This is a genomic window from Streptomyces sp. NPDC102514 (assembly GCF_055584525.1).
Map to the genome: position 1 here is coordinate 29,843 of NZ_JBVJLW010000007.1, position 57,671 is coordinate 87,513.

At 71.2% G+C, this 57,671-nt stretch carries 49 protein-coding genes and 1 riboswitch (1 of these 50 cut by a window edge); of the genes, 11 read left to right on the top strand and 38 right to left on the bottom strand.

Going from position 1 to position 57,671, the window contains the following annotated elements:
• Positions 1-130 precede the first annotated feature (130 nt).
• The 3 genes from ACZ60E_RS19050 to ACZ60E_RS19060 form a co-directional block, all read right to left on the bottom strand.
• The gene (locus tag ACZ60E_RS19050; RefSeq protein WP_384810068.1) at positions 131-790 is read right to left on the bottom strand and encodes a TetR/AcrR family transcriptional regulator; all 660 of its coding nucleotides are present in this window, start codon (positions 788-790) and stop codon (positions 131-133) included.
• Positions 791-903: 113 nt separating this feature from the next.
• Complete coding sequence (locus tag ACZ60E_RS19055) at positions 904-1,050, bottom strand: SCO1431 family membrane protein (protein ID WP_453794862.1); 147 nt, start codon at positions 1,048-1,050, stop codon at positions 904-906.
• Between the two features lie 214 nt (positions 1,051-1,264).
• Positions 1,265-2,644, bottom strand: coding sequence for a peptidase C39 family protein (locus ACZ60E_RS19060; RefSeq protein WP_469441852.1), 1,380 nt, complete (start codon positions 2,642-2,644; stop codon positions 1,265-1,267).
• Positions 2,645-2,922: 278 nt separating this feature from the next.
• Here ACZ60E_RS19060 and ACZ60E_RS19065 point away from each other — a divergent pair, with 278 nt between their 5' ends.
• Both ACZ60E_RS19065 and ACZ60E_RS19070 read left to right on the top strand, forming a co-directional pair.
• Positions 2,923-3,549, top strand: coding sequence for a uridine kinase family protein (locus ACZ60E_RS19065; RefSeq protein ID WP_469442264.1), 627 nt, complete (start codon positions 2,923-2,925; stop codon positions 3,547-3,549).
• Positions 3,550-3,982: 433 nt separating this feature from the next.
• Entirely contained in the window at positions 3,983-5,842 is a 1,860-nt protein-coding gene (locus ACZ60E_RS19070; protein ID WP_384810074.1) for an AAA family ATPase, read from the top strand.
• Positions 5,843-6,018: 176 nt separating this feature from the next.
• Here ACZ60E_RS19070 and ACZ60E_RS19075 read toward each other — a convergent pair whose 3' ends face one another.
• From ACZ60E_RS19075 to ACZ60E_RS19120, 10 genes are all read right to left on the bottom strand, one after another.
• A complete protein-coding gene (locus ACZ60E_RS19075) occupies positions 6,019-7,119 on the bottom strand; it encodes a hemolysin family protein (protein ID WP_384810076.1) in 1,101 nt (366 codons plus the stop codon).
• Positions 7,116-8,492, bottom strand: coding sequence for a hemolysin family protein (locus ACZ60E_RS19080; protein ID WP_453794865.1), 1,377 nt, complete (start codon positions 8,490-8,492; stop codon positions 7,116-7,118). The genes ACZ60E_RS19075 and ACZ60E_RS19080 overlap by 4 nt, the downstream gene beginning before the upstream one ends.
• 198 nt (positions 8,493-8,690) lie before the next feature.
• Positions 8,691-9,179, bottom strand: a complete 489-nt coding sequence (locus ACZ60E_RS19085; protein ID WP_384810079.1) for a PH domain-containing protein — start codon at positions 9,177-9,179, stop codon at positions 8,691-8,693.
• A 20-nt stretch (positions 9,180-9,199) separates the two neighbouring features.
• Positions 9,200-10,066 carry an ATP phosphoribosyltransferase gene (hisG, locus tag ACZ60E_RS19090; protein ID WP_384810081.1) on the bottom strand — a complete coding sequence of 289 codons (867 nt, stop codon included), beginning with the start codon at positions 10,064-10,066 and terminating at the stop codon, positions 9,200-9,202.
• 77 nt (positions 10,067-10,143) lie between these two features.
• On the bottom strand, positions 10,144-10,416 hold the full coding sequence (locus ACZ60E_RS19095) for a phosphoribosyl-ATP diphosphatase (RefSeq protein WP_107019637.1): 273 nt from the start codon (positions 10,414-10,416) through the stop codon (positions 10,144-10,146).
• 34 nt (positions 10,417-10,450) lie between these two features.
• Positions 10,451-10,936, bottom strand: coding sequence for a 6,7-dimethyl-8-ribityllumazine synthase (gene ribH / locus ACZ60E_RS19100; RefSeq protein ID WP_189772856.1), 486 nt, complete (start codon positions 10,934-10,936; stop codon positions 10,451-10,453).
• A gap of 89 nt (positions 10,937-11,025) precedes the next feature.
• Positions 11,026-12,324 (bottom strand): bifunctional 3,4-dihydroxy-2-butanone-4-phosphate synthase/GTP cyclohydrolase II, encoded by a 1,299-nt coding sequence (locus ACZ60E_RS19105; RefSeq protein WP_469441859.1) that lies wholly within the window; start codon positions 12,322-12,324, stop codon positions 11,026-11,028.
• The gene (locus ACZ60E_RS19110) at positions 12,321-12,965 is read right to left on the bottom strand and encodes a nicotinamide mononucleotide transporter family protein (protein WP_107019640.1); all 645 of its coding nucleotides are present in this window, start codon (positions 12,963-12,965) and stop codon (positions 12,321-12,323) included. The genes ACZ60E_RS19105 and ACZ60E_RS19110 overlap by 4 nt, the downstream gene beginning before the upstream one ends.
• Positions 12,962-13,570: a riboflavin synthase gene (locus ACZ60E_RS19115; RefSeq protein WP_387333493.1), complete on the bottom strand. Its 609-nt coding sequence runs from the start codon at positions 13,568-13,570 to the stop codon at positions 12,962-12,964. The genes ACZ60E_RS19110 and ACZ60E_RS19115 overlap by 4 nt, the downstream gene beginning before the upstream one ends.
• Positions 13,571-13,725: 155 nt before the next feature.
• Positions 13,726-13,856, bottom strand: a riboswitch (FMN riboswitch).
• Between the two features lie 313 nt (positions 13,857-14,169).
• Complete coding sequence (locus tag ACZ60E_RS19120; RefSeq protein WP_469441861.1) at positions 14,170-15,483, bottom strand: ROK family transcriptional regulator; 1,314 nt, start codon at positions 15,481-15,483, stop codon at positions 14,170-14,172.
• Between the two features lie 143 nt (positions 15,484-15,626).
• Here ACZ60E_RS19120 and ACZ60E_RS19125 point away from each other — a divergent pair, with 143 nt between their 5' ends.
• Positions 15,627-16,856, top strand: a complete 1,230-nt coding sequence (locus ACZ60E_RS19125; protein ID WP_469441863.1) for an MFS transporter — start codon at positions 15,627-15,629, stop codon at positions 16,854-16,856.
• A 97-nt stretch (positions 16,857-16,953) separates the two neighbouring features.
• A complete protein-coding gene (locus tag ACZ60E_RS19130) occupies positions 16,954-18,378 on the top strand; it encodes a uracil-xanthine permease family protein (protein WP_469441866.1) in 1,425 nt (474 codons plus the stop codon).
• On the opposite strand, the gene ACZ60E_RS19135 is transcribed toward ACZ60E_RS19130, so the two are convergent.
• Complete coding sequence (locus tag ACZ60E_RS19135) at positions 18,360-19,487, bottom strand: glycoside hydrolase family 6 protein (RefSeq protein ID WP_453794890.1); 1,128 nt, start codon at positions 19,485-19,487, stop codon at positions 18,360-18,362. The genes ACZ60E_RS19130 and ACZ60E_RS19135 overlap by 19 nt on opposite strands.
• 172 nt (positions 19,488-19,659) lie before the next feature.
• Here ACZ60E_RS19135 and ACZ60E_RS19140 point away from each other — a divergent pair, with 172 nt between their 5' ends.
• Complete coding sequence (locus ACZ60E_RS19140; RefSeq protein WP_453794870.1) at positions 19,660-20,391, top strand: DUF5995 family protein; 732 nt, start codon at positions 19,660-19,662, stop codon at positions 20,389-20,391.
• A 368-nt stretch (positions 20,392-20,759) separates the two neighbouring features.
• Here ACZ60E_RS19140 and ACZ60E_RS19145 read toward each other — a convergent pair whose 3' ends face one another.
• The 10 genes from ACZ60E_RS19145 to rpe all read right to left on the bottom strand — a co-directional run bounded on the left by ACZ60E_RS19145 (position 20,760) and on the right by rpe (position 31,548).
• Positions 20,760-22,451 (bottom strand): flavin monoamine oxidase family protein, encoded by a 1,692-nt coding sequence (locus ACZ60E_RS19145; protein WP_453794871.1) that lies wholly within the window; start codon positions 22,449-22,451, stop codon positions 20,760-20,762.
• A 65-nt stretch (positions 22,452-22,516) separates the two neighbouring features.
• Entirely contained in the window at positions 22,517-23,305 is a 789-nt protein-coding gene (locus ACZ60E_RS19150; RefSeq protein ID WP_469441868.1) for a carbon-nitrogen hydrolase family protein, read from the bottom strand.
• Positions 23,306-23,548: 243 nt separating this feature from the next.
• Positions 23,549-24,748, bottom strand: coding sequence for an MFS transporter (locus ACZ60E_RS19155; protein ID WP_469441871.1), 1,200 nt, complete (start codon positions 24,746-24,748; stop codon positions 23,549-23,551).
• A 232-nt stretch (positions 24,749-24,980) separates the two neighbouring features.
• On the bottom strand, positions 24,981-25,433 hold the full coding sequence (locus tag ACZ60E_RS19160) for an Lrp/AsnC family transcriptional regulator (RefSeq protein ID WP_384810101.1): 453 nt from the start codon (positions 25,431-25,433) through the stop codon (positions 24,981-24,983).
• A 10-nt stretch (positions 25,434-25,443) separates the two neighbouring features.
• Positions 25,444-26,907 (bottom strand): amino acid permease, encoded by a 1,464-nt coding sequence (locus ACZ60E_RS19165; RefSeq protein ID WP_453794874.1) that lies wholly within the window; start codon positions 26,905-26,907, stop codon positions 25,444-25,446.
• Positions 26,908-27,299: 392 nt separating this feature from the next.
• Positions 27,300-28,742, bottom strand: coding sequence for a GuaB1 family IMP dehydrogenase-related protein (locus ACZ60E_RS19170; RefSeq protein WP_469442266.1), 1,443 nt, complete (start codon positions 28,740-28,742; stop codon positions 27,300-27,302).
• 144 nt (positions 28,743-28,886) lie between these two features.
• Positions 28,887-29,225, bottom strand: a complete 339-nt coding sequence (locus tag ACZ60E_RS19175) for a barstar family protein (protein ID WP_469441874.1) — start codon at positions 29,223-29,225, stop codon at positions 28,887-28,889.
• Positions 29,222-29,662, bottom strand: a complete 441-nt coding sequence (locus ACZ60E_RS19180; RefSeq protein ID WP_469441876.1) for a guanyl-specific ribonuclease — start codon at positions 29,660-29,662, stop codon at positions 29,222-29,224. Before ACZ60E_RS19180 ends, ACZ60E_RS19175 begins: the two co-directional genes overlap by 4 nt.
• A gap of 77 nt (positions 29,663-29,739) precedes the next feature.
• On the bottom strand, positions 29,740-30,783 hold the full coding sequence (locus ACZ60E_RS19185) for a sugar-binding transcriptional regulator (RefSeq protein WP_469441878.1): 1,044 nt from the start codon (positions 30,781-30,783) through the stop codon (positions 29,740-29,742).
• A gap of 78 nt (positions 30,784-30,861) precedes the next feature.
• The gene (rpe, locus tag ACZ60E_RS19190; RefSeq protein WP_055618141.1) at positions 30,862-31,548 is read right to left on the bottom strand and encodes a ribulose-phosphate 3-epimerase; all 687 of its coding nucleotides are present in this window, start codon (positions 31,546-31,548) and stop codon (positions 30,862-30,864) included.
• A gap of 344 nt (positions 31,549-31,892) precedes the next feature.
• On the opposite strand from rpe, the gene ACZ60E_RS19195 reads away from it, so the two are divergent.
• On the top strand, positions 31,893-33,989 hold the full coding sequence (locus tag ACZ60E_RS19195) for an MMPL family transporter (RefSeq protein ID WP_469442268.1): 2,097 nt from the start codon (positions 31,893-31,895) through the stop codon (positions 33,987-33,989).
• Between the two features lie 42 nt (positions 33,990-34,031).
• Here the strand turns inward: ACZ60E_RS19195 and ACZ60E_RS19200 are convergent, their stop codons facing one another.
• Together ACZ60E_RS19200 and fmt are read right to left on the bottom strand one after the other, a co-directional pair.
• The gene (locus tag ACZ60E_RS19200) at positions 34,032-35,456 is read right to left on the bottom strand and encodes an RsmB/NOP family class I SAM-dependent RNA methyltransferase (protein ID WP_384810111.1); all 1,425 of its coding nucleotides are present in this window, start codon (positions 35,454-35,456) and stop codon (positions 34,032-34,034) included.
• Positions 35,457-35,805: 349 nt separating this feature from the next.
• Entirely contained in the window at positions 35,806-36,738 is a 933-nt protein-coding gene (gene fmt / locus ACZ60E_RS19205) for a methionyl-tRNA formyltransferase (RefSeq protein ID WP_469441881.1), read from the bottom strand.
• A gap of 290 nt (positions 36,739-37,028) precedes the next feature.
• On the opposite strand from fmt, the gene ACZ60E_RS19210 reads away from it, so the two are divergent.
• A complete protein-coding gene (locus tag ACZ60E_RS19210) occupies positions 37,029-37,586 on the top strand; it encodes a hypothetical protein (protein WP_385832679.1) in 558 nt (185 codons plus the stop codon).
• A gap of 123 nt (positions 37,587-37,709) precedes the next feature.
• On the opposite strand, the gene ACZ60E_RS19215 is transcribed toward ACZ60E_RS19210, so the two are convergent.
• Entirely contained in the window at positions 37,710-39,920 is a 2,211-nt protein-coding gene (locus ACZ60E_RS19215; RefSeq protein WP_469441883.1) for a primosomal protein N', read from the bottom strand.
• 239 nt (positions 39,921-40,159) lie between these two features.
• Between ACZ60E_RS19215 and ACZ60E_RS19220 the strand changes: the two genes are divergently transcribed.
• From ACZ60E_RS19220 to ACZ60E_RS19235, 4 genes are read left to right on the top strand one after another with little or no spacing between them, the layout of a single operon-like run.
• Positions 40,160-41,455 carry a helix-turn-helix domain-containing protein gene (locus ACZ60E_RS19220; protein WP_384810118.1) on the top strand — a complete coding sequence of 432 codons (1,296 nt, stop codon included), beginning with the start codon at positions 40,160-40,162 and terminating at the stop codon, positions 41,453-41,455.
• A gap of 8 nt (positions 41,456-41,463) precedes the next feature.
• The gene (locus tag ACZ60E_RS19225; protein WP_469441885.1) at positions 41,464-42,228 is read left to right on the top strand and encodes a toll/interleukin-1 receptor domain-containing protein; all 765 of its coding nucleotides are present in this window, start codon (positions 41,464-41,466) and stop codon (positions 42,226-42,228) included.
• Positions 42,225-44,216 (top strand): ABC transporter substrate-binding protein, encoded by a 1,992-nt coding sequence (locus ACZ60E_RS19230; protein ID WP_469441888.1) that lies wholly within the window; start codon positions 42,225-42,227, stop codon positions 44,214-44,216. Before ACZ60E_RS19225 ends, ACZ60E_RS19230 begins: the two co-directional genes overlap by 4 nt.
• Before the next feature lie 36 nt (positions 44,217-44,252).
• Positions 44,253-45,395, top strand: coding sequence for a hypothetical protein (locus tag ACZ60E_RS19235; RefSeq protein WP_469441890.1), 1,143 nt, complete (start codon positions 44,253-44,255; stop codon positions 45,393-45,395).
• Positions 45,396-45,503: 108 nt separating this feature from the next.
• Here ACZ60E_RS19235 and metK read toward each other — a convergent pair whose 3' ends face one another.
• The 11 genes from metK to ACZ60E_RS19290 all read right to left on the bottom strand — a co-directional run.
• A complete protein-coding gene (metK, locus tag ACZ60E_RS19240) occupies positions 45,504-46,712 on the bottom strand; it encodes a methionine adenosyltransferase (protein ID WP_107019661.1) in 1,209 nt (402 codons plus the stop codon).
• A 259-nt stretch (positions 46,713-46,971) separates the two neighbouring features.
• A complete protein-coding gene (coaBC, locus tag ACZ60E_RS19245; protein ID WP_469441892.1) occupies positions 46,972-48,174 on the bottom strand; it encodes a bifunctional phosphopantothenoylcysteine decarboxylase/phosphopantothenate--cysteine ligase CoaBC in 1,203 nt (400 codons plus the stop codon).
• 106 nt (positions 48,175-48,280) lie between these two features.
• Complete coding sequence (gene rpoZ / locus ACZ60E_RS19250; protein ID WP_005319902.1) at positions 48,281-48,553, bottom strand: DNA-directed RNA polymerase subunit omega; 273 nt, start codon at positions 48,551-48,553, stop codon at positions 48,281-48,283.
• Positions 48,554-48,603: 50 nt separating this feature from the next.
• Complete coding sequence (gmk, locus tag ACZ60E_RS19255) at positions 48,604-49,197, bottom strand: guanylate kinase (protein ID WP_384810129.1); 594 nt, start codon at positions 49,195-49,197, stop codon at positions 48,604-48,606.
• A 38-nt stretch (positions 49,198-49,235) separates the two neighbouring features.
• A complete protein-coding gene (locus tag ACZ60E_RS19260; protein WP_005319887.1) occupies positions 49,236-49,559 on the bottom strand; it encodes an integration host factor in 324 nt (107 codons plus the stop codon).
• A gap of 255 nt (positions 49,560-49,814) precedes the next feature.
• The gene (pyrF, locus tag ACZ60E_RS19265) at positions 49,815-50,684 is read right to left on the bottom strand and encodes an orotidine-5'-phosphate decarboxylase (protein WP_384810132.1); all 870 of its coding nucleotides are present in this window, start codon (positions 50,682-50,684) and stop codon (positions 49,815-49,817) included.
• Positions 50,681-51,796, bottom strand: a complete 1,116-nt coding sequence (locus ACZ60E_RS19270; protein ID WP_469441896.1) for a quinone-dependent dihydroorotate dehydrogenase — start codon at positions 51,794-51,796, stop codon at positions 50,681-50,683. Before ACZ60E_RS19270 ends, pyrF begins: the two co-directional genes overlap by 4 nt.
• 152 nt (positions 51,797-51,948) lie before the next feature.
• Positions 51,949-55,257 (bottom strand): carbamoyl-phosphate synthase large subunit, encoded by a 3,309-nt coding sequence (gene carB, locus ACZ60E_RS19275; RefSeq protein WP_469441898.1) that lies wholly within the window; start codon positions 55,255-55,257, stop codon positions 51,949-51,951.
• Positions 55,250-56,422: a glutamine-hydrolyzing carbamoyl-phosphate synthase small subunit gene (carA, locus tag ACZ60E_RS19280; protein ID WP_453794887.1), complete on the bottom strand. Its 1,173-nt coding sequence runs from the start codon at positions 56,420-56,422 to the stop codon at positions 55,250-55,252. Before carA ends, carB begins: the two co-directional genes overlap by 8 nt.
• Complete coding sequence (locus ACZ60E_RS19285; protein WP_469442270.1) at positions 56,419-57,024, bottom strand: PH-like domain-containing protein; 606 nt, start codon at positions 57,022-57,024, stop codon at positions 56,419-56,421. The genes carA and ACZ60E_RS19285 overlap by 4 nt, the downstream gene beginning before the upstream one ends.
• Before the next feature lie 26 nt (positions 57,025-57,050).
• Positions 57,051-57,671: the final stretch of a dihydroorotase gene (locus ACZ60E_RS19290; protein WP_469441901.1), read on the bottom strand. Its footprint extends 666 nt past the window's final position; the window shows 621 of its 1,287 coding nt (coding positions 667-1,287); its start codon lies off the right edge, out of view — the gene reads right to left on this strand; it ends in the stop codon at positions 57,051-57,053.

Here is a 57,671-nt window from a genome sequence, read left to right on the forward strand (position 1 = left end):
CACCCCTCGGGCCTTATTTATACGGGATAAAATCTCCCCCCCCGGGCGGGGGGGGGGGGGGGGGCCCCCCCCCCGCCCCCCCCCCCGACCGCCGTACCGGCCGTGTCGCCCCAGCCGGTGTCCTGCCGTCTCAGGTGGTACGGCGCGCGGCCTGCGGGGCCGGGTAGGAGACGTCCAGTTCCTCGATGGCCCGCATCGTGCCGCCGAGCATCTTCACCAGCAGCTCGCGCATCAGGTCGCGCGGCAGACCGCGGTGGTCGATCCAGTCGAGGGTGGCCCCCTCCACACTGCACAGCCAGCCCAGCAGCGCGGTGCGCGGGAGCGGGCCGACATCGCGTCGCCCGTACGCCCCTTCGGCGATGGTCTCGACGATGGCTTCCCGCACACCGTCGCGGATGGCGAGCACCTCGGCGTCGAAGCCGACACCGCCACTGATGATGGTCCGGTACGCGGCCTGATGGTGCTCGGCGTAGCGGAGATAGCCGTCGATGGTGCGGTGCACCCGTTCTTCCGGGGGCAGTTCGAGGCCACTGGCCGCCCGGGAGATCAGCTCGGCCACCGAGTCCTCGACGATCGCCAGGTAGTAGCCGCGCTTGGAGCGGAAGTAGTAGTAGATCAGTCCCTTGGCGACATGCGCCTGCTTGGCGATGTCGTCCATCGACAGGGCGTCGTAGGACGTGTCGGCGAACAACTTCCGCCCGATGACGATGAGTTCGGCACGGCGCGCCAGGGAACGGTCGGTGCCGCGCGCTCCGGGGCGGTCGACACCGCGCTGTGGACTGTTAGTCAATTGCGGACCTGGTCTCCAACCGCGAGCGGGACTTCCGCAGTATGGCAGAGCCGTACGAGCAGCCTGTTCGAGTCGCTTCGACTCTCCGCGACCGGCCGGTCGTGGTCCTGGCGTCAGACCAGGCCGAGCTGCGTCACGAACATCGCGAGCACCAGCACGAAGGTCCAGCCCATGACGTGCTCAAGGATCTTCGGGCCGTCGTCCTTGGGACCGCCCGTCCGGGCGCGGACCTGTCCGGCGGTGGCAGAGGTCGTGGTCATGGCGGCTCGCTCACGGTCGGTTTGCGATGGACTCCCCCGCCGGTTCGGACGGACTCGTCCCACCGGTTCGTCCACCTTGCCATCGGATCGGGCTTTTGCGGGGGAGAGCTTGGTCACCCGCGACCGCCCGGTGTGGCCCACGCCACAGGGGCGGCTCCGCCGTGCGGAGCCACCCCTGCGACGTACAGACGTGCGGGCGTGCGGGCGTGCGGGCTCAGCGCACGCCCACCGCCGCCAGGGCCTTGCGCTGGGCGTCCGTGGGATGGGCCGGGAAGTAGAGGTAGCAGACCCCGCCGGTGCCGGAGACGACGTTCCCGGCGGCGTTGTACCTCTTCGTCCTGAGCCAGACATTTTCCCACTCGCGCCGCTTGTAGACGCGCCGCACGGCGTCGTTGTCCGGCGAGTTCGGGTCGTTGGCGATCACGTCGCCGTCGGCGGTGAAGCCGATGACCGTCATCAGATGCCCCGCCGTGCCGTACCCCGCGCCGGTCAGTTCGGACGCGAGGAACGACTGGGACGTGATGGCCGGCACACCGGCGGCGATCAGCGTCTCCAGATCGGTGAGCGACCGGAGCCGGGTCACCACGCCCTGCAGATCCTTGTACGTGGCGGCGTACGCGGCGTTGAAGGGCCAGTTGCCGCAGCCGTCGTACTGGTAGTCGAAGGTGAACCGGGCCGCGTGGCACACCTGCGGGTCCGCGTACTCGGGCTTGACCCAGGCCAGGTCCGCGGCCGTGGGCTTCCGCCCCCAGTACTCGATGATCATCTGGGAGGAGGTGGGGCTGCACCAGGCCTCGCCGCCGTTGTCGTACTCGGGGTACTGGCCGACGTGGATCTCCTGCGAGTAGCGCGGCACCTTCAGTTCCCGTGCGAGACCGGGCGCCGACGCCGGGACCGTGAAGCGGTCGGGGATGTCGGAGCCCATCGCGCCGAGCCGCCACACGGTCGGCGTGGCCTTGGTCCCGGGCTTGCGGTAAAGGGTCAGCCGCAGCCGGTACGCCACCAGACGCAGCCCGGAGGCCGCGTCGTCGATGGCGAAGGTGTCCGTCCAGACCGTGCTCCTCCCGTCGCTCTGGTCGTCGACCGAGGTCCGCCGGATGTCCTGGTCACCGGCCGCCCAGCGGCCCATCACGTACCAGGGGGTGTCCGTGCCGTCGGAGTACGTGCCCGTCAGCTCGATCTGCAGCCAGGTGCCCGCCGGGGTCCGCGCGTTCCAGGAGGCGATGACCTCGGTGGAGGGGACGGCGAGACGGTGGACCGGCGAGGTCCAGCGGGCGTACTCCCAGGTGGCGGTCGTGCCCGTGTGCGGGTCCGGGTAGTCGACGCGCCCCTCCGGGGTCCGGATCTCCAGCCCCGGGCGGGCCCCCTGCACGGCACGGGTCCCTGCCGCCGTGCCGTCACGCCAGTCGGCGTACGAGGTCCAGGCATGGTTGTCCACGAGGCCGGAGGGTGCTTTCGACGAAGGGGCGGCCGGGGTTCTCGCGGGGCGGGCCGACGGGCTCGCGGCGGCGGCCGGGCTCGCCGCTCCGGCGGTGGCGGCTGCCACCGCCGCGGCCAGGACGGTTCTGCGGGACGGCTGTTCGGCTCTGGTCATGGACGGAAGACCCCCAGGTGTCCGGAACGGGCTGGTCCAGTGCGCGGGAGACGCGCGGGTACGAATGCACGGGTGTGGGCCAACTATGGAACGCGATCACGGCTTCTGCCAGCACTTCGGGCGTCGCGGCGCCGACCAATATTGGTCGAGACCACTGATGAGGCGGGAGACCCGATTCATCCCATATCGGTCTCGGTAGAGTGTTCCTCCGTAATGCGTATGCCCCCGTCCGCGGCCCTCCTCAGCCCTCCGTCCGTACTCCTCCCCCGGGAAGCCCCATCCACCTCCACGCCCTCGCCGACCGGCTGCGCCGGCTGCCGCCGTCCTGCGGTCCCGTCCGGCTCGTCGGCGTCGACGGGCACGCGGGCTCCGGCAAGACCACCTTCGCGGAGCGCCTGGCCGGGGCGCTGGGCGGCGCTCCCGTGCTGCACCTGGACGACATCGCCACCCACGAGGAGCTCTTCGCATGGACCGGGCGGCTGCTCCGGGAGGTCGTCGAACCGCTGGGCCGCGGCGAGAGCGCGCACTACCGCCCCTACGACTGGCGGCTGCGCGACTTCGGGCCGGCCCGCGCCCTGCCGCCCGCGCCCGTGATCCTCGTCGAGGGGGTCGGCGCCGGCCGCCGGACGTTGCGGCCGCAACTGGCGGGACTGCTGTGGATGGAGATGCCGGACGAGGACGCCTGGGCCCGCGGGCGCCTGCGGGACGGTTCGGCGCAGAGCGATTTCTGGGCAGGGTGGGTCCCCGCGGAGCGCCGGCACTTCGCCGAGGACCCTTCGGAGCCGTTCGCCGACCTTCTGGTACGACAGTGTTCAGACGGATATGAGGTACTGCCAGGACCTGCCGAGACGCCACTGAGAACGCTCTCGGTCACGGACCGTGACGGGCCTGCTTCTGTGTGCTGAACTCGTGAAGACCGCTGTCCGAGAAGTTGCCTGAGTGCCCCAACTCGGCTTGACCGAGGGGCCGTACAGGTCTTACGTTCTCAAGGAGCGGCCTTCGGGGCCGCCTCACAGACGCGAAGCCCCCGGTTGTTCCCCCGTGATCGGGGGCTTCGTTCTGTCCTCAGGCGTTTTGCGGACGCCACGACGCGCAATTCACTCACTCTGCGTGACCGTCCTGAGTGCGTCCCGTACGCTCCCACCTCGAAGAACCCGTCGTGCGGCAGCCTACGGTCCGGCGCTCCCCCGCAGGTACGATGCCTCTTGGTGCGACCTTCGGACGGCTGCTCTCCGCACCGCACGCAACTCCCGTCCGCGGCACAGCGGTTCGACGAAGACTGCCGACGGGCACCGGCCCGCCCGGTGATCAACGGGGGCACGGTATGTGGGGGACGTGATGGACTTCGGCACGCAGGGCCCCGAGGCCCCGGCCGACCTCGCCTGGCTGCGAGGTGTGGATGCCTACACCATGGGGGCCTATCCGCAGGCGGAGGAGGAGTTCCGCGCCGCGGTCCGGATGGATCCGGGGATGGCCGACGGCTGGCTGGGACTGCACGCGCTGCGCATCGACACGACGACCGCACTGCTCCGGATGTTCCGGCACCGCGACCGCTTCGGCGAGCAGCGCACCCGGCACCGGCGCACGCTCAACTCCTGGTACTGGCTGGGCTGGTGGGTGCAGCCGGTCCTGGAGTCGCCGCGCGATCTGCTGCTCGCGCACTCCTCGCACTGGCTCGACGGACGCCATGTCCCCGAGCTGGACCGGGCGTTGGCGGGCCTGCCCCCGGTCGACGCGGATCCGCAGGTCCGGTTCCTGCACGCCTGCCGGGCCTATCTCGTCAAGGACTGGGAGCAGTTGGTCCGCCACACGGACCCGCTGATCGACGATCCGATGCTGGGCATCGAGGCGGGCCTGTTCGGCGGGATGGCGCGCGTACGGCTGGAGATGTACGGGCAGGCCGAGCCGCTGCTGTCGTCCGCGCTGATGCGCTGCCGCAGCGAGCAGCCGCAGCGCAAGGAGCTGCGGTACTGGCTGGCGCGGGCGCACGAGGGCACGGGCCGCTCGGCGGCGGCCCTCCCCCTGTACCGGGCCGTGCACCGGGTGGATCCGGCCTTCATGGACACCTCGGCCCGGCTCGCCGCGATCTCCGAGGGCGACGGGTACGACGAGACGGCCGACCTCGCGGCGATCACGCTGACGGGGGTCGGGCAGGACATCCTGGACGGGCCCGACGGCGTCGACCCGCTGTTCGGCGGCGAGGGCCGCGACCTGAAGCTCTCCGAGCCCGAGCTGCCGCCGCCCGGCACGCTGCCGTCCGAGTCGGACCGGGTCCGCGAGAAGGCCATCGTGCCGGTGCTGCCACCGCATCTGCCGACCGGGCCCACCGACCCCGCGCTCCTCGAAGAGGCGCTGGCCGAGCTGGAGGGCATGGTCGGCCTCGAACCGGTGAAACGCCAGGTGAAGGCGCTCTCGGCGCAGCTGAACATGGCCCGGCTGCGGGCCGGGCAGGGGCTGCCGGTCCAGCCGCCGAAACGGCACTTCGTCTTCTCCGGTCCCTCCGGCACCGGCAAGACGACGGTGGCGCGCATTCTCGGCCGGGTCTTCTACGCGCTCGGGCTGCTCGGCGGCGACCATCTCGTCGAGGCGCAGCGGGCCGATCTGGTGGGCGAGTATCTCGGCCAGACCGCGGTGAAGGCCAACGAGCTGATCGACTCCGCGATCGGTGGGGTGCTCTTCGTCGACGAGGCCTACTCGCTGTCCAACTCCGGGTACGGCAAGGGGGACGCGTACGGGGATGAGGCGCTGCAGGTGCTGCTGAAGCGGGCCGAGGACAACCGGGATCATCTGGTGGTGATCCTCGCGGGCTATCCGGAGGGCATGGACCGGCTGCTCGCCGCCAATCCCGGGCTGTCGTCCCGGTTCACGACCCGGGTCGACTTCCCCTCGTACCGGCCGCTTGAGCTCACCTCGATCGGTGAGGTGCTGGCGGGGGAGAACGGGGACGTGTGGGACGAGGAGGCGCTCGACGAGCTGCGCTCCATCAGCGGGCATGTCGTCGATCAGGGGTGGATCGACGAGCTGGGGAACGGGCGGTTCCTGCGTACGTTGTACGAGAAGAGCTGCGCCTATCGGGATCTGCGGCTCTCCGGGTATCCGGGGCATCTGACGCGGGACGATCTGGCGACGCTTCGGCTGGCCGATCTGATGCAGGCGTACGGGGAGGTTCTCTCGGGGCGCGGTCCCTCGGGGGTGTAGCCCCCGTCGGGTCCGCGCCCCGAGAGCCCTCCGGGTCGGGGTGCGCCCACCGGGGTGGTGGGGTGCTGTGCGGCTCGCGGGTGCGGCGCCGTCGTGGCTTGTCGCGCCGTTCCTCGCGCCCCTGAAGCGAAACAGCCGACCCGCGCCCCGAGCAGTGGGGGCGCGGGTCGGCTGTGTCAGCTGGCCAGGGCCTGTTGTGGGGGTTCCGCGGGTTCCGTGTGGCCCGAGCGGGGCTCGGCCACGCGTGCCGCCGGGCGGTCCCGGTGTGCCGGGTCGCGGACCTCGCCGACCAGGAGTTCCAGGACGTCCTCCAGGGCGACCAGGCCCAGGACCCGGCCCGACGGGTCGGCGACCTGGGCCAGGTGCGTCGCGGCGCGGCGCATCACGGTCAGGGCGTCGTCGAGCGGGAGTTCGGCGCTGAGCGTGGTCATGGGCCGCCAGACCTGCTGCGGCACCGCCCGCTCGGACTCCTCCAGGTCGAGTACGTCCTTCACGTGCAGGTAGCCCATGAAGGCGCCGTTCTCCGCGACCACCGGGAACCGTGAGAACCCGGTGCGGGCGGTGAGGGCGACGACCTGGCCCGGTGTGACCGAGGGGCCCACGCTGATCAGCGACTCGCGGTCCAGGAGGACGTCCGTGACCGGGCGCGAGCCCAGTTCCAGCGCGTCCTCCAGCCGCTCCTGCTCCCCGGGGTCGAGCAGACCGGCCTGTCCTGCGTCCTCGACGAGCCGGTTGAGCTGCTCGCTGGTGAAGACCGCCTCGACCTCGTCCCTGGGCTCGACACCGAAGAGCTTCAGGATGACGCGGGCGCAGGCACCGAGGGCCACGGTGACCGGCTTGCACAGCCGGGCGAAGGCGACCAGGCCGGGGCTGAGCCACAGCGCGGTCTTCTCGGGGGCGGCCATCGCCAGGTTCTTCGGCAGCATCTCGCCGACCACCAGGTGGAGGAAGACGACCGCGGCGAGCGCTATGACGTACCCGAGCGGGTGGATCATGCCCTCGGGCAGGTGCACGGCGTGGAAGACCGGCTCCAGGAGGTGCGCCACGGTGGGTTCGGCGACCGCGCCCAGGGTCAGTGAGCACATGGTGATGCCGAACTGCGCGGCGGCCATCATGTGCGGCAGGTTCTCCAGGCCGTACATGACCTGCCGGGCCCGTGCCGTGCCGAGCGGTTCGATCTGGCTGCGCCGTACGGAGACCAGGGCGAACTCGGCACCGACGAAGAAGCCGTTGGCGAGCACGAGCAGGCCGGCGAAGAAGAGTTGGAGCACGCTCATCGGACGGCCTCCGCCGCGGAGACGGAAACGGGGGCGGACGCGGGAGGGGAGACGGGCGTGGTCCCGGCGTCGGCCGTTCTGACCAGCCTGACCCGCTCCGCGCGGTAGTGGCCGACCTGGCGCACCGAGAGGCGCCAGCCGGGCAGCTCGGCACGGTCGCCGGGGGCCGGGATGCGTCCGAGCAGGTCGGCGACGAGGCCGGCGACCGTCTCGTACGGGCCCTCGGGGGCTTCCAGGCCGATGCGCCGGAGGATGTCGACGCGGCAGCTGCCGTCGGCGTCCCAGGCGGGCCGGCCGTCCTCGGGCGGGGCGACGGCGAGTTCCGGCACGTCCTGCCCGTCGTGCTCGTCGCGGACCTCGCCGACGAGCTCCTCGACGATGTCCTCCAGGGTGACGACCCCGGCCGTGCCGCCGTACTCGTCGACGACGACGGCGATGGGCTGCTCGTTGCGCAGCCGCTCCAGGAGGGGCTGCACGGGCAGTGTCTCCGGGACGAGCAGCGGGGCCTGGGCGATCCGGGTGACCGGCATCCGCAGCCGGTCGTGCGAGGGCACCGCGAGGGCGTCCTTGAGGTGCACCATGCCGACGATCTCGTCGATCCGCTCCCGGTAGACGGGGAAACGGGAGAGGCCGGTGGCGCGGGTGAGGTTGACGACGTCCTCGGCGGTCGCGGAGGACTGGAGGGCGCTGACCTTCACCCGCGGGGTCATGACGTGCTGCGCGGTGAGGTCGGCCAGCGACAGGGTGCGTACGAACAGGTCCGCGGTGTCCTGCTCCAGCGCGCCGGCCTGCGCCGAGTGCCGGGCCAGGGAGACCAGCTCGCCGGGTGTGCGCGCGGAGGCCAGCTCCGCCGTGGGCTCGACGCCCAGAGCACGTACGAGCCGGTTGGCCACGGAGTTCAGGGCGGCGATCACCGGCCGGAACAGGGTCGAGAAGACGTGCTGCGGGCCCGCGACGAACCGCGCGACCTGCAGGGGCCTGGACACCGCCCAGTTCTTGGGCACGAGTTCGCCGATCACCATCTGCACGGCCGAGGCCAGCAGCATGCCGACGACCACGGCGACACCGGACACGGCGCCCTCGGGGATGCCGACGGCGGTGAAGGGCCCGTTCAGCAGCTCGGCGAGCGCCGGTTCGGCGAGCATGCCGACGACCAGCGAGGTGATGGTGATGCCGAGCTGGGTGCCGGAGAGCTGGAAGGAGAGTTCCTTGAGGGAGCTGACGACGGTGCCGGCCCGCCGGTCTCCTTCGGCCGCCGCCTTCTCGGCGTCGGCGCGCTCCACCGTGACGAGGCCGAACTCGGCCGCCACGAAGAAGCCATTGGCGAGGATCAAAAGGAACGCCGCCCCGAGGAGCAGCAGGGGGATGGTCATGCCGCCGCCTCGATGGGTCGGGAGGGGGCGGCGCAGGTACTACAGGACGATCCGTCCATCGCTGGAGGGAGTCACTCCTCGAATAGCAGGGGGCCTCTGAGTTCCGGGGGGAAGTCAGCGGCGGAGGCGCAACGAAAACGCCTCCGCCAACAGATTAATCAAGACATGGGCCCGTACGGCAGGGTGGAAGGCCGAGAGTCAGCCGTGATGTTCGTCGTGCTGTCCGTCGGACGGCCCGTCCGGCTCGCCGAGGGAGCGGGCCTCGGCGAGGGCGCGCAGTGCGCGGGCGTCGCTGATGGCGTGCTGTTTGGCGATGCCCGGCTGGATGCCGAGCACGGGCAGGCTGGTGCCGTCGCTGAGGTTCAGAAAGACCCAGGGGTCTCCTGGACGGAGGTTGACCTGCAGGATCTCCGCCCAGGCCAGCCGTCGCCTGCTGGCGATGTTGACGACGGTGACCCCGGACTCGTCCGCGACGACCTTCGGGCGGGCGAGCAGCACGAGTACGCCGAAGAGCAGCGCCGCGGTGAAGACGAAGCTGAGCCGCTCCCCCGGTCCGAGCTTTTCGAGCAGCAGCGCGACCGTGGTGATGACCACAAAGATCGTGGCACCGGCGGTCAGCAGTACGGCCCGGGTGCGCCCGGGTCTGAAGGTCACGGGGAGGGCGGGCGGCTCGGTGGTGTCCGGCATGGTGAAGCTGATCCTCGGAGTCAGAGGCGGCAGGCGTGGATGGCCGTGGTCAGGATGGCCCGCGCGCCGATCTCGTACAGGTCGTCCATGATCCGCTGGGCCTCCTTGGACGGGACCATGGCCCGTACGGCGACCCAGCCCTCGTTGTGGAGCGGCGAGACGGTCGGCGACTCCAGGCCCGGGGTGAGCGCGACGGCCTTCTCCAGCTGCTCGACACGGCAGTCGTAGTCCATCATCACGTAGGTCCGCGCGACGAGGACGCCCTGGAGGCGGCGCAGGAACTGCTGGACCTTGGGTTCTGTTTCTCCATTGGACCCGGTGGTCTCCGCGCCGGTGCGGCGGATGACGACCGCCTCGGACTTCATGATCGGGTCGCCGAAGACCTCGAGGCCCGCGTTGCGCAGCGAGGTGCCGGTCTCGACGACGTCCGCGATGACCTCGGCGACGCCGAGTTCGATGGCCGTCTCGACGGCGCCGTCGAGGTGCACGACGGACGCGTCGACGCCCTGGTCGGCGAGGTACTTCGCGACGATGCCCTCGTACGAGGTGGCGACGGTCTTGCCCGCGAGGTCGTCGAGGGCCTCGGCCGTGCCGGGCTTGGTGGCGAAGCGGAAGGTGGAGCGGGCGAAGCCGAGGGGCAGGATCTCCTCCGCGTCGGCCGCGGAGTCGATCAGCAGGTCGCGGCCGGTGATGCCGATGTCGAGGCGGCCGGAGGAGACGTAGATCGCGATGTCGCGGGGGCGGAGGTAGAAGAACTCGACCTCGTTCTCCGGGTCGACGATCCGCAGCTCCTTGGCCTCCCGGCGCTGCTGGTAGCCGGCCTCATGCAGCATCTCCCCCGCGGGGCCTGACAGGGAACCCTTGTTGGGGACGGCGATGCGCAGCATGAGGTCGGCTTCCTTTGTTCGTGCGGGTGCGGGTGCGGTTGCGGATACGGGTGTCGGCGCGAGGGCGCGGAGGCGGCTCAGAGGTGGGCGTACACGTCGTCCAGGCTGATGCCGCGGGCGACCATCATCACCTGGACGTGGTAGAGCAGCTGCGAGATCTCCTCGGCGGCTGCTTCCTTGCCCTCGTGCTCCGCGGCCATCCAGACCTCGGCGGCCTCTTCGACGACCTTCTTGCCGATGGCATGGACCCCCTTGCCGACCAGTTCCGCGGTGCGGGAGGTGGCGGGGTCGCCGGTGGCTGCCTTGTGCTGGAGCTCGGTGAAGAGCTCCTCGAAAGTCTTCTTGGACATGGTGGTCCTCACCCTACGCGGTCGCGGGCCTACGTCAGCGCCAGGGTTCGGATACCGAGCGCAGGGTGGCCGCGGTCGCCACGGCCGCGGTCACCGCCTCGTGCCCCTTGTCCTCGTTCGAGCCCTCGATGCCCGCGCGGTCCAGGGCCTGCTCCTCGGTGTCGACGGTCAGCACGCCGAAGCCGATGGGGACCCCGGTCTCGACGGAGACCTGGGTGAGCCCCTGGGTGACGCCCTGGCACACGTACTCGAAGTGCGGGGTGCCGCCGCGGATGACGACGCCGAGCGCGACGATCGCGTCGTAGCCGCGGCCCGCGAGGACCTTCGCGACGACCGGCAGCTCGAAGCTGCCGGGGACGCGCAGCAGGGTCGGCTCGTCGATGCCCAGCTCGTGCAGGGCGCGCAGCGCGCCGTCGACGAGTCCGTCCATGACCTTCTCGTGCCACTGTGCCGCGATGACGGCGACCCGCAGGTCACCGCAGTTGCGTACGGACAGTTCGGGTGCGCCCTTGCCGCTCACGTCTGTGTCTCCTCGTGCAGTGCAGTGCGTGCAGTGCTGTTGCTTGCTGCTGGTTACTGGTCTACGGGTTACGGATTACCGGACACGGGTCACTGATTGCCGCAGGCGGACACGGTGGTCGTGTCCAGCCAGGGCAGGTCGTGCCCCATCCGGTCCCGCTTGGTGCGCAGGTACCGGAGGTTGTGCTCGCCCGCCGTCACGGGCATCGGCTCGCGCTCGGTGACCTGGAGGCCGTGCCGGACGAGCGCGGCGGTCTTGTCGGGGTTGTTGGTCATCAGCCGCAGGCTGCGCACCCCGAGGTCCTCAAGGATCTGGGCCCCGGCCGCGTAGTCGCGGGCGTCGGCGGGCAGGCCGAGTTCGAGGTTGGCGTCCAGGGTGTCCCGGCCGCGCTCCTGGAGTTCGTACGCGCGCAGCTTGGACAGCAGCCCGATGCCGCGCCCCTCGTGGCCGCGGAGGTAGACGACGACTCCGCGGCCCTCGGCCTGGATGCGCTGCAGGGAGGCTTCGAGCTGGGGGCCGCAGTCGCAGCGCAGGGAGTGGAAGACGTCCCCGGTGAGGCATTCGGAGTGGATGCGCACGACGACGTCCTCGCCGTCGCCGATCTCGCCGTGGACCAGCGCCACGTGCTCGACGCCGTCGACGGTGGAGCGGTAGCCGTACGCCGTGAACTCGCCGAAAGCGGTGGGCAGTTGCGTCTTGGCCTCGCGGCGGACCGTGGGCTCGGCGGTGCGGCGGTAGGCGATCAGGTCCTCGATGGAGATGATCGTCAGGCCGTGCTTGCGGGCGAACGGGATCAGCTCGGGCAGGCGCAGCATCCGCCCGTCCTCGCCGGCGATCTCGACGATGGCGCCGGCCGGCCGCAGGCCCGCGAGCCGCGCGAGGTCGACGGCGGCCTCGGTGTGGCCGTTGCGGACGAGCACACCGCCGGGCTTGGCGCGCAACGGGAAGATGTGGCCGGGGCGTACGAAGTCGGCCGCCCCCGCCTGCCCTCCCGCGAGCAGCCGCAGGGTGGTGGCGCGGTCGGTGGCGGAGATGCCGGTGGTCACGCCGGAGGCGGGGCCCGCGTCCACGGAGACCGTGAAGGCGGTACGCATCGACTCGGTGTTGTTCTCGACCATCTGCGGGAGCTGGAGGCGGTCGAGTTCGTCGCCCTCCATGGGCGCGCAGATCAGACCGCGGCACTCGCTCATCATGAAGGCGATGATCTCGGGGGTCGCCTTCTCGGCTGCGATGACGAGGTCGCCCTCGTTCTCGCGGTCCTCGTCGTCGACGACCACGACCGGGCGGCCCGCGGCGATGTCCGCGACGGCCTTCTCGACCGGGTCGAGGGAGAAGTCCGAGGCGTCCTCGTCATGACCCGTGCTGTACCAAACCGGCGTTGTCGTCATGCCGGGGCTCCTTCCAGGACGGGCTGCCCGGCCTTGCGGGAGCGCAGCCACCAGTCGCGCATGCCCCACAGGACGAGCGCGCCGTAGATGATGTAGACGAATCCGGAGAACGCGAAGCCGTTGGCGAAGTTGAGCGGCACGCCCACCAGGTCGACGAGCAGCCAGGCGAACCAGAACTCGACCATGCCGCGCGCCTGGGCGTACATCGCGACGACCGTGCCGACGAATATGTAGGCGTCGGGCCAGGGGTCCCAGGACAGCGACGGGTACGCGGTGAACAGGCTCGCGACGGCGACGGTGCCGACGGCCGCGGCGCCGAGCAGGTACGCCCGTTCGCGCCAGGTGGCGAACCGGACGGCGATGGAGCCGTCCTGCGCGCCGCCCCTGCCGCGGTTCCACTGCCAGTAGCCCCAGACCGCGACGGCCATGACCACCAGCTGCTTGCCCGCGCTGCCCGAGAGATGGGCGGTGGCGAAGGCGACGAGAAGGATCGCGCCGGACAGGAACTGGACGGGCCAGGTCCAGATGGAGCGGCGCCAGCCGAGGGCGAGGCCGATCAGACCGATCACGTTGCCGATCATGTCGGCCCACTTGATGTGCTGGCCGAAGAGCGTGAACGCCTCGGAGTTGAGCCAGTTCACCGTGTCGCCCCCTGTCCCTGCGGGCCGAGCAGCCGCTCGACGTACTTGGCGATCACATCGACCTCGAGGTTGACCGGGTCGCCGGGCTGCTTGCGGCCCAGCGTGGTCAGGTCGAGGGTGGTCGGGATGAGGCTGACGGTGAAGAAGTCGGGTCCGGCGTCCACGACGGTCAGGCTGATGCCGTCGACGGTGATGGAGCCCTTCTCCACGACGTAGCGCGAGAGGTCCGCGGGCAGCGAGATCTTCACGATCTCCCAGTTCTCGGACGGCTTGCGCTCGATGACCTCGCCCGTGCCGTCCACATGGCCCTGCACGATGTGCCCGCCGAGCCGCTCGCCCACGGCCATGGGCCGTTCGAGGTTGACGCGGGAGCCGACGGTGAGGGCGCCGAGGCTGGAACGGTCCAGGGTCTCCGCCATGACGTCGGCGGTGAACTCGCCGTCCTCGTGGTCGACGACCGTCAGACAGACGCCGTTGACGGCGATGGAGTCCCCGTGACGTGCACCTTCGGTGACCACAGGGCCACGCAGTCGGAAACGTGAGGCATCGCCGAGATTCTCGACGGCGGTGACTTCACCCAGCTCTTCGACGATTCCGGTGAACACTTCCCGGGTCCTCCTGCCTCATAGGGCACGGACTCCGGGGCCTGTCGATGACGACAGATGTGAAACGAGCGGGAACACCGGGGGCGACGCCGCATAGGACGACGTGCCCGTGGGACACGTCGAAACAGACGGCGGCGCGCACGAATGCCCGCCCGCCGCGCACTGCCTCCCATCCGGACTTTAACCGTCGGTCCAGGAATTTCACCTGGTCAACCGGCCGCTGGAAGCGACCGGGTCGCGGACTGTAACCGCCGGTTCGGACTTTCACCGACCCCGGAGTGCGCTGCTTCTGGTACAGACTCAGTGTGCCACGCCTGATCGACGCCCAAGCGGGTGAATTCTGTGGGGTGGCTCACAAGGTGTACCGATGGACTTCACGGGACACCCGTGAGGCGCCAGGCTCTGATCAACTTCTCCGTGATCAGGGCGTCTCCCTGGTGGTCCATACCTATTGACGCTTTGGTCTAGTCCTCTCTAGGGTCAGCGTGCACCGGCGCCTCTCCGGGTCGCGTACGCCGACCCGCCCCAGATCGACCCGGCGGCGGTGACGGAGGCCCTTGCCCCGCCGCCGGGTCTCCGTTCCCGTCACGGGCCCGGGTTCAGCGCTCCGGAGGCGCGAACAGCTCGTCCTGGGCGCCGTCCCGGGCCACCAGCAGGGCACCGCGCAGCACGGCCCCGCCGCCCAGGGCCCCGGCCCGCACCTCGGTGGGCAGCGGAGTCATCCGCGCGAGCCGCTCCCGCACCCGCGCCGCGAGCACCTCCCCACCGGCCCGCCCGATCTCCCCGGACAGAACGACACACCCCGGATCGAGCACGGCGATGACGGAAGCGGCCCCCAGAGCAACACGATCGGCCAGCTCATCAAGAAACCCCGAGGCGCCACCCTCCAGGGGCCGCGGGGAACTGCGCGGGTCGGCGCCCCCGAAAGGGCGCGGGGAACTGCGCGGGCCACCCCCACTCCCCGCAGACGAATCCACTACCCCTCCGGCTTCCGGGACCGGCGCGGAGCCGGAGTTCACCCGAGACACCGCCTCCCGCACCAATGCCGCCGCATCCGGCTCATGCTCCACGGCGGAGGCCACCACCGCGTACCCACGCGCCAGTTCGGCGATGGCCGCCGCCCCCACGAGCGAGTGGAACCCGCCCTCGCACCCCGTGGCGGACGGCATCCCGCCCGTACCCGGCACCGGCAGGAAGCCGATCTCCCCCGTCCCCCCGGACGCGCCTCGCCGCAGCACCCCGTCCAGGACCACCGCGGCCCCGATCCCGTGCCCGAGCCAGAGCAGCACGAAGGTGTCGCGGTCCCGCGCGGCCCCGTCACGCTGCTCGGCCAGCGCCGCGAGGTTCGTCTCGTTCTCGACGACGACCCGGGCCTGGAACCGCTCCTGAAGCGCCGCGGCAAGGCGCCGGTGCCATTCGGGCAGCCCCGTGGAGTCGCGCAGCTCACCGGTCGCGGGGTCGATCAGCCCGGGAGCCCCCACCCCGACGGTGTGCAATCGCTCGACGCCCGCCTCCTTCGCCGTGCGCTCGACCAGCGCGACCGCCTGCTCGACCGCGGGCCCGGTGTCCGTCTCGTCCGCGATCGGCACCGACGCCTCGGCCAGTACCGAGCCCAGCAGGTCCGCGACGACCACGGCCACGCCCTCGGTGCGCACATCGAGGGCCGCGAGATGCGCCCGGTCGGCGACGATCCCGTACAGCCGGGCGTTCGGGCCGCGCCGCTGTTCGCCGGACTCCCCGACCACGCCGATCAGCCCGGCCTCCGCGAGGCGTTCCACCAGGTCGGCGACCGAGGGCCGGGACAGTCCGGTGAGTTTCTTCAACTGCCCTGCCGTCAGAGGACCTTCCTGCTGCAGCAGCCGCAGGGCGAGCCGGTCGTTGATGGCCCGGGCGGTACTCGGTGATGCGGGCATGCCGGGATCCTTCCAGATCGATACGGACGTCTGCGGCGGGCGCAAAAACAATCTATCTATCAGGCAAGGTTCCTGATAGTTTACGGCCGCAGAGTGGAGAGACCACGGACGACTGCTGGGGTCGACAGACAGGGGCCGGGAGAATGAGCGAAGTGGTCTACGACCGGCGCGAGGTGAAGCGCTCCCGGTACGCCGTGGCGGCGGTGTTCGCCGTGCACGGCGCCGTCACCGGCTCGTTCGCGACCCGCGTCCCGTGGATCCAGGACCACGCCTCGGTGAGCGCGGGCCAGCTCGGCCTGGCCCTCGCCTTCCCCGCCATCGGCGCCTCCCTGGCGATGCCGCTCGCGGGCAGTGTCAGCCACCGCTTCGGCGCCCGCACCGCCCTGCGCGGGCTCATGGCGCTGTGGACGCTCGCCCTCGCCCTCCCCGCACTCGCCCCGAACCTGCTCACCCTGTGCCTGGCCCTCTTCGTGTACGGCGCGACGGCCGGTATGGCCGACGTGGCGATGAACGCCCTGGGCGTCGAGGTCGAGAACCGGCTGGACAAGTCGATCATGTCCGGCCTGCACGGCATGTGGAGCGCGGGCGCCCTGATCGGCTCGGCCGGCGGAACGCTCGCCGCGCACCTGGGCACGGACGCCCGGCTGCACCACGCGCTCGCGGCGGTGGTCCTCACCGTTCTCGGCACGGTCGCCTGCCAGGGCGTACTGGACCTGCGCGCCACCGAGGACGAGGAGGCGCCCCCGCGTTTCGCGCTGCCGCCCAGGTCGGCGCTGCTCATCGGCGCGATCGGGTTCTGCGCGGTGTTCGCGGAGGGGGCGAGCCTGGACTGGTCGGCGGTCTACCTGCGGGACGTCATCGGCACCTCGGCGGGACTCGCCGCCGCGTGCACGACCGCCTTCACCCTCACCATGGCGGTCGCGCGGCTCGCCGGGGACGCGGTGGTGGACCGGTTCGGCCCGGTGCGCACCGTACGGGTCAGCGGGCTCCTCGCCACCGCCGGCGCCCTGCTCGTCGTACTGGCGCAGAACGCGGTCCTGGCCATGACCGGCTTCGCGCTGCTGGGCCTCGGCATAGCCGTGGTCGTACCGCTCTGCTTCGCCGCGGCGGGCCGCAGCGGCCCCAACCCGTCCCAGGCCATCGCGGGCGTCGCCACCATCACGTACACCTCGGGGCTGATCGCGCCGTCCGCCATCGGAACCGTTGCGGACGCGACGAGCCTGGTGACGTCCTTCGTGCTGGTGACCGTACTGGCCTTCGGGCTCGCCGCGTTCGCCGGTGTCCTGCGGACCAGCGGCCGTACGTCGAGTGCCCAGGTCCCGGGCGCGCGCGGCGAGGTGGCGGACGCGAAGGTTCCGGATTCGCGGCCCTGAACCGGCCACTCCCCCGGCTCACCCCTACCATGGCGCTGATCTTCACGTAAGGAATCCCGGACAGGCGTCCGGGGTGCAGAGAAAGCGGATACCCACCATGGACCTCGGCGTGCGCTGGAAACTGCACGGTGACGGGCGCACGCCCGCACCCGGAGCGGTCGTCCGCCCCGACGAACGGCTCTCGTGGCCACGGACGGCAGGCCTCGGCGCCCAGCACGTGGTGGCGATGTTCGGGGCGTCCTTCGTCGCGCCGGTCCTCATGGGCCTGGACCCGAACCTCGCGATCATGATGTCGGGCGTCTCGACGGTGATCTTCCTGCTCGCGACCCGCGGCCGGGTGCCCAGCTACCTGGGCTGCTCGCTCTCCTTCGTGGGCGTCGCCGCGGTGATCCGCGCGCAGGGCGGCTCCAGCGCGACCGTGACCGGTGCCGTGTTCGTCGTGGGCGTCGCGCTGTTCCTGGTCGGACTCGCGGTGCGGCGGTTCGGGGCGCGGATCATCCATGCCGCGATGCCGCCCATCGTGACGGGCGCGGTCGTCATGCTGATCGGCTTCAACCTGGCCCCGGTCACCGCCGCCACGTACTGGCCGCAGGACCAGTGGACGGCGCTGCTCGTGATGCTGTTCACCGGTCTGGCGGTGGTGTGCCTGCGCGGTTTCTGGTCGCGGATCGCGATCTTCCTCGGCCTGGTCTTCGGGTACGGGATCTCGTGGCTCTTCGACCTCGCCTTCGGCCGGATCCACTCGGCCGACGCGAGCGGCAAGGTCACCGACCACTGGCGGCTCGACCTTTCGGGCGTCGGCTCGGCGGACTGGATCGGGCTGCCGGCGTTCCACGGTCCGTCCTTCGAGTGGTCGGCGATCCTGGTGGCCCTGCCCGTCGTGATCGCGCTCGTCGCGGAGAACGCGGGCCATGTGAAGGCCGTCGGCGAGATGACCGGCGACTCGCTGGACGACAAGCTGGGCACCGCGATCTCCGCGGACGGGGTCGGCTCGATGCTCTCCACCGCCGTGGGCGGGCCGCCCAACACCACGTACTCCGAGAACATCGGTGTCATGGCCGCGACCCGGGTCTACTCCACGGCCGCCTACTGGGCCGCCGCCGGCTTCGCGCTCCTCTTCGGCCTCTGCCCCAAGTTCGGCGCGGTCGTGGCCGCCATCCCCGGCGGGGTGCTCGGCGGGATCACCGTCATCCTGTACGGCATGATCGGCCTGCTCGGCGCGCAGATCTGGCTCAACGCCGGGGTGGACCTGCGCAATCCGCTGAACCTGGTGCCGGCCGCGGCGGGCATCATCATCGGCGTCGGCGACGTCACGATGAAGTTCACCGACACCTTCTCGCTGAGCGGTATCGCGCTCGGCACGCTCGTCGTCATCACCGGCTACCACGCGCTGCGCGCGCTGGCCCCCGCGCACCTCAAGTCGCAGGAACCGCTGCTGGACGAGGGCACGTCCTCCTACAGCTCCGGAGGCGGCCCCGAGGCCGGCTCCGGCCCGGTGGACGGTCAGCGCGCCAAGTCGTAGGCGTAGTCCGGTGTGAACGTCCCCGGCGTACCCCGGCAGCCGTCGGACTCGCCCGGCAGCTTCACCCACAGATAGGCGTCGATCCTGGCCTCCCCGGTGCTCAGGGTGGGCGCCTGTCCCAGTGCGCGGCCCGCGGGATCGCACCACTCGCCGTCGGCCGGTGCGCCGTTGCCGTTGCGGCTGGTGTCGATGACGGCGCCCAGACTCGCGGGGCCGCCGAGCGCGTCGAGGGTACGGCGGACGTACGCGACCTCGTCGCCCGTGCGGTTGAAGTTGGAGACGTTGCTGAAGATCCCGTCCGAGGAGGCGGCGGACGCGGCACCGGCCCGGCGCAGCAGCCCGGCCTGCTTCTGCGGCGAGTTCCAGTCCGAGTGACCCGCGTCGAAGTAGACCCGCGCGTTCGGATTCGCGGCCTTCAGAACCCGGCCGGCGCGGGCCAACGCGTCGAAACGGGCCGTCCGTTGCCCCTCGGAGAGACAGTCCGACTGGGCGATCGCGTCCGGCTCCAGAATCACCACGACCTCACGGCTGCCGAGGCCCGCCGCGAACTTCTCGATCCACCCGTCGTACGCGCCGAGGTCGGGCGCGCCGCCCTGCGAGGCCCCGCCGCAGTCGCGGTCCGGTATCGCGTACGGGACGACGACGGGCACGCCGCCCTTCGCGGCCCCGGCCGAAGTGACCGCCCTGACGCGGGCGGTGATGTTCGACGGCGTGTAGTCCGCGAACCAGACCGCGGCGGGGCGGTCGGCTATCCGGGACTCGATGACCGGGCGGCGCGGGTCGTCGGGGTTGGCCCGGACCCAGTCCAGTACCTGCGAGTCGCCGTGGCGGTACAGGCGCACGGACGCGGGCTCGGTCCTCGGCTTCGTCGCCGCGGACTTCGACGGCTTCGGGCTCGGCCTCGCCTTCGAAGCGGACGCGGACGCCGAGGGCGACGGGGAGCCGGAGGCCGCCGAGGACGAAGGGGTGGGCCTGTAGGGCAGGGGCTGCAGGAACGGTGTGCCGGACACGTCGGGCCGTGCCTCGTCGCCGCCCCGGCCGTCGTCCAGCGCGGACATCACCCCCGTCACGGTGCCGGCCGCGACGACGGCGGTGGCCAGCGCCACCATGGCACCGCGCCGGGCGGCGCGTCGGCGCTCCGCCCGGCGGGCGGCCAGACGCTCGGCACGTCGGACTGACACGTGGTGCTCCCCCTCCTCCGGGCCCCGCGTAATCCCCCGTTCTGGGGAAGCGACCGGCCCGGCGGCCCTCGGCACAGCCTAGGCCTGGGACCCTGCCCCCATGGTGCGGTTGGAGCGCTTCGCGCAAGACACGGTCCTCGTCCACGGCCTCGACGCGGTGGTACGCCGTATGCGTGCGCTCGACGCGCTCTGGCCCGAGCGGGACGGCGTCGCGGTCTTCAACCGGGTGTACCTCGCCGTCACCGAGGAGGTCTCCAGACGGGTGGACGCGGGGCACTTCCGCGACGTACGGGCCGCGGTCACGCTGGATGTGCGGTTCGCGGAGCGGTACCTCGGGGCGGTCGAGGCGGTCGCCCGGGACCGCCGGCCGCCCGCGTGCTGGCGGCCGCTGTTCCAGTTGCGGGGGCATCCGGGGGTACGTCCGCTGCAGTTCGCCCTCGCCGGTATCAATGCGCACATCGGGCACGATCTTGCGCTCGCGGTGGTGGACGCGTGTCGTACGCTCGGCTGCGAACCGGGTGAACTGGAGGACGAGTTCGACCGGGTCGGCGATGTCCTCGTCACGCTGGAGGAGCGGATCCGCGAGGACCTGATGCCGGGGCCCGACCTCCTCCAGATCGCCGATCCGCTGACCCACCTGCTGGGGGCGTGGAGCCTCGACCGGGCCCGGGACGCGGCGTGGTCCGCTGCGCGGGCCGTCTGGGCCTTACGTGAACTCCCCGACATGGCGGAGGAGTTCACGGACCGCCTGGACGCGGGGGTGGGCCTGGTCGGCCGCTGCCTCCTCACTCCGCTCACAGCCCCGCCGTACGCACCGCTGCCCACCCGATGACCACCTGCGGCCCCGGTGGGGGTTTGTCGCGCAGTTCCCCGCGCCCCTGAAGGGGCACACCCCGGGGGTAGCAATCCGTCTGCGGGCCCGGTGGGGGCGGGCCGCGCAGTTCCCCGCGCCCCTTTGGGGCGCCTCCATTCGGGCGGAGCGGCGCGCTGTCTGCGGGGCCCTGACGAGGTGCCTCCGCGCACGCGCCCTGCAGGGGCGCGGGGAACTGCGCGCTCAGCCCCCACCGGGCCGCAGACAGGTCGCTACCCGGGGCCGGGGCCCCAAAGGGGCGCGGGGAACTGCGCGACAAGCCCCCACCGGGCCCGCAGCCGATACCGCACCGCACCGCGCAGCGCCCCGCACCCCCGGAGGGGGATCCCTCAGTCCTCCGGGAGTTCCAGCGGAGCGATCTCGTCGAAGACGTCACCAGGACCGGGGTTCACAGGATCCGTCCCACCGCCGAAGTGCCGCATAACCCCCCACACCGCATTGAGCGCCGTCTGCACAGCCCCCTCCGCCCACCCCGCAGTCCACGAGATGTCGTCTCCCGCGAGGAAGATCCCCCGCTTGTCCTCGGGCAGCCGATCCTGCATGAAATGCGTGAACAGGCGCCGCTGATAGCGGTAGTGACCGGGCAGGTTGGCCTTGAACGCCCCCATGAAGTACGGCTCGTTCTCCCAGGACACGGTCACCGGATTGCCGATGACGTGCTTCCTGATGTCGACCTTCGGGTAGATCTCGCCGAGCGACTTCAGCATCACCTCCATCCGCTCACCCGCGGACAGCGGCAACCACTTCAGACTGTCGTCGCACCAGGTGTAGGAGAGGCAGATGACGGCGGGCCGGTCCGGGCCGTTGTCGAGGAGGTAAGTTCCCCGTGTCATACGGTCGGTGAGCGTCATCGACATGACGTCCCGCCCCGTCTCCTCGTCCTTGTCGAGCCAGAACGGCCGGTCCACCGGCACGAACAGCTTCGAGCTCTCCATGTAGTGCGTGCGCTCGATCGCCGTCCAGTGGTCGATCGGGAACAGCGCGTCGTCACAGGCGACCTTGGACAGCAGCATCCAGGACTGCGCGGTGAAGATCGCCGCCCGGTACGTACGGATGTCCCCGGAGGCGTCGGTCACGGTGATCCGGTTTCCCGCGGTGCGGTTCAGCCGGGTCACGGCCGGCCGCGGCTCCCCGCCGTGCAGCGAGGCCAGCGAGGTCCCGTACGCCCAGTGCACGATCTTCTCGGGCTCGCGTTCCCACAGGCGCAGCGGCAACTGCTGGCTGCCGCCGACGATCCCGCGGTGGTGGTCGTCGGCCTCGGTGTAGACGACGCGCAGGATCTCCAGGATGGAGTTGGGGAAGTCGGTGTCCCAGCCGCCGGTGCCGAAGCCGACCTGCCCGAAGATCTCGCGGTGCCGGAAGGACTTGAACGCCGTGGAGTCGCAGAGGAATCCGTAGAAGGTCTGGTTGTCGAGCTTCTCGACGAGCTTCGCCCAGATCTCCCGGATGCGGGGGACGTCCCGCTCGCGCATGGCCTGGTTCATGTCGGAGAAGTCGGCGCCCTCCTCCAGGCAGGCGTTCCAGGCGGTCGCCACGTCCCGGTAGACCTGCGGCAGGTCGGCGAGCGTCCGGGCGTAGTGCGACTCGCCCTTGAGGTCGACGACGGTCGAGGGCGTGGTCTCGGAGAGCGGGTTGGGGAACGGCTCGGTCCGCAGCCCCACGAGGTCGATGTAGTGCTGGAGCGCCGTGGAGGACGGCGGGAAGCGCATCGCGCCCATCTCGGCGGTCAGGGAGGGGTCGCAGCCCTCGAACCCGACCGTCCGCAGCCGCCCGCCGATCTTGTCGGCCTCGTACACGACGGGCTTGAGGCCCATCTTCATCAGCTCGTACGCCGCCACGATGCCGGAGAGGCCGCCGCCGATGACCGCCACCTCGGTGCCCAGTTCGGTCGCGGGTATCTGGCCGAGTCCCGCGGGGTGCGCGAGGAAGTCGTCGTACGCGTACGGGAAGTCCGGACCGAACATGGTGATCGGCGGCTGCGCGTCGGTGTGCGGGACGGCGGGGGGCACCGTGGACGTCATGGGGTACGGACTCCTTGCGCGAAAGCTCGGGGTGGGGCTGATGGTGATCGTGCGAGCCGTGGTGTTCAGGCCAGGGACCCGTAGAGACCGGGGCGGCGGTCCTTCAGGTACGGGTTGGCCTCGCGTGAGGTGGCGAGGAACACCGGGTCCACGTCACCGAGGACGAGTTCCTCGGTGCGGCCCGCTCGGGCCCGGGCGCCGCCGTCGGGTCCGGCCAGGGTGGAGAGCCCGACGAACTCGAACTCCCCTTCCGTGCCCGCCCGGTTGACGTACGCGACGTACAGCTGGTTCTCGAAGGCCCGCACGGGTACGACGGACTCGGCGACGAACTGGAACGGATGCATCTGGGCCGTGGGCACCACGAGCAGATCGGTGCCGGCGAGGGCGTGCGCGCGGACGTTCTCCGGGAATTCCACGTCGTAGCAGATCATGAGCCCGACACGGAGACCGTTCAGCTCGGCCTGCACGACCGGCTCGTCGCCCGGGGTGAACCACTCCTGCTCGAAGCAGCCGAAGAGATGGGTCTTGCGGTAGTTCGCGAGGCGTGTGCCGTCGGCGGAGATGAGCTGCGCGGAGTTGAAGACCAGGTCCGAGGCGCGTTCCGGGTAGCCGTAGACGACGGCGAGGCCGTGCCGGCCGGCGATCTCGGCGATCTCGTCCGCGGAGTCCCCGTCGGCGGGCTCGGCGAGCCGGTGCACGTCGGCGCCGATCGCGTAGCCGGTGAGGAACAGCTCCGGGGCGATCAGCAGCCCGGCGCCCGCGGCGGCGGCACGGCCCGCGGCCTCGTCGAGGACCTTGAGGTTCCCGACGACGGATCCGGGGCGGCCGGAGCTCTGGAGCAGGGCGGTGCGCATGCGTGTTCCTCACCGGACGGAAGGGGGGTGTTGGGGGGCCGCGACGGCAGCCAGATAGACGGTACGGGCGGGGGGTTCGGGCGGACAAGGAGCAGCCGTTGCGCGTCGGCGCACGAATCGTTGCGTCCACCGGCACTCACGCGACGATTCGTTGCGCGCGCCGGGCCCGAAAGCTGTCATCGGACGTTTCCGGCGTCATCACCGCCTCCGACCTGCCGGGTGCGAGGGGCGGACGGGCCGGCGTCACGGTCGTGCCGCGGCTTCCGGCGTTCTGGCCGCGCGCCTCCCGGCGGCGACGATCAGCGCCGTGAGGAGGTAGGGCACCGCGGCCAGTGCGAAGGCGGTGGCGTGCGAGGCCGCCGACCCGACCACCGCGTAGGCGCCGAACACGGCGACGGTGGCCAGGTCGGTGCCGACCCCGGCGACGGAGGTCAGAGTGGCCCGGCCGGTTCCCTCGATGCTGTCCTGGAGTCGGACGTCGGCCATGACGCTCGCCAGCTGGAACCCGCAGAACGCGAGCGCGACCAGGCCGATCCCGGCCGGCGTCCGCGCTCCCGCACCCATGGCGAGCGCCAGCGCGGAGCCCGCCAGGATCCCGGCGAACCCGCCCCTGCCCAGCCGCTGTGCCGGTCCGGCCAGCAGCCCGCCGACGGTCGCTCCCGCCCAGATCAGCATCAGCCAGTGCGACACGTCGTTCTCGGCGACCCCCGTGTCCTGGACGAGCAGGGGCGTGTACTCGTCGAGCGCGCCCCACACCGCCGTGACGGCAGGTACGAGCAGGAGGGCGGCGCTTACGGACCGGTCCCCGCGGGCCTCGGCGAACCCGGCCCGCAGCGGCCCGACCCGTCCCTCGCCGGACGTGACCCCGGGGCCCACCGCCCGGTGCTCGGGGAACCGTGTCGCGGCGGCGGCCGTCAGCAGACAGGCCAGCACACTGGCGGCCCCGACCAGCGGATAGCCGCCGTACGCGAAGACCGGTCCGGCCAGGCCCATCGCCGCCATCACACCCACGAGCCCCGCCGCACGGGCCCGGCCCATCACCCGTCCGTAACCGTGGGCGGCACCGAGCCGGTCGAGTTCCTCGTACACCAGCGCCTCCAGCGCGCCGGAGCCGAGCGCCCCCTTGATACCCCAGAGCACGAACCCGAGGGCGAACGCCCAGTACGAGGGCACGAGCACCCAGAGCGTGAATCCGGCGGCGGTGAGCAGCGGCCCGACCCACAGGAGCAGCCGCCGTGAGACGGCGTCGGCCCAGGCGCCGGACGGTATCTCCAGCACGACTCCGGTGACGGACCAGAGGGCGAAGAGCGAGGAGATCTGCCACACGGTGAGCCCGCTGTCGGCGAACAGCAGCGCGTACACCGGATAGAGCAGCACGAAGTCGTCGAGAAACGCGTAGCCGTACAGCACGACGGCCAGCCGCCGCGCGGAGGAGAGTGTCATGGGGCCTTCCCGAAAGAACCACGAAGAGTCCGGACGCCGAAACACGGCATCCGAGGCGGCCCTCGGGAGGCACAACGTCTAACTCAATGTCGCCAGATCACACACAAATGCTAGCCCGCCCGTTCCAAGGGGCGCGGGGAACGGCGCAATCTTTTGCCTTCAAGGGGCGCGGGGAACGGCGCGACCAGCCCCCACCGGACCCCCAGCCGAACAACGCCCCCCAGTGGAAACGTCACGTCGGAGCCCCGGAAGAAAACCTCCGCAACAACGGCGAAAGCACCAGCACGGACTTCGTCCGCTCAACGAATGCCTCCCCCGCGATCCGCTCAAGCACCCGCTCGAAGTGCCGCATGTCGGAGGCGAACACCTGCACCACCGCATCCGCCTCCCCCGTCACGGTGGAAGCGGCCACCACTTCCTGATACCGCTCCAGCCCCCGCTGGATCGTCTCCGGCGAAGTGTTCCGGCGGCAGTAGATCTCGACGAACCCCTCGGTCTCCCACCCGAGCGCCGCCGGGTCGACCCGCACGGTGAACCCGGTGATCGCCCCGGTGGCCCGCAACCGGTCCACCCGCCGCTTCACGGCGGGCGCGGACAGTCCGATCTCCTGCCCGATGTCGGCGTAGGAGCGCCGGGCGTCCTCGGCAAGGGCGTGCACGATACGTTCGTCGAGATCGTTCAGCACTGCGGGTGGATCACTTCTCTGGAGTGGCGAGACGGGAGCGGCGATAGCCGTAACTGAAGTAGAACACGAGCCCGACAGCCATCCAGACCCCGAAGACCACCCAGGTCACGGTGTCGAGGCTGCCCATCATCCACACGCAGAAGCCGAAGCCCAGCGCGGGCATGAACGGCGACAGCGGCACCCGGAACGTGCGGGGCATCCCGGGCTGCGTACGCCGCAGGACCACGACGGCCACGTTCACCAGCGCGAAGGCGAAGAGCGTGCCGATGCTGGTCGCGTCGGCGAGCTGTCCGAGCGGGATCGCGGCGGCGAGGACACCGCAGAACGAGGACACGATGACGGTGTTGACGCGCGGGGTCCCGCTCTTCGCGTGGACGCGGGAGAAGACCTTGGGCACGAGTCCGTCGCGGGACATGGCGAAGAGGATGCGGGTCTGCCCGTAGAGCACGGTCAGGACGACACTCGCGATGGCGATGACCGCGCCGGCCGCGAGCAGCGTGCCCCAGACGGCGTCGCCGGTGACGTCCTTCATGATCCCGGCGAGCGCGGCCTCCGAGTCGGTGAACTCCCGCCAGGGCATGGCACCGACGGCGACGGCCGCGACGAGCACGTACAGGGCGGTCACGATGATCAGGGAGAGCATGATCGCGCGCGGCAGGTCGCGCTGGGCGTTCCTGGCCTCCTCACCCGCGGTGGAGGCGGCGTCGAAGCCGATGTAGGAGAAGAAGAGGGTCGCTCCGGCGGCGCTGACGCCGGCCATGCCGAGCGGCATGAAGTTCTCGTAGTTGCCGGAGCGGAAGCCCTGCACCCCGATGACGCAGAACAGCAGCAGCGCGGCGATCTTCACGACGACCATGACGGTGTTGGCGCGCGCGGACTCGCGGGCACCGCCCAGCAGGAACGCCATGGCGAGCAGCACGACGATCAGCGCGGGCAGGTTGAAGATCCCGCCGTCGCCGGGCGGCGCGGAGAGCGCGTCCGGGATGGTGACGCCGATCGTGCCGTCGAGCAGCTCGTTCAGGTACTCGCCCCAGCCGACGGCCACGGCCGCGACGGAGACGCCGTACTCCAGGACGAGACACCAGCCGCAGATCCAGGCGATCAGCTCGCCCATGGTGGCGTACGTGTACGAGTACGAGGATCCGGCGACCGGGATGGTGCCCGCGAGTTCGGCGTACGAGAGGGCGGAGAAGAGCGCGGTGAGTCCGGCGATCACGAAGGAGACGGTGACGGCCGGGCCCGCCTTCGGAACGGCCTCGCCGAGCACCACGAAGATGCCGGTGCCGAGTGTGGCGCCGATGCTGATCATCGTCAGCTGCCACAGTCCGAGGGAGCGCCGCAGGCTGCCGCCCTCGCCCTGGCCGCCCTCGGCGACCAGGGTCTCCACGGGCTTGCGGCGCATCAGGCCTCGTCCGCCGGGCTCGGCGGACGGGGGACGACTGCGGGACTGCGGTGGTGCGCCGTGGTCGTGCACGCGGGTGGCTCCTTCATCGCTGCCGGTCGAGGCGGCGAGACCCCACGACAGCCCCGCGGAGGGGACCACCGTGCACGGGGTCCCCGCCACACTTCGCTCAGCGCACGACTCTATGAGCCCGGGCTTCCCACCCGTAATGCAGCAACCATGCGCGTGTCCGCAAGATCGTTGCGCACTTCCCCACGAGACGACCATTCATTGCGCACCGCCCAGAACCACCCACCAGGGGCGCAGGCAACGACGCAACCCGTCGCTCCTGGGGGCGCGGGGAACGGCGCAATCTTTTGCCTTCAGGCGCGCGGGCAACGGCGCAATCTTTTAGGGGCGCGGGGAACTGCGCGACCAGCCACGGTCAACCCGCACGCACCCACCCACCCCCACCGCCGGAGCCGTCAGCTCCAACTGGCATGCAACGGCTGCCCCTCCGCATACCCCGCAGCACTCTGCACGCCCACAACCGCCCGCTCCGCGAACTCCGCAAGAGAGTTCGCACCGGCATACGTACATGAAGACCGCACACCCGCGATGATCGAGTCGACCAGGTCCTCGACCCCCGGCCGGGACGGGTCGAGGAACATCCGCGACGTCGAGATGCCCTCCTCGAACAGCGCCTTGCGCGCCCGGTCGTACGCCGACTCCTCCGACGTACGGTTGCGCACCGCACGCGCGGACGCCATGCCGAACGACTCCTTGTACAGCCGCCCGTTCGCGTCCTGCTGGAGGTCGCCCGGCGACTCGTACGTACCGGCGAACCACGAGCCGACCATCACGTTCGACGCGCCCGCGGCCAGGGCCATGGCGACATCGCGCGGGTGCCGCACTCCGCCGTCGGCCCACACGTGCTTGCCGTGCTTCTTCGCCTCGGCCGCGCACTCCAGGACGGCCGAGAACTGCGGGCGGCCCACGCCGGTCATCATGCGCGTGGTGCACATGGCGCCCGGTCCGACACCGACCTTGATGATGTCCGCGCCGGCCTCGATCAGATCGCGTACGCCCTCGGCGGCGACGATGTTGCCCGCGACGATCGGCACCTGGGGGTCGAGTCCGCGGACGGCCCGCACCGCGGAGAGCATCGACTCCTGGTGGCCGTGCGCGGTGTCCACGACGAGCGTGTCGACGCCTGCGGCGAGCAGCTGCTTGGCCTTGCCCGCGACATCGCCGTTGATGCCGACGGCGGCGGCGATGCGCAGCTTGCCGTTCGCGTCGGTGGCGGGCGTGTAGAGCGTGGCGCGCAGGGCGCCCTTGCGGGTGAGGATGCCGGCGAGGCGGCCGTCCTTGTCCACGGCGGGGGCGTACCGGCGGTTGGCGTGGTCGAGCCTGTCGAACGCCTCGCCCGGCTCGATGTCCGCGTCGAGCAGCAGCAGGTCGCGTGACATGACCTCGGACAGCTGGGTGAAGCGGTCGACGCCGTTCAGGTCGGCGTCGGTGACCACACCGACGGGCCGGCCCTCGCCGTCGACCACGACACCGGCGTTGTGCGCGCGCTTGGGCAGCAGGGACAGCGCGTCGGCGACGGTCTGGTGCGGGGCGAGGATGATCGGGGTGTCCAGCACGAGGTGCCGGCTCTTGACCCAGGAGACGACCTCGGTGACGACCTCGATCGGGATGTCCTGCGGGATGACGACGAGGCCGCCGCGGCGGGCCATGGTCTCGGCCATCCGGCGGCCCGCGATCGCGGTCATGTTGGCGACCACCAGGGGAATGGTGGTGCCGGTGCCGTCCGGCGAAGCCAGGTCGACGCCCTGCCGCGAGCCGACCGCGGAACGGCTCGGCACCATGAAGACGTCGTCGTACGTCAGGTCGTACGCGGGCTGGATGTCGTTGAGGAAACGCACGTGCTGCACATCCCAGTCGATCAGAGGCGGCCCCCGGACAGGACAGCCCGAGGGAGAGCACGTACTTCATTGTCCCATGCGGGGCCGCGTACACGCCCTGGGTCGATCGTCCGAGCTGGTCAGGGGGCTGTTTGTGGGATCGTCCTAGGCGCCGAGGGCCAGCGCGACGGTGAGTGCCGGGGTGCGGTCGGCGGCCTGGGCGAAGACGTCCTCGGCGATCGTCCACTCGTCGGGCCGGGTGCGCGCGTACGTCCGCCAGCCGGTGACGAGGACCAGCAGTCCCCGTTCGCCGACGGCCGCGGGCCACACGGACGGGTCGGCGAGGCTGTCGGCGAGCGCGTCCCAGTTCCGGCCGAACCACTCGGGCAGCTCCAGGGCGCGTACGCAGCGCTCCATGAGGTCCGCCTTGTCCGCGACCCCGTCGAGGTCCAGGGTGACCACGTGGCGGCCCGGCAGGTCGCGTCCCGGCTCGTCGTGCGTCATCTCAGCACCGCCCTGAACGAGTTGTAGTGATCATCGGTGTAGTAGACCTCGCCGTCCCGCCCGGTGACAATGCGCCGGGCCCCGCGATCCCGCTCGCCCGGCGTCCGTACCGTGAACTCGTGGTAGTGGCCGCGCTCGTGGCGCGGCAGCTCACGCTCGAAGTTCCCGAAGACGGAGCCGTCCTTGGCGTACGGGTAGGGGCCGCCCGCGTCGATGAGGGCGAGCGTGCGGCGGGCCTCGGCGGGCAGCTCGGCCTCCCGGACCGTGTCCATGCCGTCGGCCCACGCGGGGGCCGAGGCCGTCGCGGTGTCCGTCCCCCCGGCCGTCCTGCCGGCCGCGTTCCCGGCCGGGTCCGTGGACGAGCAGCCGACGAGCAGCAGGGCCATCAGGCACACCAGGAGCCCGGAGAACAGGCGGGGGACGGACCGGAGCAGCATGTCGTCGATGCTGCCACGGCCGTCCCCTCACGGCGCGCTGTCGAACGGCCGGCGGATCACACCGGGGGACTGGTGGCTCAGAGCCCGTCGGGGTCCGCCCGGTCCAGGGCCGGACGCGGTGTCGGACCCGTCGTCATCAGCGCGTCCGCGGCTGCCGTGTCCGTCACCAGGCTGGTGACGAGCCCGGACCGCAGTACCGCGTCGATGGCGCCCGACTTGCACTGTCCCCCGGCGATCGCGACGACCTCGGGGATCCGCCGCAGCCGGTCGGCCTCGACGGTGATGCACCGCTCCCCCAGGTCGCGCCCGACCCGGCGGCCCTCGACGTCGAAGAGGTGCGCGGACATCTCGGCCTCGACCCCGAGGGACGCGTAGTGCGCGCGCTCCTCCTCGGTGAGCATGTCGTGCACCGTCGAGATCCCGGCCTCCCAGGATCCGATGGACACACAGGCCACGGTGACCTTGTCGAAGTACTCGAAGGCCCGGGCGATCCCCGTCTGGCTGCGGAGCGCGGCCGCGGTGGCCACGTCCGGCAGGAGCATCGGCGCGTAGATGGGGTGGGCGTCGCCGCCGGAGACCTGGGCGGCCCGGCGGACGGCCTCGACCGAGCCGCGCTCGGCCGTCCCGGCGTCGTAGACACCCGTCAGCTGCACCACCGTGCACGGCGGCAGCCGGTCGAGCGCCGCGGCCATGTGGATGGTGGAACGGCCCCAGGCGAGACCGAGCACATCGCCCTCGGCGACCAGCTCACCGAGCAGGTCGGCGGCCACCTCGCCGAGGTTCTCCGGGTCGGGCGACTCCTCGGCCTCGGCCGGGGACTCCACGACCACGGCATGCCGCAGGCCGTAACGGGCGCGCAGCGCATCGGAGCGCTCCGCGTCCAGCTCCGCGGGGACACGGATCTCGATCCTCACGAGATCCCGTTCGAGGGCGGTCTCCAGGACCCGGGCCACCTTGAAGCGGCTGACGCCGAACTCCTCGGCGATCTGGATCTTGGACTTGCCCTCTAGGTAGAAGCGGCGGGCCATGGCCGCCGCCTGCACCAGCTCAGCGGGTCCCATCCGCATGGCTGACCGGCCCGCCGACATACCCGACACGGCGATCTCCTCACTGCTGTTCACACTCTGGATTCGCCGTTCATCCTTGCAGATCCGGCGTACTTGATCAGCCCTGAGGGGCGGCGTTCACGTTCCCTTGGCTCAGTGGCCGCATGCCCATGCTGCCTGGGCCGTCGCCTCCTCGGCCTGCGTGCGCAATGCACGTACCGCCTGGGCGGGGTCGGCGGCGCCGTAGACGGCCGAGCCGGCCACGAAGACGTCGGCTCCCGCCTCGGCGCAGCGCTCGATGGTGGAGGCGGAGACCCCGCCGTCGACCTGGAGCCACAGTTCGAGACCGTGCTTGTTGATCAACTCGCGGGTACGGCGGATCTTCGGAAGCATGATGTCGAGAAACGCCTGGCCGCCGAAGCCCGGCTCGACGGTCATGATCAGCAGCATGTCCAGCTCGGGCAGCAGATCCTCGTACGGCTCGATGGGCGTCGCGGGCCTCAGCGCCATGGAGGCGCGGGCGCCCTTGGCGCGGATCTCGCGGGCCAGCCGCACGGGTGCGGCGGCGGCCTCGACGTGGAAGGTGACGGAGCCGGCACCCGCTTCTACGTACTGGGGCGCCCACCGATCGGCGTCCTCGATCATCAGATGGCAGTCCAGCGGGGTGTCCGTCGCACGTGCCAGGGACTCTACGACCGGCACGCCGAGCGTGAGGTTGGGGACGAAATGGTTGTCCATCACGTCGACATGCAGCCAGTCGGCCCCTTCCACCGCCTTTGCCTCCTCGGCAAGGCGGGCGAAGTCGGCGGAGAGGATGCTGGGGTTGATCTGCGCGGCCATGCCACAAGCCTGCCATGCCCGGAGCAGGTTGCCTCCCCGGTCCCGGCCCGGACCGGTCGGTATGTACCGACTCGTTCGGTCCGGGGGGCTGCACCGGCCGGACGGCCCATGCCATCCTTGTCGGCCCACCGGCTCCATGAGCGGCTACGGGGATGGCCATGACGGACGCGCAGGGAACGCGGGAACCTCAGGGATCTCGGAGCTCACAGGACTCACAGGTCTCACGGGACTCGCAGAACTCTCAGGGATCTCGGGGAAAGCAGCGGCGGGGTGTCGGCAGGCTGGTGTGCGGCCGGCGGTCCAAGTGGCTCGTGGTGGGACTGTGGCTGGTGCTGCTCGTGGTCATGGCACCCTTCGCGCAGAAGCTCACCGACGCCCAGGACAACGACGCGGCCTCCTGGCTGCCCGGTTCCGCCGAGTCCACCCAAGTCCTGCAGACCTCCGAGGGCTTCAGGCCGGAACAGCTCCCCGCGATCGTCGTGTACGCCCGCGCCGACGGCCTCACCGCACAGGACCGGGTACGGATCGCCCGGGACGTACGGGAGCTGAAGGAACTGCGCGCGCACGGCATCCGCGGCGCGGAGACCCGTGGCCCCGTGTTCGACCGGAGGCCGGCCCCGCGGGCGGCCCAGGTCTCCGTGCCGATCACGATGGACGAGAAGGGCTGGGAGCGCATCGCGCCCGCGGTCGACGCCATCCGGGCGGACGTCGGCGAGAGCGGGGACGGCCTCGCCGTGCACATCACGGGCCCGGGCGGCACGTCCGCCGACTTCTCCGAGGCCTTCGAGGGCATCGACTCCACCCTGCTGTTCTCGGCGATGACCGTCGTCATCGTGATGCTGCTGCTGACCTACCGCAGCCCGACCCTGCTGATCGTGCCGCTGATCGGTGTGGTCGCCGCGCTGTTCACCGCGCAGGCGCTGGTCTACCTGCTCGCGGAACACGCGGGGCTGACCGTCAACGGGCAGAGCGCGGGCATCCTCACGGTGCTCGTCTTCGGCGCGGGGACGGACTACGCCCTGCTCCTGGTGGCCCGTTACCGGGAGGAGCTGCGCCGCCACGAGGACCGCCACGAGGCCATGGCGCTGGCCCTGCACCGGGCGGGCCCGGCCGTCGTCGCGTCCGGCGCCACCGTCGTCCTGAGCATGCTGGTGCTGCTCGCCGCCGAGATGAACTCGACGCGCGGCCTCGGCCCGGTCGCCGCCATCGGCGTCGCCGTGGCACTGTTCGCGATGCTGACGCTCTTCCCGGCCCTGCTGGTCATCTGCGGCCGCTGGATCTTCTGGCCGGTGGTCCCGCACTTCGGCTCCGAGGACCCGACCGAGCGCGGTGTCTGGGCGCGGATGGGAAACCGCTTCTCGCACCGCCCGCGGCTCGTCTGGGCCGTCACGGCGGCCACGCTCGCGCTGCTGTCGCTGGGCCTGATCCAGTTGCGCGCGGAGGGCATCAGCAACGCCGACGCCTTCACCGACAAACCCGACTCGATCGTCGGCCAGGAGGTGTCCGCGCGGTACTTCCCGGCGGGCAGCGGCGATCCGCTCGTCGTCATCAGCGACCGCGAACAGGCCGAGGAGGTCGGGCGGGCGGTCGCGGACACCCGCGGGATCGTACCGGACTCCCTGGGCCTGCCGCCCGGCACGAAACCGGAGTTCGAGGGCAGGGTCCTCTTCGAGGCGACCATGACCGCCCCGGCGGACAGCGAGGCCGCGAAACGGACGGTGGAGCGGGTACGGGACGCCGTGCACGCGGTCCCGGACGCGAACGCCCGGGTGGGCGGCGGTACGGCGGCTCTGCTGGACATGGACAGGGCGACGACCCACGACAACATCCTGATCATCCCGCTGGTGCTGCTCGTGGTGCTGCTGATCCTGTGCGCCCTGCTCCGCGCCCTGATCGCCCCGCTGCTCCTGATCGGCACGGTGGTGCTGTCCTTCGCCGCCGCGCTGGGGATCAGCGCGCTCGCGTTCCGGCACGTCTTCGACTACGCGGGCGAGACGACGGACTTCCCGCTGTTCGTCTTCGTCTTCCTGGTGGCGCTGGGCATCGACTACAACATCTTCCTGACCACCCGCATCCGTGAGGAGGCGGCCCGCCAGGGCACGCGTCCTGGCGTGGTCACGGGCCTCGCCGCGACCGGCGCGGTCATCACGTCGGCGGGACTGGTCCTGGCGGGCACGTTCGCGGCCCTGGGGACGCTGCCGATGGTCGCCTTCGCCGAGATCGGGTTCACGGTCGCCCTCGGCGTCCTGCTCGACACGTTCATCGTGCGCTCGGTCCTGGTGACGTCCCTGTTCCTGGACGTGGGGCCGAAGATCTGGTGGCCGAACCGACTGGCCCACGAGACCGGAGGCGCTCCCGTGGCCGCCCCGCCGACGCCTCCCGCGCCCGCCGCGGAATCCCCGGCCGAACCGGCTTCACGACCGGGCGGCCCGCCGGAGTAGCCCGGACCGGCCCACAGCGGGTGCGGAAGGGATACGGGCAGGTCAGCCGGTCCGCCGGATCAGGGCCAGATACATGGCGTCCGTCCCGTGCACATGCGGCCACAGCTGGACGTCCGGGCCCTCGCCCAGGGCCGGGACGTCCACGAAGAGCGGGCGGGCGTCGATCAGCTCGGCGTCCTTCTCCTTGAGTACGTCGTTGACCACGGCCCGGGTCTCGGCGAGGTGCGGCGAGCAGGTGGCGTACCCGACGACCCCGCCGATCCGCACCGAGTCGAGCGCGGTGCGCAGCAGTCCGCGCTGCAACGGCGCGAACCCGTCCAGGTCGGTGGGCCGCCGCCGCCAGCGCGCCTCGGGCCGCCGCCGCAGGGCGCCGAGCCCGGTGCAGGGCACGTCCATCAGTACGCGGTCGAAGGTCCCCGAGCGCCACGGCGGCCGGGTCCCGTCGGCGGCGATGACCTGGTACGGGCCGGGGTTCCCGGCGAGTGCCTTCGCGACCAGTTTGGCGCGGTGCGGCTGCTTCTCGGAGGCGAGCAGTACGGCCCCGCGCTCGGCGGCGAGCCCGGCGAGCATGGCCGCCTTGCCGCCCGGTCCCGCGCAGCCGTCGAGCCATGCCTTGTCGGGGCCGTCGAGGGGCGCGTTCGCGAGAGCGATCGCCACGAGCTGGCTGCCCTCGTCCTGGACGCCGGCCCGTCCTTCGCGTACGGCGTCGATGGCGCCCGGCTCCCCGCCCTCGGACAGCCGCACCGCGTACGGCGACCAGCGGCCCGGCAGCGCGGTCTCCTCACCGACCTCACCGAGGATCTCCGCGGCGGTGGAACGGCCCGGCCTGGCGACGAGGGTCACCTCGGGCCGTTCGTTGTCGGCCTCCAGCAGGTCCTCGATGCCGGCGCGTCCGCCGCCCAGCGAGTCCCACAGCGCCGAGACGATCCACCGGGGGTGCGAGTGCACGACGGCGAGATGGTCCTCGGCGTCCTCGTCGTAGGGCGGCGCGACCTGCTCGATCCAGGCGTCCAGCTCCTGCCGGGAGATCTTGCGGAGCACGGCGTTGACGAACTTCGCCCGCCCGTCGCCGAGCACGATCCGCGCGAGGTCGACGGTCGCGGACACGGCGGCGTGCGTCGGGATCCGCGTCCCGAGCAATTGATGCGCACCCAGGCTCAGCACGTCCAGGACCGGCGGGTCGACCTCGCGCAGCGGCCGGTCGACGCATGCGGCGATGACGGCGTCGTACGTACCCTGCCTGCGCAGTGTCCCGTACACCAGCTCCGTCGCCAGTGCCGCGTCGCGCCCGTCGAAGTCGCCCTCTTCCCGCGCCTTCCGCAGGAGGGGCGGCAGCACGAGATTCGCATACGCGTCCCTCTCGTCCACCGCCCGCAAAGCATCGAAGGCAAGCATCCGGACCGGGTCCTTCTTGGGACGACGGTAGGGCTTGCCCTGCTGACGGGGCCGACGAGTCTGCTCACTCACGAAAAAGGTGCTCCGGCTCAAGGGAAGAGATACATCCCCAGGTTACGCGCCCCGAAAGGGACGCGGGGAACTGCGCACGCCCCCCTCAGGCGCACGGGGAACCGCACACCTCCACCCCCCCAGGGGCGCGGGGAACTGCGCAACCCCCACCACAGCAGACCCACACACCTCCAGGCCCGGCTCCCCTCCACCCACCCCAGGGGCGCGGGGAACTGCGCGACTCCCACAGCAGCAGACCTGCACACCTCAAGGCCCCGGCCCCCACCCACCCCCAAGGGGCGCGGGGAACTGCGCAACCGCCCCCACCGGACCCGCAGCCGAAAACAGTCCCACCCGCGGAACGGCAGACTCAGCCCCCCACCACCTCGCCGGAGGCGATCCGAACCCCCCGGGCCCAGTCAGCCGCCCGCATCGGCTTCTTCCCCTGCGCCTGCACCCACAACAACTCGACCGCGTACGACCCGGTACCGACGTACACATTGTTCTTCCCGACCACCAACGCCCCCGGCGCAAGATCCGTCCGCTCGGGAACCGGCACGACCTGGATCAGCTTCAACCGCTCCCCGCGGAACACGGTCCACGACCCGGGCGACGGCGTGCACCCCCGTACGACCCGGTCGACCCGGAGCGCCGGCGCGGCCCAGTCGACATGCGCGTCCTCGACGCTGATCTTCGGAGCCAGGGTGATCCCGTCGGCCGGCTGCGGCACGGCCTTGAGCGTGCCGTCCTCGATCCCGTCCATCGTCGCCGCGAGCAGCCCGGACCCGGCGAAGGCGAGCCGCGTCAGCAGATCCCCGCTGGTGTCGGTGGCCCGCACCTCCTCGGTGACGGTCCCGTACACCGGCCCGGAGTCGAGCCCCTCCTCGATGAGGAAGGTGGACGCCCCGGTGATCTCGTCGCCGGCCATGACGGCGTGTTGCACGGGCGCCGCCCCGCGCCAGGCGGGCAGCAGCGAGAAGTGCAGGTTGACCCACCCGTGGGCGGGGATGTCGAGCGCAACCCGCGGCAGCAGCGCGCCGTACGCCACGACGGGGCAGCAGTCCGGGGCGATCTCCCTCAGCCGCGCGAGGAAGTCCTCGTCCCGCGGCCGGACGGGCTTGAGCACCTCGATCCCGGCCTCCTCGGCGCGCTGGGCGACGGGGCTCGCGACGAGCCTGCGCCCCCGTCCGGCGGGCGCGTCGGGCCGCGTGACGACGGCGGCCACCTCGTGCCGCCCGGAGGCGATCAGGGCGTCCAGAGCGGGAACGGCGACCTCGGGGGTACCGGCGAAGACGAGCTTCATGGGTGGCAGTCGGCCTCTCGGTCGAATTCACAACGGGCAGCGCACCAGTCTATGGGGCGCGGCCCGGCTCCCAGGGGCGCGGGGAACTGCGCGACCGGCTCCCACCGGACCCGCAGCCGGAACTCTCACCCGAAGTACCCCCGAACCGACCGCCGGGGGCGTACGCATATGCCTCCACGCCCCTGGTGCGTGACCACTCACCCCGAAACGCGTTGGTCAAGAAAGAGTTGACCAAAACGGGCCGCACTCGCGGCCCGGTCCTTTTCAACGCCGGTTCGAGAGGCTTGTTCATGGCCGACCACGCAACCCACGACGCCCAGGCTCGGGCCAGCCTGCACTTGCTGGTGCGGGACATCGAGCGGGTCCGCCGGCAGGTGGACGCACTGCGCACGCTGACAGCCCAGCTGGGCAACGTCTACCGCCCGCGCCGCTCCGGCCCCTCCACGGGCTTCGTCGTCTACGGACGCGCTCCCGCTCCGACCGTCCGCCTCGCCCAGGAGCTGCGGGACAGCGTCGAGACCCTGGTCACGGCCGCCGTGGACTTCGACCGCTCACTGGGTTTCTCGTGGGACGCGGTGGGCTCGGCTCTCGGCGTCACCAAACAGGCGGTGCACCGCCGTTACGGCGCCCGCCGGGCGACCGCCCAGGCCGCCGCGGAGGCCGAGCGCGCGACCGAGCCGTCGGGAACCCGCGCGGTCGGCGTCAACACCGGCATCCCCACGGTCCCGGCCGCCCGTTCCATGCCGATGCCGATGCCCATGCCGCTGCCGACCCAGCCGACGGCGGGCAGCCCCACCCTCCGCGAGGAGGCCAGGCCGAACGCGTTCCCCGGCCCGCGCAACGGCTGACGCCCTCACCGGACCGCCCTCGAAGCGGTCCCCTGTCTGCCCCCGAGAACTTCGGGGGCAGACGCGTATCTCCCCCGTCTCCCCCTCTCCGCCATCTCCCCCGTCTCCCCTGGTCCGCGCAGGTCACCCGATGTCGGGCGGATCGATCCGGATCCGCACCGCTTCGCTCCCGCCGCCACCCCGGCCACCCCCACTGCCTCCGTTCCCACCGCTCCCACCGCTCCCTCCACGGGCGCTCCCCCCGCGAGCCATCCGCGCGGCCTGCGCATGCTTCAGCGCGGACGCCAGCGCCGCCCCCTTCCCCGGCGGCACCCGGATCAGCGCCCGCTCCCACAGCTCGCCGGGCGGCGGCGCCCCCGCCCGCCTCGGCCGCCCCGGGTCCGCCGGAGCCACCGGCACGGGTCCCAGCAGTTCGGCCTCGCCGGGCAGTTCGACCGTGGCGAGGAATCCGGCGAGCGCCTCCGCGGTCCCGGACACGGACGCCATCCGCGACACCGGCGGGAACCCCAGCTCGGCCCGCTCGGCCAGTTCACGCACGGCGTGCCCGACCGGGTCCCAGCGCACCAGCGCCTGCACGGGCCGCAGCGTCGGCTCGGCCACGACCACCACGGTCCCGCCGTCCGGCTGCCCCCGTACCAGCGCCGCCGCGTCGATCCACCGCCGCAGCGCCTCCTCGCCGGCCCGCAGGTCAGGGCGTCCGAGCATCGCCCAGCCGTCGAGCAGCAGCGCCGCCGCGTAGCCGCCCTCGGCCACGGGCTCCGCGCCCGGCGTGCTGACGACGAGCGCGGGCGTCCCCGGCACGGTGTCCAGCACCTGTTCGCGTCCGGAGGTCCGCACGGGGACGGCCGGGAACGCGCGCCCCAGTTCCTCGGCGGTCCGCCGCGCCCCCACGACCTGCGCCCGCAGCCGGAACCCCCCGCACTCGGGGCAGTGCCAACTGTTCTCCTCCCGGCCGCACCACCCGCACTGCAGCCCCCCGGCGTCCTGCCCCTCCAGCGGCCCGGCACAGTGCCGGCACCGTGCAGGCGCCCTGCACTGCGCACAGGCCATGCGGGGTACGTAGCCCCGGCGCGGAACCTGTACCAGTACGGGCCCCGTCTTCAGCCCTTCCCGCACGGCCTGCCAGGCGAGGGTGGGCAGCCGCGCGGCCCGCGCCGCCTCGTCGCGCGCGAGGTCCTGGTCGCCGACGGTCCGTACGAGCGGAGCCGCCGCGCGCACCTGCTCCCGCTCGGCGACGAGCGGAGCCGCCCAGCCGCTCTCGACGAGCTGCGCGGCCTCGACGGTGCAGCTCCAACTCCCCAGCAGAAAGGCGCACTTGTCATGGGCGGCCCGCAGCAGCAGGACCTCGCGGGCATGCGGCTGCGGGGCGTGCGGTTCGCTGTGGCTGCCGTCCCCGTCGTCCCAGACGACCACGAGCCCCAGATCACGCACGGGCGCGAACATCGCGGCCCTGGTCCCCACCACGGCCCGTACGGACCCACGCCGCACGGCCAGCCACTGCCGGTACCGCTTCTCGGGGCCGGCCTCGGCGGTCAGCACGGCGTGCCGCCCCTCCCCCAGCACCGAGGTGAGGGCCGCGTCCACCCGGCTGACGGCCCGCCCGTCGGGCACGACGACGAGTGCGCCGCGCCCGGAGGCGAGCGTCGCCGCGACGGCCCGCGCCAGCTCCTCGGCCCAGCCGGGCCCCGGCAGCGCGTTCCACACGGCCCGGGGTGCCCCCCCGCCCGCGAGCGACTCGATGAAGGCGGGCCCGCGCGGATACCTGGCCCAGGACCCCACCGCAGGCGCCTCGGGCACGGGCAGCGGCTCGGGGGACGGCTTCCCCTCGGCGCGGGCGTTGCGCGGCGGGACGGCCAGTTGCAGTACGTCGGCCAGGCTTCCCGCGTACCGGTCGGCGACGGCGCGCGCGAGGCCGAGCAACTCCTCGCTCAACACGATCTCCGGCGACACCACTTGGGCGAGGGCCGCCAGGGGCCCCGAGTAGTCGGACTCGGCCAGCCGCTCGACGAGGAACCCGTCGATCAGCCCGCCGCCCTCGCGCCGCCCCTCCCGCACCCGGTGCCGCCCGGCCCCGAACCGCACCCGCACCCGCACCCCGGGCTGGGCGTCGGCGTCCAGCTCCTCGGGCACGGCGTAGTCGAAGTACCGGTCGAGATGCAGCACGCCCTTGTCGACGAGCACCCGCGCGACGGGCAGCTGCCCGGCGACCGCGGCCCCGCGCCAGGTCCGCGGCTTGGCCCGCGGCGCCTTGCGCACGGCATCCCGGATCAACGCAAGCTGCTCGGGCGGCGCCCCGTCGGCCCCGCCACCCGTCTGCCCGTCGTCGCTGCTCACAGCAGCATTCCTACCAGACCGCACTGACACCCCCACCCGCCCGCCACCACCCCACCCACACACCACGAACACCCCGAAGCACTGCCCGACACGCCTCCCTCGACACACCACCCGAGATCGGCTTCCCTCCGGAGGAGGAAACGGGAAACCCCCTATTCGCCTTGTTCGGCCCAGCCGTCCGGTCGCACGCTGATGCGCGGCACTCAACGGCTGTCGGCCGGTGAGTGACGGAGGTCGAAGTGTCGGAGCAGTCGCACGACTTCGGGCAGGAACTCCGCAGGCGGCGCATGGCCGCCCGGTGGTCACTGGAACAGCTCGGACAACGCGTGCACTACAGCAAGAGCCAGCTCAGCAAGGTGGAACGAGGGCTCAAGCGCCCGACACCGGAGCTGGCGCGACTGTGCGACACCCACCTCAGGGCCGACGGCGCGCTGGCGGAGCTCGTCCCCGTCGTGCGCTCTCGGCCGCCACTGATCCGTCCCGATCACGACGATGAGGTGTGGTTGATGCAACTGGGCAAGGACGGTTCGAGCTCGTTCCGGCCGGTGACCCGGCGCGGTGTCATGGTCGCCGGAGCCGCGTCCGTACTCACCATGGGAGCGGGTGATCCACTGTCGCAGCCCTCGGTCGAGGAGGGGGCCGAGACGGTCGTGGACGCCTCCCGCCTGATGTTCGACCAGTTCCGGCGCCTCGGCCAGGCCTCGGGACCGGCCGGCGTGCTGCCACCGCTCATCGCGCAGACCCACAGCCTGGAGCAGCTGGCGCTGCGCTCCGGCCCCCGTACACGACGGTCCCTCCTGGTCCTCGCCTCGCGGTACGCCGAGTACGCGGGGTGGATGGCGCAGGAGGGCGGCGACGACGCGGCGGCGCTGTGGTGGACCGAGCGGGCGGTGCAGCTGGCGAACGCGGGCCAGGACACCGGTCTGGCCATGTACGCACATGTCCGGGGCTCGTTGATCAGCCTGTACCGGGGAGACGTCGCCCAGGCCGTCCAGCTCGCCACCCGCGCCCTGGAGAGCACCGCACCGCCCCGTGTCCGCGGTCTCGCGGCCCAGCATCTGGCGCAGAGCAAGGCCGTCGAAGGCGACTACGACGCCTGTATGCGCAGTCTGGACCGGGCCCGTGAGCTGCTCGAACGGGACGCGGCGGATCCCGGCCGGCCCGTGCTCGGCGCCTCCCACGTACCCGATGTCGTCTCGATGTTCACGGGCTGGTGCCTGTACGACCTCGGCCGCCCGCGGCAGGCCGCCGAATCGCTCGGCGCCGAGATCCGGCGGATTCCGGAGCACGCCCTGCGAACCCGGGCCAGGTACGGGGTCCGGCGGGCGCTCGCCCACGCCGCGGCGGGCGATGTCGACCAGGCCTGCGAGGTCGCGGCCGACATCCTGCCCTCGGTGCGGCTCATCCGCTCCGCCACCGTCTGCGCGGACCTGCGCCGCCTCTCGCACACGCTCGGGCGGCACGCCCGCCATCCCTCGGTGCGTGCGCTCACACCGGAACTGACCTCCTCACTGGCCTTCCACACCGCTTCCTAGGGGGACGCATGCACGAGATCTTCATCAACTACCGGACCAAGAGCGGCAAGCCCGTGGCATACATGTGCGACGAGAAGCTGTCCGCCCGGTTCGGCCCGGACAGTGTGTTCCTCGCCCGGAAGTCCATCGACCCGGGCGACAACTACACCGAGACCCTGGACCGGGCGGCCCGGCGCAGCCGCGTCCTCCTCGCGGTCATCGACGAGCACTGGCTCGACGCGCCCCAGCAGCATGAGCCTGCGAAGAGGGCGCTGGACGATCCGAAGGACTGGGTGCGACGTGAGATCGAGGAGGCGCTGTCCTCCGGAGCCCTGGTGATCCCCCTGCTCATCGGCCGCCAGGTGGAGCAGCTCGATCCGCACCGCCTGCCCGCTTCGATGGCCGAGCTCGCCGAGTGCCAGTACTCACGCCTCGACCTGCACACCCTGGACGTGGATCTGACGGGGCTCGGCGACCGTCTCGTACGACAGGTGCCCGGACTGGCGGCGCTGGACCGTCACACCGGCCCCACCGCCACCGCCGCCGAGGAGCCCGAGCCGCAGCCGGATCCGACGGTCCGCAACGATCATCAGAGGGGTGGAATCGGCCAGGTCGGCGGCTCCGTCGGCACCTTCGTGAACGACACGCACGGTCCGTTGCACACAGGCCGGGGCGATGTCTACGAAGGCCCACGCATCGAAGGCGACGGGACGAACCACGTCGCCGGGGACAACCGCGGCGGCATCCGTCAACGGTTCGGGCCCAGGGCTCCGCGCGGGGGCGACCAGCAGTGAGCGAGACGATCGGCTCGTACGTCAACGAGGCGCACGGCTCGGTACACAGCGGTACGGGGACCCAGTTCAACCTGTCCGTCCATCTGCAGGCTGCCGCGTCACGGCTGCAGGAGCGGGCGGGCAGGCTGCGCCTCGCCATCGCGAAGAGCGACCGCAATCACCTCGATCAGCGGTTCGTCCCGCCTCCGCGCCTGCAGCGGGCCCGCGAGGAACTGGGCCGCTCCCACACGGTGCTCGTCGACGGCCTCCCGGGAAGCGGCCGGCGCACGGCGGCCCTCATGCTGCTCCACGAGTTGTCCGGGAGCCGGGGCAGCCTCCATGAACTGCCCGACACGGCCGACGACCGCACCGTCTCGCCTCTCGACGCCCAGGACATCAACGACGGCGACCGGCTTCTCCTGGACCTCTCCGAGGCCGACGAGTCGCGTTACGTGGCCGTTCAGCAGGTCCTGTCCGACTTCCGCAGCAGCCTCCTCGGTCACGACGCCCATCTCGCGGTGGTACTGCCGCACCACCTCGGCTACCTCCTCCGGAGCGACCTGCGCCGGTTCACCGTGGAGATCGGCCGCCCGTCCGCGAAGCGGGTGCTGGCCCGTCATCTGCGGTGCGAGGACATCGCGCCGTCGGCGGAGGAGCTGAGTGGTCGGAGCCTCGCCGGTTACCTGGCCCACGCGCCCATGCGGGGCGTGGCGGAGCTGGCGGACCGCATCAAGCACGGCCGGAACACCGCGGGCGCCGAACGCGGCTTCCCCGTCTGGCTCTCGGCGTCCCTGTCCCGTCAGCAGGACCAGAGCGCGCGGGTCGCCGCGGACACCTCCACGGAGCACGGTGGCCGGCGAAGGGCGCTCATGCTGTCCCTCGCGATGTTCCACGGCACCACTCCGGGGGCCGTGCTCCAGGCCACGAACACCCTGCTGGACGTCCTCAGCCATCCACCGGACCCCGCTCCCCGGCTCGACCGCGCCGATCTCCACGCGGAGTTCGAGGGGATCGGCGCCGAGACCCGTCCTGACGGCCGAGTGTGGTTCCGGCGCACCGGCTACGACAGCGCTGTACGGGAGCACTTCTGGACCTTCCTGCCGGACATCCGCCGGCAGTTGCGCGACTGGTTCAGGACCTGTCTGGCCGAACCCGCCCTCACCCAGCCCGACCGGTCGCAGGCTGTGGAGAGGTTCGCCGAACAGAGTCTGCGTACCGGACGCCCGGAGGATCTGGGCTGGCTCGCACAGCAGTGGACGCAGCGCGGCGCCCGGGCTCATCTCGTGGCCGACGCGGCACAAGTACTGGCTCTCGGACTGGAGGACGACCGCCACGGGCGCTCGTTCCGGCAGCAGATCTACGAATGGTCGAAGAGCGCGGAGACGAGCGCGGGTCTGCGCGAGGTGCTGATCGTCGTGTGCTCCGAGGCCATGGCCCGCTCGCACCCCGATCAGGCGCTCGTCAGGCTTCACCATCTGGCCCGCAGAACCCAGGGTCCGACCGGGGTGCGCGCCCGGGAGGCGCTGACACGGCTGGCGCGGAGCGACGACCGGCTCCACCGCCGCATGCTGGACCGTCTGGGTGCGGGGATCACTCAGAAACAGTGGGCAGCGGACATCGATCTGTTCCTGGCCCTCGCCGACCCCGTACGACTCGTCGAATCCCGCACGGTGCGGGAGTCGCTCACCGTCTGCTGGAGCGCGGCGCTGCGGCGGCCCGTCGATTCCTGGTCCCCGGCTGTCCGCCGGTGGCTCGACGCGTGCGCCGATCACCGGCGCAGCGAGTGCGTACTGAAAGTTCTCGTCGCGGCCTGCACGGCCGACAGCCGCGTGTCCGGTCAGCTCTACCGCGTCGCTCTCGACTGGCAGCGCGCCGACCCACGCCAGGCCGAGGTGCGCGAGGACGTCGTCGGCTGCCTGCTGCGGAAGATCAATGCCGCTCAGGGCATCGAGCCCTACCCACACCCCTACGAGTACACCGTCCGGCATCGAGATCGGGGGACATCGTGAGTCATCGGGAGACATCATGAGCCGCCGGGAGCCGTCATGAGTTCTGGTCGCAAGGCGATGACACTCTTCGTCACCGTCATTCTGGGGCTGGTCCTCGTCATCCTCGGACTGTGCACCGACTGGCCGTTGTGGGCCTGGCCCACGGCTGCCGCGCTTCTGCTGGTCATCGCGCTGGTGACGCACAGAATGCTCACTCCGAAGCGGGAGGCCTTCCCACGCGAGTTCGGGCCGGACCCCGACCTCCAGTTCCCGGAGCCGCAGCGCCAGGAGCAGCGCATCACGCATGTCGCCCTGCCGAGTTCCGTCGCGGACTACGACTTCTCCTTCTCCGCCACCGTGCGATGGCTGGTACTGGACGCGGCGGACGACGCCCCGTACATCAACCCCGCGGGCCTGGCCGTCGAAGCGGTGCTCCAGCGCGCACGCGTGCTGACCGCCCAGCAGCCGCCCGACCGGAGCGCCTTCGTACAGCACCAGCTCGACGGCGTGCTGGGCATCATGCGCCCGGACGCCAGTGGTCGCATCACGGCGATGGCCCAGGACGTCTCGCTCAGCCTCCCCGAACTCGACCGGGAACGGCTCGTCAAGCTCTCCAATGTCCGCAAGGACGAGGACGTCTGGGAGCACGAACGCAACTACGAGCGGAGCAAGCGGGCCTATCTGGGCGACGACGTGCTCAAGGACCCGGGTACGGCCGTGGTGTGGTGGCTCTCCCGGAACGACCAGCAGGTCGAGGGAGCCGTCGACCGCATCGGGCTGCTCGCCCAGCTGTCGGCCGCGGCGAACAACGAGAACGTGGCGCCGGTCTTCGAGCATCTGGTGTCTCCGCCCGTCGCACCGTACGCCGAGGCCGACGGCGACCGGAACGCGCCGCCCGGATGGCAGTGGACGCCCGGCTCGGGCACCCCTGCGTCGAGCAACGGAGCGGCGCCGGACGCGACCTCCGGCTCCTTCGATTCGCTCGACTCGTTCCTGACGTGGTTCGGCTTCGCGCCTGCCGATCCGGATCTGGACCTCTTCGCCGAACGGCTCATGAATCTGGCCCGCGCACATGACAAGTCGGATGTCGTCGACGAACTCAGGCGTCGCTTCGGCCCGGCGCAACCGCCCGAGGACGACGAGGAGGCCGGTGACACCCCGCCCGTCCCTGAGGAACCACCGGCCGAGCCGGAGCCCTGAAACGCCGAGACCCGGCCCCCCTCAGGCGGGAAGGCCGGGTCTCGGTGCAAGCCGTGCGGCGGAGGAGTTGGGCCTCCGCCGTGTGCGCGTGAGCGCGGAGGCGGGAGGTCAGAGGCCTGCCGCCTTGCGCAGGGCGTCCACGCGGTCCGTCTTCTCCCAGGTGAACTCCGGCAGCGCGCGCCCGAAGTGGCCGTACGCGGCGGTCTTGGAGTAGATCGGCCGCAGCAGGTCGAGGTCGCGGATGATCGCGGCCGGGCGCAGGTCGAAGACCTCGGAGATGGCCGTCTCGATCTTCTCCGCGTCGACCTTGGCGGTGCCGAAGGTCTCGACGAAGAGGCCGACGGGCTCGGCCTTGCCGATCGCGTAGGCGACCTGGACCTCGCAGCGGGAGGCGAGGCCCGCCGCGACGACGTTCTTGGCGACCCACCGCATGGCGTACGCGGCGGAGCGGTCGACCTTGGACGGGTCCTTGCCGGAGAACGCGCCGCCACCGTGGCGGGCCATACCGCCGTAGGTGTCGATGATGATCTTGCGGCCGGTCAGACCGGCGTCGCCCATCGGGCCGCCGATCTCGAAGCGGCCGGTCGGGTTGACCAGGAGGCGGTAGCCCTCGGTCTCCAGCTTGATGCCGTCGTCCAGGAGCGCCTTCAGCTCGGGCTCCACCACGAACTCGCGGATGTCGGGCGCGAGCAGCGAGTCCAGGTCGATGTCCGACGCGTGCTGCGAGGAGACGACGACGGTGTCCAGCCGGACCGCCTTGTCGCCGTCGTACTCGATGGTGACCTGGGTCTTGCCGTCGGGGCGCAGGTACGGGATCGTGCCGTTCTTGCGGACCTCGGAGAGGCGGCGCGCGAGGCGGTGCGCGAGGTGGATCGGGAGCGGCATCAGCTCCGGGGTCTCGTCCGTCGCGTAGCCGAACATCAGGCCCTGGTCGCCGGCGCCCTGCTTGTCCAGCTCGTCCTCATCGCCCTCGACCCGCTTCTCGTACGCGGTGTCGACGCCCTGCGCGATGTCCGGGGACTGAGAGCCGATCGACACGGACACGCCACAGGACGCGCCGTCGAAGCCCTTCTTCGAGGAGTCGTAGCCGATTTCGAGGATCTTGTCGCGCACGAGCTGCGCGATCGGCGCGTAGGCCTTGGTCGTGACCTCGCCGGCCACGTGTACGAGGCCGGTCGTGATGAGCGTCTCGACGGCGACCCGGGAGGACGGGTCCTCACGCAGAAGCGCATCGAGGATGGTGTCGCTGATCTGGTCAGCGATCTTGTCGGGGTGACCCTCGGTCACGGACTCCGAGGTGAACAGGCGACGGGACACAACGCTCCCTGTGGTTGCAGCGGCTGCTGGCTGATCATTGGCGGACGGCCGGGAGCTGCGCCCGGCGTCGTCCGAGAACAGTTTATCGGTCGCGCTCCGTCGCGGGGCTACTGTCTCGCCTCTCGGAAGCGCTGTGACCTGCGGCACGGGCATTCTGCGACACGAATTACCGTCTCCGCCAGGTTCCCACACCCTTGTGCGCCGGTGAAAAGTGGTGTCCGCGTGCGACGGGTGGGGTGTCCTGAAGTTGTTGGGGCGTTCACACGAGTCGGCGCGCCACGAGGTCCCACACAGTCTCGGCCAGTGCTTCCTTGGGCCCGTGGGGCACAGGGGTCTCGCTTCCGTCGTCGCCCAGCACGACCGCCTCGTTCTCCTCGGAGCCGAAGGTCTTGCGCTCGCCCACCTCGTTGACGACGAGGAGGTCGCAGCCCTTGCGCAGGAGCTTCGCCCGGCCGTTGGCCAGCACGTCGTCCGTCTCGGCGGCGAAACCGACGACGACCTGACCGGGGCGGGCGCGGTCCGCGGAGATCTCCGCGAGGATGTCCGGATTTCGAACGAGAACGATCGGTTCCGGTTCCTGGCCGTCCTTCTTCTTGATTTTTCCCGACGCGTATGCAGCGGGCCGGAAGTCCGCCACCGCCGCCGCCATGACCACGGTGTCGGCGTCCGGGGCGGCCTTGAGTACGGCCTCGCGGAGCTGCACGGCCGTCCCGACCTGGATGACGTCGACGCCCGCCGGGTCCGGCATCGCGGTGTTCGCGGCGATCAGGGTGACGCGGGCGCCCCGGGCGGCGGCGGTGCGCGCGAGGGCGTACCCCTGCTTTCCGGAGGACCGGTTGCCGAGGAAGCGGACCGGGTCGAGCGGTTCGCGCGTGCCGCCCGCGCTGACGAGGACGTGCCGGCCGGCGAGATCCGGTTCGGCCGCTCCCCGCGCGAGCACGCGGCGGCAGACCTCGAAGATCTCGGTGGGGTCGGGCAGCCGTCCCTTGCCGGTGTCGACGCCGGTCAGCCGGCCCACGGCGGGTTCGATGACGACGGCGCCCCGGCGGCGCAGGGTCGCGACGTTCTCCTGGGTGGCCGGGTGTTCCCACATCTCGGTGTGCATGGCGGGCGCGAAGACGACCGGACAGCGGGCGGTGAGCAGGGTGTTCGTGAGGAGGTCGTCGGCCAGGCCGTGGGCGGCCTTCGCCAGCAGGTCCGCGGTGGCGGGGGCGACGACCACGAGGTCGGCCCCCTGGCCGATCCGCACGTGCGGGACCTCGTGCACGTCGGACCAGACCTCGGTCGAGACGGGGTGTCCGGACAGGGCGGACCAGGTCGCGGCGCCGACGAAGTGCAGCGCGGACTCGGTCGGCACGACGCGCACGTCGTGTCCCGACTCGGTCAGTCGGCGCAGCAGCTCGCACGCCTTGTAGGCGGCGATGCCACCGCTGACCCCCAGCACGACCTTCGGCTTGTCCACGTCTCTCCCCGGACCTCGGAAAACGTACGTACGCCCCCATCACACACCACAGGCCCGGCAGGGGCGCTGCCGGGCCTGTGGATAAACGAACTGCAAGCAGAAAATACTACTGAGCCGGGCCCTCGATGGCTTCCGACGTCAGCAGACCCGCGTTGATCTCCCGGAGGGCGATCGACAGCGGCTTCTCGTGGACGTGGGTGTCCACAAGGGGACCGACGTACTCAAGGAGGCCCTCGCCGAGCTGCGAGTAGTACGCGTTGATCTGGCGGGCACGCTTGGCCGCGTAGATCACCAGGCTGTACTTCGAGTCGGTTGCCTCAAGAAGCTCGTCGATCGGAGGGTTGATGATGCCCTCGGGCGCGGTGATGGAAGAGGACACGCTCTGCCTTCCGAAAGGTGGAAATCGACCTTAAAGGTGATCCTGAAAGATCAAACAACTTCCATCAAGGCTAGCAGCTCGCGAGCCACGTCCTCGACGGAGGTGTTGACCAGGGTGGTGTCAAACTCCGGCTCGGCCGCCAGCTCGATCTTGGCGGCGCCCAGCCGACGCTCGATCACCTCGGGCGGCTCGGTGCCCCGCCCGGTGAGCCGGCGCACCAGCTCCTCCCAGGAAGGAGGGGCCAGGAACACCAGCAGGGCGTCGGACATGGACTCGCGGACCTGCCGGGCACCCTGGAGATCGATCTCCAGAAGGACCGACTCGCCCGACTCCAGCCGTGCCAGCACGGCATCGCGCGGCGTCCCGTAGCGGTTGCCCGCGAACTCCGCCCATTCGAGAAGCTCGCCGTTGGCGATCAGCTTGTCCATCTCCTCGTCACTGACGAAGAAGTAGTGGACACCGTGCTTCTCGCCGGGGCGCGGCCTGCGGGTCGTCGCCGACACCGAGAGCCAGACCTCGGGATGTTCTTTGCGCATATGAGCGACGACCGTGCTCTTGCCGACCCCTGAGGGGCCGGAGAGCACGGTCAGCCGCGGACCTACGTCCGGGGATACGGGGGTCGTCCCCCGGGGTGTTGCAGCCATGCGGTGATTATCCAGGTTCCCAGGGGTGCCTGAGAACGTCAGGCCGCACCGCCGCCGAACTCGCGCTCCAAGGAGGCGATCTGATTGGAGCCAAGACCTCGCACACGGCGGCTCTCGGAGATCCCGAGCCGTTCCATGATCTGCTTGGCGCGGACCTTGCCCACGCCCGGCAGGGACTCCAGGAGAGCGGAGACCTTCATCTTTCCGATGACGTCGTTCTCCTGACCCTGCTTGATGACCTCGTGGAGCGAGGCGCCGGAGTGCTTGAGTCGATTCTTGACCTCGGCCCGCTCCCGGCGAGCCGCGGCGGCCTTTTCGAGCGCGGCTGCGCGCTGTTCAGGGGTAAGGGGCGGAAGAGCCACGCCTACGTCACCTCGGATGTCGAACTGTCGGATACGGACCGGTGAGGAAGCTGGTCGCCCCACACCTGGCGAGCAACGGACAACACTTCTGCCCGTTGACTCTGGTCGGAGACTAGCGGGCAAGTCCGCCGGAGTCAGCGAGAACAGAGGAAAAGTCCTGGTCAGCCTCTGTCGAGTCCGACATTTACGACAAAACTCCCCGGATTTGAGCATGTATTCAGACGCGGGACGTCCGGAAGACGCGCGCCGAAGTCCTCAGGCCGCCTCCACCGCCGCCCTGATCTCCTCCGCGAAGAGGTCCGACGACGCGCGTAGCGCGCCGAGGTCGGGTCCGTGACGCAGAACACCCCGGCTGACGTTCGGCACCACCTGGCGCACCGCCGCTCCGAAGACCCGGGGAAGGTCGGCCGGGGTCGCGCCCTGGGCGCCGATGCCGGGAGCGAGGAGCGGGCCGTTGATGGCGAGGTCGTACGAGGAGAGATCACCGAGCGTGGCGCCGACGACCGCCCCGAAGGAGCCCATCGGGGTCTGTCCCGCGTTCTCCTCGGCGAGGTGCGCCAGCATGGTCGCGCCCACGTTCCGCAGGGCCGTGTCCTCCGGGCGCACCGCGTGCTGCACCTCGGCGCCCTCCGGGTTGGAGGTCAGCGCGAGCACGAACAGCCCCGAGCCGCTCTCCCTGGCGAGTTCGACCGCCGGCTTCAGCGATCCGTAGCCGAGGTACGGCGAGACCGTCAGCGCGTCGGAGAACAGCGGTGAGCCCTTCTCCAGGAAGGCGGAGGCGTACGCCGCCATGGTCGAGCCGATGTCACCGCGCTTGGCGTCCATGACGACCAGCGCCCCGGCCGCGCGCGCCTCCTCGACCGACTTCTCCAGGACGGCGACACCGCGCGACCCGAAACGCTCGAAGAACGCGCTCTGCGGCTTCAGTACGGCGACCCGGTCGGCCAGCGCCTCGACGACGGTGCGGCTGAAGCGCTCCAGGCCCCCGATGTCGTCGTTCAGGCCCCAGTCGGCGAGCAGGGAGGCGTGCGGGTCGATCCCGACGCACAGGGGGCCCCGCTCGTCCATGGCGCGGCGCAGACGGGCGCCGAAGGACTCCGGACCCTCACCGTTCAGCAGGCTCATACCGTGCTCCTCGTGTTCCTCACGTCGGCGCCGACCGCGTCGGCGAGGGTGGCGTACGGGCTCGTACGCAGGCGGGCGGCGAGGCCCTTGTGGATGCCGCGTCCCCAGAAGGGGCCCTCGTAGACGAAGGCGCTGTAGCCCTGGACCAGCGTGGCGCCGGCCAGGATGCGCTGCCAGGCGTCCTCGGCGTTCTCGACGCCACCGACGCCCACGAGGGTGATCCGGTCCCCCACGCGCGCGTAGAGGCGGCGCAGCACCTCCAGGGAGCGTGCCTTGAGCGGTGCGCCGGACAGGCCGCCGGTCTCCGCGACGAGGGAGGCGTCGGACGCCAGCCCCAGCTCCTCGCGCGCGATGGTGGTGTTCGTGGCGATGATCCCGTCCAGGCCCAGCTCGACCGCGAGGTCGGCGACGGCGTCCATGTCCTCGTCGGCGAGGTCCGGCGCGATCTTCACGAGCAGGGGCACCCGGCGCGCGGTGACGGTCCGGTCCGCGGCCTCGCGCACGGCGGTGAGCAGGGGCCGCAGCGACTCGGTCGCCTGGAGGTTGCGCAGTCCGGGCGTGTTCGGGGAGCTGACGTTGACCACGAGGTAGTCGGCGTACGGGGCCAGCCGCTCGGCGGACTTCACGTAGTCGGCGGCGGCCTCATCCTCGGGGACGACCTTGGTCTTGCCGATGTTGACGCCCACGACGGTCCTGAAGACGGGCGTACGGGCCCTCAGGCGCTCCGCCACGGCCTCGGAGCCCTCGTTGTTGAATCCCATGCGGTTGATCAGCGCGCGGTCCGGCACGAGGCGGAACAGCCGCTTCCTGGGGTTGCCGGTCTGCGCCTCCCCCGTGACCGTGCCGATCTCGACGTGGTCGAAGCCGAGCATCGACAGGCCGTCGATCGCGACCGCGTTCTTGTCGAAGCCGGCCGCGAGCCCGAACGGGCCGTGCATCCGGAGCCCGAACGCCTCGGTCCGCAGCTCCTTGTACCGGGGCGCGAGCACGGCGGCGACGAAGGTCCGCAGGACGGGGACGCGGACGGCCAGCCGGATCCAGCGGAAGGCGAGGTGATGGGCCTGCTCGGGGTCCATGCGCTGGAAAGCGAGCCGGAAGAAGAGCTTGTACATGGTCGGTTTCCTCATCAAGAACCTCATGAATGAGGGGGACACCTTCCTCGGTGTCCCCCTCAAGGTGGGCCAGAGCCCCCGAAGGGGCGCGGGGAACTGCGCGACCAGCCACGACGGACCCGCAGACTAGACACCCGCGGCAAGCACGACGCTCAGTCGCGGGCAGCGGTCAGGTGCTCCGCATGCTCCTGCAGCGACCGCACACCCACGTCTCCGCGGGTGAGCGCGTCGATGCCCTGGACGGCCGCGGCGAGCGCCTGGACGGTCGTCAGGCAGGGCACGGAACGGGCCACGGCGGCCGTACGGATGTCGTAGCCGTCGAGGCGGCCACTGGTGCCGTACGGCGTGTTGACGATGAGGTCGACGCCGCCCTCGTGGATGAGCTGGACGATCGTCTTCTCGCCGTTCGGACCCTCGCCCTCGGACTGCTTGCGCACGATCGTGGCGTTGATGCCGTTGCGCTTGAGCACCTCGGCCGTGCCGGACGTGGCGAACAGCTCGAAGCCGTGGGCGACGAGTTCACGGGCCGGGAAGATCATCGAGCGCTTGTCGCGGTTGGCGACGGAGATGAAGGCGCGCCCCTTGGTGGGCAGCGGCCCGTACGCGCCCGCCTGGGACTTCGCGTACGCCGTGCCGAACATCGAGTCGATGCCCATGACCTCGCCGGTGGAGCGCATCTCCGGGCCGAGGATGGTGTCGACACCGCGGCCGTGGATGTCGCGGAAGCGCGACCACGGCATGACGGCCTCCTTGACGGAGATCGGCGCGTCCAGCGGCAGCTCGCCGCCGTCGCCGACGGACGGCAGCAGCCCCTCGGCGCGCAATTCGGCGACGGTCGCGCCCAGCGAGATCCGGGCGGCGGCCTTGGCGAGCGGCACCGCGGTCGCCTTCGAGGTGAAGGGGACCGTGCGCGAGGCACGCGGGTTGGCTTCGAGGACGTACAGGATGTCCCCGGCCAGTGCGAACTGGATGTTGATCAGTCCGCGGACGCCGACTCCCTTGGCGATGGCCTCGGTCGAGGCGCGCAGCCGCTTGATGTCGAAGCCGCCGAGCGTGATCGGGGGCAGGGCGCACGCCGAGTCGCCGGAGTGGATACCGGCCTCCTCGATGTGCTCCATGACGCCGCCGAGGTACAGCTCGTGGCCGTCGTACAGGGCGTCCACGTCGATCTCGATCGCGTCGTCCAGGAAGCGGTCGACCAGGACCGGCCGGGAGGGGCTGATCTCGGTGGACTCCTCGATGTACGAGGCCAGCCGCGTCTCGTCGTACACGATCTCCATGCCGCGTCCGCCGAGGACGTACGACGGCCGGACGAGGACGGGGTAGCCGATCTCGTCCGCGATGGCCTTGGCGCCGGCGAAGGTGGTGGCGGTGCCGTGCTTCGGCGCGGGCAGTCCGGCCTCCGCGAGCACCTGGCCGAAGGCGCCGCGGTCCTCGGCGGCGTGGATGGCCTCGGGCGGGGTGCCGACGACCGGGACGCCATTGTCCTTGAGCGCCTGCGACAGGCCCAGCGGGGTCTGGCCGCCGAGCTGGACGATCACTCCCGCGACCGGTCCGGCCAGCGTCTCCGCGTGGACGATCTCCAGTACGTCCTCCAGGGTGAGCGGCTCGAAGTACAGCCGGTCGGAGGTGTCGTAGTCCGTGGAGACGGTCTCGGGGTTGCAGTTGACCATCACGGTCTCGTAGCCCGCGTCGCTCAGCGCGAAGGAGGCGTGGACGCAGGAGTAGTCGAACTCGATGCCCTGGCCGATGCGGTTCGGACCGGAGCCGAGGATGATCACCGCGGGCTTCTCGCGCGGGGCGACTTCGGTCTCCTCGTCGTACGAGGAGTAGAAGTACGGCGTCTTGGCGGCGAACTCGGCGGCGCAGGTGTCGACCGTCTTGTAGACCGGGCGCACGCCGAGCGCGTGGCGCACCTCGCGCACCACGTCCTCGCGCAGCCCGCGGATCTCGCCGATCTGGACGTCGGAGAAGCCGTGCCGCTTGGCCTCGGCGAGGAGCTCGGGCTCCAGCTTGTCGGCGGCGGCCAGCTCGTCCGCGATCTCCTTGATCAGGAACAGCTGGTCGACGAACCAGGGGTCGATCCGGGTCGCGTCGAAGACCTCCTCGGGCGTGGCGCCCGCGCGGATGGCCTGCATGACGGAGTTGATGCGCCCGTCGGTCGGCCGGATCGCCTCTTCCAGAAGAAGGGCCTTGTCGCCGGGCTCGCCGACGAACGTGAACTGGCTGCCCTTCTTCTCCAGCGAGCGCAGCGCCTTCTGGAGCGCCTCGGTGAAGTTGCGGCCGATCGCCATGGCCTCGCCGACCGACTTCATGGTCGTGGTCAGCGTGGAGTCGGCGGAGGGGAACTTCTCGAAGGCGAACCGGGGTGCCTTGACGACCACGTAGTCGAGGGTCGGCTCGAAGGACGCCGGGGTCTTCTCCGTGATGTCGTTCGGGATCTCGTCGAGCGTGTAGCCGACGGCCAGCTTGGCGGCGATCTTGGCGATCGGGAAGCCGGTGGCCTTCGACGCGAGGGCCGAGGAGCGCGAGACGCGGGGGTTCATCTCGATGACGATGATGCGGCCGTCGTCGGGGTTGACCGCGAACTGGATGTTGCAGCCGCCGGTGTCGACGCCGACCTCGCGGATGATCGCGATGCCGATGTCGCGCAGCCGCTGGTACTCGCGGTCGGTCAGCGTCATCGAGGGCGCGACGGTGATCGAGTCGCCGGTGTGGACGCCCATCGGGTCGAAGTTCTCGATGGAGCAGACGACCACGACGTTGTCGTTCTTGTCGCGCATCAGCTCCAGCTCGTACTCCTTCCAGCCGAGGATGGACTCCTCCAGGAGCACCTCGGTGGTCGGGGAGAGCATGAGGCCCTGGCCGGCGATGCGGCGCAGCTCCTCCTCGTCGTGCGCGAAGCCGGAGCCGGCGCCGCCCATGGTGAAGGAGGGGCGCACGACGACGGGGTAGCCGCCGAGCGTGTCGACACCGCCCAGGACGTCGTCCATGGTGTGGCAGATGACCGAGCGGGCGGACTCGCCGTGGCCGATCTTCGCGCGGACGGCCTCGACGACGCCCTTGAAGAGGTCGCGGTCCTCGCCCTTGTTGATGGCCTCGACGTTGGCGCCGATCAGTTCGACGCCGTACTTCTCCAGCACACCCTGCTCGTGCATGGAGATCGCGGTGTTGAGTGCGGTCTGGCCGCCGAGTGTCGGCAGGAGCGTGTCGGGGCGCTCCTTGGCGATGATCTTCTCGACGAACTCCGGGGTGATCGGCTCGACGTACGTGGCGTCGGCGATCTCCGGGTCGGTCATGATCGTCGCGGGGTTGGAGTTGACCAGGATCACCCGCAGGCCCTCGGCCTTGAGGACGCGGCAGGCCTGGGTGCCGGAGTAGTCGAACTCGGCGGCCTGGCCGATGACGATCGGGCCGGAGCCGATGACCAGGACGGACTGGATATCGGAGCGCTTAGGCACGCTGGCCCTCCATCGAAGCTGTGTTCATCAAAGACGTGAAGCGGTCGAACAGGTAGGCGGCGTCGTGGGGACCCGCGGCCGCCTCGGGGTGGTACTGGACGCTGAACGCGGGCTGGTCGAGCAGCTGGAGCCCCTCGACGACCTGGTCGTTCAGACAGACGTGGCTGACCTCGGCCCGCCCGAAGGGGGTCTCGGAGACCCTGTCGAGCGGCGCGTCGACGGCGAAGCCGTGGTTGTGCGCGGTGACCTCGACCTTGCCGGTCGTACGGTCCTGCACGGGCTGGTTGATGCCCCGGTGGCCGTACTTCAGCTTGTAGGTGCCGAAGCCGAGGGCGCGGCCGAGGATCTGGTTGCCGAAGCAGATGCCGAACAGGGGCGTCTTGCGCTCCAGCACGGCGCGCATGAGGGCGACGGGGTGCTCGGCCTGCTCCGGGTCGCCGGGGCCGTTCGAGAAGAACACGCCGTCGGGGGCGACCGCGTAGATCTCCTCGACGGTCGCGGTGGCGGGCAGCACGTGCACCTCGATGCCGCGCTCGGCCATGCGGTGCGGGGTCATGCCCTTGATGCCGAGGTCCACGGCGGCGACGGTGAACTTCTTCTCACCGACGGCGGGGACGACGTACGTCTCCTTGGTGGCGACCTCCTCGTAGAGGCTGGCGCCCTTCATCTCGGGGGCCTGGCGCACCTCGGTGAGCATGGTGCCCTCGTCGGGCAGCGCGCTGCCGGAGAAGATGCCGACGCGCATGGCGCCGCGCTCGCGCAGATGGCGGGTGAGCGCGCGGGTGTCGATGCCGCTGATGCCCACGACGCCCTGCGCGGCGAGCTCCGCGTCCAGCGAGCGCCGGGAGCGCCAGTTGGAGGGCACGCGCGCGGGGTCGCGTACGACGTAGCCCGCGACCCAGATCCGCTCGGACTCGGGGTCGTCGTCGTTCACGCCGGTGTTCCCGACGTGCGGGGAGGTCATCACGACGACCTGGCGGTGGTACGACGGGTCGGTGAGGGTCTCCTGGTAGCCGGTCATGCCGGTGGAGAACACCGCTTCGCCGAAGGTCACCCCCACGGCCCCGTAGGCACGGCCGCGGAAGGTCCGGCCGTCCTCCAGAACGAGTACGGCGGGAGCCGCCTTGTGCCGCTGCGAGGCGGTTCCCTGGTCGGAGGTGGTCATCGTGCGCCTTCCGTGTCGCTGCTCTGGTCGATGTCGCTGCTCTGGTCGGTCATGTGGTTCAGGGTGTCGACCCATTCGTTGTGCTCCGCCGCGTGGTCGGAGCGGAATCCTGAGTCGATCAGCTTGTCGCCGTGCTCCCAGGTGACGACCAGCAGGCCGCCCTCGGAGAGGACCTTGCCCGCGATGCCCTTGTCGAGCCGGGCCTCGCTCAGTCGCTCACGGGGGACGAAGAAGTCGGCCGCCCCGGGGCGTACGACGTCGAGACCCGCGTCCGTCAGCGTCAGCTCGACCCTGCTGCGGGTGCCCAGGCCGTGCGCCACGATGCGGTCGAGCCACTGCCCGGCCGTCGTCGAGCCGTGGTAGCGACCGCTCATGGTCAGTCTGGCCGCACCGGGCTCACTCGGCACGACGGGCAGCTCGGGCAGGTCGCCCTGGAGGGTGCCGCGCCATTTCCAGCCCTCGCGCATCAGCCAGTAGACGAGCGCGATGAACAGGACCAGGCCGACGAGCCAGCCGATGCGGGCGGCCCAGTCGGTCACCTCGGCGGACTTCTGCTCCGCCGCGAGGCCGACGGCGCGGCCCGTGGTGAGTTCCGTGGCGATCTGCGCTGCAAAGGGGGTGAGTGATGTCACGCGAGCTTCCCGTCGACGAGCGTGGCCCTGCCCCGCAGCCACGTGTGCGTGACACGGCCCGGCAGCTCACGACCCTCGTACGGAGTGTTGCGGCTGCGCGATGCGAAGCCCGCGGGGTCCACCTCACCACGGTATGCGGTGTCCACCAGCGTGAGGTTGGCGGGCTCACCTGCCGAGACGGGACGGCCGTGGCCCTGTGCCCGGCCGATCTCGGCGGGCTTGAGGGACATGCGGTCGGCGACGCCGGCCCAGTCGAGCAGCCCGGTCTCGACCATCGTCTGCTGGACGACCGACAGCGCGGTTTCGAGGCCCACCATGCCCATGGCGGCGGCGGCCCACTCGCAGTCCTTGTCCTCGTGCGGGTGCGGGGCGTGGTCGGTGGCGACGATGTCGATCGTGCCGTCGGCGAGCGCCTCGCGCAGGGCCAGCACGTCGCGCTCGGTGCGCAGCGGCGGGTTGACCTTGTAGACCGGGTTGTAGGAGCGCACCAGCTCATCCGTGAGGAGGAGGTGGTGCGGGGTGACCTCGGCGGTCACGTCGATGCCGCGGGACTTGGCCCAGCGGACGATCTCGACGGAGCCGGCGGTCGACAGGTGGCAGATGTGCACGCGGGAGCC

Excerpts from the sequence above, each read along its gene's own strand:
- ACZ60E_RS19210 (WP_385832679.1), top strand. The coding sequence starts at position 37,029 with ATGGCCGACCACGCAACCCACGACGCCCAGGCTCGGGCCAGCCTGCAC.
- ACZ60E_RS19175 (WP_469441874.1), bottom strand. The coding sequence starts at position 29,225 with ATGACGCACGACGAGCCGGGACGCGACCTGCCGGGCCGCCACGTGGTC.
- ACZ60E_RS19070 (WP_384810074.1), top strand. The coding sequence starts at position 3,983 with ATGGACTTCGGCACGCAGGGCCCCGAGGCCCCGGCCGACCTCGCCTGG.
- ACZ60E_RS19225 (WP_469441885.1), top strand. The coding sequence starts at position 41,464 with ATGCACGAGATCTTCATCAACTACCGGACCAAGAGCGGCAAGCCCGTG.
- ACZ60E_RS19150 (WP_469441868.1), bottom strand. The coding sequence starts at position 23,305 with ATGCGCACCGCCCTGCTCCAGAGCTCCGGCCGCCCCGGATCCGTCGTC.
- ACZ60E_RS19145 (WP_453794871.1), bottom strand. The coding sequence starts at position 22,451 with ATGACGTCCACGGTGCCCCCCGCCGTCCCGCACACCGACGCGCAGCCG.
- ACZ60E_RS19235 (WP_469441890.1), top strand. The coding sequence starts at position 44,253 with ATGAGTTCTGGTCGCAAGGCGATGACACTCTTCGTCACCGTCATTCTG.
- ACZ60E_RS19180 (WP_469441876.1), bottom strand. The coding sequence starts at position 29,662 with ATGCTGCTCCGGTCCGTCCCCCGCCTGTTCTCCGGGCTCCTGGTGTGC.
- ACZ60E_RS19195 (WP_469442268.1), top strand. The coding sequence starts at position 31,893 with ATGGCACCCTTCGCGCAGAAGCTCACCGACGCCCAGGACAACGACGCG.
- ACZ60E_RS19060 (WP_469441852.1), bottom strand. The coding sequence starts at position 2,644 with ATGACCAGAGCCGAACAGCCGTCCCGCAGAACCGTCCTGGCCGCGGCG.
- ACZ60E_RS19075 (WP_384810076.1), bottom strand. The coding sequence starts at position 7,119 with ATGAGCGTGCTCCAACTCTTCTTCGCCGGCCTGCTCGTGCTCGCCAAC.
- gmk (WP_384810129.1), bottom strand. The coding sequence starts at position 49,197 with ATGGCTGCAACACCCCGGGGGACGACCCCCGTATCCCCGGACGTAGGT.
- ACZ60E_RS19055 (WP_453794862.1), bottom strand. The coding sequence starts at position 1,050 with ATGACCACGACCTCTGCCACCGCCGGACAGGTCCGCGCCCGGACGGGC.
- ACZ60E_RS19130 (WP_469441866.1), top strand. The coding sequence starts at position 16,954 with ATGGACCTCGGCGTGCGCTGGAAACTGCACGGTGACGGGCGCACGCCC.
- ACZ60E_RS19120 (WP_469441861.1), bottom strand. The coding sequence starts at position 15,483 with ATGCCCGCATCACCGAGTACCGCCCGGGCCATCAACGACCGGCTCGCC.
- ACZ60E_RS19095 (WP_107019637.1), bottom strand. The coding sequence starts at position 10,416 with ATGTCCAAGAAGACTTTCGAGGAGCTCTTCACCGAGCTCCAGCACAAG.
- ACZ60E_RS19085 (WP_384810079.1), bottom strand. The coding sequence starts at position 9,179 with ATGCCGGACACCACCGAGCCGCCCGCCCTCCCCGTGACCTTCAGACCC.
- ACZ60E_RS19155 (WP_469441871.1), bottom strand. The coding sequence starts at position 24,748 with ATGACACTCTCCTCCGCGCGGCGGCTGGCCGTCGTGCTGTACGGCTAC.
- hisG (WP_384810081.1), bottom strand. The coding sequence starts at position 10,066 with ATGCTGCGCATCGCCGTCCCCAACAAGGGTTCCCTGTCAGGCCCCGCG.
- ACZ60E_RS19105 (WP_469441859.1), bottom strand. The coding sequence starts at position 12,324 with ATGACGACAACGCCGGTTTGGTACAGCACGGGTCATGACGAGGACGCC.
- ACZ60E_RS19125 (WP_469441863.1), top strand. The coding sequence starts at position 15,627 with ATGAGCGAAGTGGTCTACGACCGGCGCGAGGTGAAGCGCTCCCGGTAC.
- ACZ60E_RS19135 (WP_453794890.1), bottom strand. The coding sequence starts at position 19,487 with ATGGTGGCGCTGGCCACCGCCGTCGTCGCGGCCGGCACCGTGACGGGG.
- fmt (WP_469441881.1), bottom strand. The coding sequence starts at position 36,738 with ATGAAGCTCGTCTTCGCCGGTACCCCCGAGGTCGCCGTTCCCGCTCTG.
- pyrF (WP_384810132.1), bottom strand. The coding sequence starts at position 50,684 with ATGAGCCTGCTGAACGGTGAGGGTCCGGAGTCCTTCGGCGCCCGTCTG.
- ACZ60E_RS19270 (WP_469441896.1), bottom strand. The coding sequence starts at position 51,796 with ATGTACAAGCTCTTCTTCCGGCTCGCTTTCCAGCGCATGGACCCCGAG.
- ACZ60E_RS19140 (WP_453794870.1), top strand. The coding sequence starts at position 19,660 with ATGGTGCGGTTGGAGCGCTTCGCGCAAGACACGGTCCTCGTCCACGGC.
- carA (WP_453794887.1), bottom strand. The coding sequence starts at position 56,422 with ATGACCACCTCCGACCAGGGAACCGCCTCGCAGCGGCACAAGGCGGCT.
- rpe (WP_055618141.1), bottom strand. The coding sequence starts at position 31,548 with ATGGCCGCGCAGATCAACCCCAGCATCCTCTCCGCCGACTTCGCCCGC.
- ACZ60E_RS19080 (WP_453794865.1), bottom strand. The coding sequence starts at position 8,492 with ATGACCATCCCCCTGCTGCTCCTCGGGGCGGCGTTCCTTTTGATCCTC.